Annotated in this window: 75 protein-coding genes and 1 rRNA gene (1 of these 76 running past the window's edge); 15 read left to right on the plus strand and 61 right to left on the minus strand. The window is 49.3% G+C overall.

From position 1 onward, the window contains the following. A 16S ribosomal RNA gene (locus EC843_RS08275) occupies nt 1-185 on the minus strand; the annotation flags it as partial. Between the two features lie 510 nt (nt 186-695). On the opposite strand from EC843_RS08275, the gene EC843_RS08280 reads away from it, so the two are divergent. Further along, nucleotides 696-1,250, plus strand: coding sequence for a gamma carbonic anhydrase family protein (locus tag EC843_RS08280; protein WP_064543005.1), 555 nt, complete (start codon nt 696-698; stop codon nt 1,248-1,250). On the opposite strand, the gene EC843_RS08285 is transcribed toward EC843_RS08280, so the two are convergent. From EC843_RS08285 to dprA, 6 genes are read right to left on the minus strand one after another with little or no spacing between them, the layout of a single operon-like run. After that, a complete protein-coding gene (locus EC843_RS08285) occupies nt 1,226-1,483 on the minus strand; it encodes a DUF1488 domain-containing protein (RefSeq protein WP_064543003.1) in 258 nt (85 codons plus the stop codon). The genes EC843_RS08280 and EC843_RS08285 overlap by 25 nt on opposite strands. Further along, nucleotides 1,480-2,298, minus strand: coding sequence for a shikimate dehydrogenase (gene aroE, locus EC843_RS08290; protein WP_064543001.1), 819 nt, complete (start codon nt 2,296-2,298; stop codon nt 1,480-1,482). Before aroE ends, EC843_RS08285 begins: the two co-directional genes overlap by 4 nt. 3 nt (nt 2,299-2,301) lie before the next feature. After that, entirely contained in the window at nt 2,302-2,874 is a 573-nt protein-coding gene (gene tsaC, locus EC843_RS08295; RefSeq protein WP_064542999.1) for an L-threonylcarbamoyladenylate synthase type 1 TsaC, read from the minus strand. 6 nt (nt 2,875-2,880) lie between these two features. Next, nucleotides 2,881-3,423: a type I DNA topoisomerase gene (locus tag EC843_RS08300; protein WP_064542996.1), complete on the minus strand. Its 543-nt coding sequence runs from the start codon at nt 3,421-3,423 to the stop codon at nt 2,881-2,883. A gap of 24 nt (nt 3,424-3,447) precedes the next feature. Then, on the minus strand, nt 3,448-3,921 hold the full coding sequence (gene smg / locus EC843_RS08305) for a DUF494 family protein Smg (protein WP_064542994.1): 474 nt from the start codon (nt 3,919-3,921) through the stop codon (nt 3,448-3,450). Then, nucleotides 3,893-5,017 (minus strand): DNA-protecting protein DprA, encoded by a 1,125-nt coding sequence (gene dprA / locus EC843_RS08310; RefSeq protein WP_133522083.1) that lies wholly within the window; start codon nt 5,015-5,017, stop codon nt 3,893-3,895. Before dprA ends, smg begins: the two co-directional genes overlap by 29 nt. Before the next feature lie 128 nt (nt 5,018-5,145). Between dprA and def the strand changes: the two genes are divergently transcribed. From def to mscL, 5 genes are all read left to right on the plus strand, one after another. Continuing rightward, nucleotides 5,146-5,655 carry a peptide deformylase gene (gene def / locus EC843_RS08315; protein WP_064542990.1) on the plus strand — a complete coding sequence of 170 codons (510 nt, stop codon included), beginning with the start codon at nt 5,146-5,148 and terminating at the stop codon, nt 5,653-5,655. A 21-nt stretch (nt 5,656-5,676) separates the two neighbouring features. Beyond that, the gene (gene fmt / locus EC843_RS08320; RefSeq protein ID WP_133522084.1) at nt 5,677-6,624 is read left to right on the plus strand and encodes a methionyl-tRNA formyltransferase; all 948 of its coding nucleotides are present in this window, start codon (nt 5,677-5,679) and stop codon (nt 6,622-6,624) included. Nucleotides 6,625-6,700: 76 nt separating this feature from the next. Further along, a complete protein-coding gene (gene rsmB / locus EC843_RS08325; protein ID WP_121814780.1) occupies nt 6,701-7,990 on the plus strand; it encodes a 16S rRNA (cytosine(967)-C(5))-methyltransferase RsmB in 1,290 nt (429 codons plus the stop codon). Nucleotides 7,991-8,038: 48 nt separating this feature from the next. After that, nucleotides 8,039-9,415 (plus strand): Trk system potassium transporter TrkA, encoded by a 1,377-nt coding sequence (gene trkA / locus EC843_RS08330; protein WP_064542983.1) that lies wholly within the window; start codon nt 8,039-8,041, stop codon nt 9,413-9,415. A gap of 160 nt (nt 9,416-9,575) precedes the next feature. Continuing rightward, a complete protein-coding gene (gene mscL, locus EC843_RS08335) occupies nt 9,576-9,989 on the plus strand; it encodes a large-conductance mechanosensitive channel protein MscL (RefSeq protein WP_064542981.1) in 414 nt (137 codons plus the stop codon). Here mscL and EC843_RS08340 read toward each other — a convergent pair. The 42 genes from EC843_RS08340 to fkpA form a co-directional block, all read right to left on the minus strand. Continuing rightward, nucleotides 9,943-10,206 carry an alternative ribosome-rescue factor A gene (locus tag EC843_RS08340; RefSeq protein ID WP_064542979.1) on the minus strand — a complete coding sequence of 88 codons (264 nt, stop codon included), beginning with the start codon at nt 10,204-10,206 and terminating at the stop codon, nt 9,943-9,945. The genes mscL and EC843_RS08340 overlap by 47 nt on opposite strands. A 62-nt stretch (nt 10,207-10,268) precedes the next feature. After that, nucleotides 10,269-10,688 (minus strand): Zn(2+)-responsive transcriptional regulator, encoded by a 420-nt coding sequence (gene zntR, locus EC843_RS08345; RefSeq protein WP_064543007.1) that lies wholly within the window; start codon nt 10,686-10,688, stop codon nt 10,269-10,271. Between the two features lie 6 nt (nt 10,689-10,694). After that, nucleotides 10,695-11,063, minus strand: coding sequence for a DUF1992 domain-containing protein (locus EC843_RS08350; protein ID WP_133522085.1), 369 nt, complete (start codon nt 11,061-11,063; stop codon nt 10,695-10,697). A gap of 114 nt (nt 11,064-11,177) precedes the next feature. Beyond that, a complete protein-coding gene (gene rplQ / locus EC843_RS08355; RefSeq protein WP_034461760.1) occupies nt 11,178-11,564 on the minus strand; it encodes a 50S ribosomal protein L17 in 387 nt (128 codons plus the stop codon). A 40-nt stretch (nt 11,565-11,604) separates the two neighbouring features. Continuing rightward, nucleotides 11,605-12,594, minus strand: coding sequence for a DNA-directed RNA polymerase subunit alpha (rpoA, locus tag EC843_RS08360; RefSeq protein ID WP_034461761.1), 990 nt, complete (start codon nt 12,592-12,594; stop codon nt 11,605-11,607). A gap of 25 nt (nt 12,595-12,619) precedes the next feature. Then, the gene (gene rpsD / locus EC843_RS08365) at nt 12,620-13,240 is read right to left on the minus strand and encodes a 30S ribosomal protein S4 (protein ID WP_034461762.1); all 621 of its coding nucleotides are present in this window, start codon (nt 13,238-13,240) and stop codon (nt 12,620-12,622) included. Nucleotides 13,241-13,271: 31 nt separating this feature from the next. Beyond that, complete coding sequence (gene rpsK, locus EC843_RS08370) at nt 13,272-13,661, minus strand: 30S ribosomal protein S11 (RefSeq protein WP_002438687.1); 390 nt, start codon at nt 13,659-13,661, stop codon at nt 13,272-13,274. Between the two features lie 16 nt (nt 13,662-13,677). Beyond that, nucleotides 13,678-14,034 (minus strand): 30S ribosomal protein S13, encoded by a 357-nt coding sequence (rpsM, locus tag EC843_RS08375; RefSeq protein WP_034461763.1) that lies wholly within the window; start codon nt 14,032-14,034, stop codon nt 13,678-13,680. Between the two features lie 146 nt (nt 14,035-14,180). Continuing rightward, on the minus strand, nt 14,181-14,297 hold the full coding sequence (rpmJ, locus tag EC843_RS08380) for a 50S ribosomal protein L36 (RefSeq protein WP_000868187.1): 117 nt from the start codon (nt 14,295-14,297) through the stop codon (nt 14,181-14,183). 30 nt (nt 14,298-14,327) lie between these two features. Beyond that, entirely contained in the window at nt 14,328-15,659 is a 1,332-nt protein-coding gene (gene secY / locus EC843_RS08385) for a preprotein translocase subunit SecY (protein WP_034499015.1), read from the minus strand. A gap of 7 nt (nt 15,660-15,666) precedes the next feature. Beyond that, complete coding sequence (gene rplO, locus EC843_RS08390; RefSeq protein ID WP_034461765.1) at nt 15,667-16,101, minus strand: 50S ribosomal protein L15; 435 nt, start codon at nt 16,099-16,101, stop codon at nt 15,667-15,669. Between the two features lie 3 nt (nt 16,102-16,104). Next, the gene (gene rpmD / locus EC843_RS08395) at nt 16,105-16,284 is read right to left on the minus strand and encodes a 50S ribosomal protein L30 (RefSeq protein ID WP_004846568.1); all 180 of its coding nucleotides are present in this window, start codon (nt 16,282-16,284) and stop codon (nt 16,105-16,107) included. A 6-nt stretch (nt 16,285-16,290) separates the two neighbouring features. After that, nucleotides 16,291-16,791, minus strand: a complete 501-nt coding sequence (gene rpsE, locus EC843_RS08400) for a 30S ribosomal protein S5 (protein WP_034461766.1) — start codon at nt 16,789-16,791, stop codon at nt 16,291-16,293. Between the two features lie 14 nt (nt 16,792-16,805). Further along, nucleotides 16,806-17,159, minus strand: coding sequence for a 50S ribosomal protein L18 (gene rplR / locus EC843_RS08405; RefSeq protein ID WP_034461768.1), 354 nt, complete (start codon nt 17,157-17,159; stop codon nt 16,806-16,808). Between the two features lie 9 nt (nt 17,160-17,168). Beyond that, nucleotides 17,169-17,702 (minus strand): 50S ribosomal protein L6, encoded by a 534-nt coding sequence (gene rplF / locus EC843_RS08410; RefSeq protein WP_034461769.1) that lies wholly within the window; start codon nt 17,700-17,702, stop codon nt 17,169-17,171. A gap of 13 nt (nt 17,703-17,715) precedes the next feature. Continuing rightward, nucleotides 17,716-18,108, minus strand: coding sequence for a 30S ribosomal protein S8 (gene rpsH / locus EC843_RS08415; RefSeq protein ID WP_034461770.1), 393 nt, complete (start codon nt 18,106-18,108; stop codon nt 17,716-17,718). Nucleotides 18,109-18,138: 30 nt separating this feature from the next. Beyond that, complete coding sequence (rpsN, locus tag EC843_RS08420; protein ID WP_034499021.1) at nt 18,139-18,444, minus strand: 30S ribosomal protein S14; 306 nt, start codon at nt 18,442-18,444, stop codon at nt 18,139-18,141. Between the two features lie 13 nt (nt 18,445-18,457). After that, on the minus strand, nt 18,458-18,997 hold the full coding sequence (rplE, locus tag EC843_RS08425) for a 50S ribosomal protein L5 (protein WP_034461772.1): 540 nt from the start codon (nt 18,995-18,997) through the stop codon (nt 18,458-18,460). A 14-nt stretch (nt 18,998-19,011) separates the two neighbouring features. Continuing rightward, a complete protein-coding gene (gene rplX, locus EC843_RS08430; protein ID WP_034461774.1) occupies nt 19,012-19,326 on the minus strand; it encodes a 50S ribosomal protein L24 in 315 nt (104 codons plus the stop codon). Between the two features lie 10 nt (nt 19,327-19,336). Continuing rightward, on the minus strand, nt 19,337-19,708 hold the full coding sequence (rplN, locus tag EC843_RS08435; protein WP_002438705.1) for a 50S ribosomal protein L14: 372 nt from the start codon (nt 19,706-19,708) through the stop codon (nt 19,337-19,339). 166 nt (nt 19,709-19,874) lie between these two features. Next, nucleotides 19,875-20,129, minus strand: coding sequence for a 30S ribosomal protein S17 (gene rpsQ / locus EC843_RS08440; RefSeq protein ID WP_034499024.1), 255 nt, complete (start codon nt 20,127-20,129; stop codon nt 19,875-19,877). Continuing rightward, nucleotides 20,129-20,320, minus strand: a complete 192-nt coding sequence (gene rpmC, locus EC843_RS08445; RefSeq protein ID WP_008457158.1) for a 50S ribosomal protein L29 — start codon at nt 20,318-20,320, stop codon at nt 20,129-20,131. The genes rpsQ and rpmC overlap by 1 nt, the downstream gene beginning before the upstream one ends. Then, nucleotides 20,320-20,730 (minus strand): 50S ribosomal protein L16, encoded by a 411-nt coding sequence (gene rplP / locus EC843_RS08450; RefSeq protein WP_008927134.1) that lies wholly within the window; start codon nt 20,728-20,730, stop codon nt 20,320-20,322. Before rplP ends, rpmC begins: the two co-directional genes overlap by 1 nt. An 11-nt stretch (nt 20,731-20,741) precedes the next feature. Then, complete coding sequence (gene rpsC, locus EC843_RS08455) at nt 20,742-21,443, minus strand: 30S ribosomal protein S3 (protein WP_000529945.1); 702 nt, start codon at nt 21,441-21,443, stop codon at nt 20,742-20,744. A 17-nt stretch (nt 21,444-21,460) separates the two neighbouring features. After that, on the minus strand, nt 21,461-21,793 hold the full coding sequence (gene rplV, locus EC843_RS08460; RefSeq protein WP_034461779.1) for a 50S ribosomal protein L22: 333 nt from the start codon (nt 21,791-21,793) through the stop codon (nt 21,461-21,463). A 13-nt stretch (nt 21,794-21,806) separates the two neighbouring features. Next, nucleotides 21,807-22,085 carry a 30S ribosomal protein S19 gene (gene rpsS / locus EC843_RS08465; protein WP_001138115.1) on the minus strand — a complete coding sequence of 93 codons (279 nt, stop codon included), beginning with the start codon at nt 22,083-22,085 and terminating at the stop codon, nt 21,807-21,809. Between the two features lie 16 nt (nt 22,086-22,101). Further along, nucleotides 22,102-22,923: a 50S ribosomal protein L2 gene (gene rplB / locus EC843_RS08470; RefSeq protein WP_034499027.1), complete on the minus strand. Its 822-nt coding sequence runs from the start codon at nt 22,921-22,923 to the stop codon at nt 22,102-22,104. A gap of 17 nt (nt 22,924-22,940) precedes the next feature. Continuing rightward, nucleotides 22,941-23,243, minus strand: a complete 303-nt coding sequence (rplW, locus tag EC843_RS08475; RefSeq protein ID WP_034499029.1) for a 50S ribosomal protein L23 — start codon at nt 23,241-23,243, stop codon at nt 22,941-22,943. Next, the gene (rplD, locus tag EC843_RS08480; protein WP_034461782.1) at nt 23,240-23,845 is read right to left on the minus strand and encodes a 50S ribosomal protein L4; all 606 of its coding nucleotides are present in this window, start codon (nt 23,843-23,845) and stop codon (nt 23,240-23,242) included. Before rplD ends, rplW begins: the two co-directional genes overlap by 4 nt. A 10-nt stretch (nt 23,846-23,855) precedes the next feature. Continuing rightward, nucleotides 23,856-24,485 (minus strand): 50S ribosomal protein L3, encoded by a 630-nt coding sequence (rplC, locus tag EC843_RS08485; protein WP_034461783.1) that lies wholly within the window; start codon nt 24,483-24,485, stop codon nt 23,856-23,858. A 31-nt stretch (nt 24,486-24,516) separates the two neighbouring features. Beyond that, nucleotides 24,517-24,828 carry a 30S ribosomal protein S10 gene (gene rpsJ, locus EC843_RS08490; RefSeq protein WP_034461784.1) on the minus strand — a complete coding sequence of 104 codons (312 nt, stop codon included), beginning with the start codon at nt 24,826-24,828 and terminating at the stop codon, nt 24,517-24,519. A gap of 882 nt (nt 24,829-25,710) precedes the next feature. Next, entirely contained in the window at nt 25,711-26,187 is a 477-nt protein-coding gene (gene bfr, locus EC843_RS08500) for a bacterioferritin (RefSeq protein WP_064542973.1), read from the minus strand. 72 nt (nt 26,188-26,259) lie between these two features. After that, nucleotides 26,260-26,454, minus strand: coding sequence for a bacterioferritin-associated ferredoxin (gene bfd, locus EC843_RS08505; RefSeq protein WP_034461786.1), 195 nt, complete (start codon nt 26,452-26,454; stop codon nt 26,260-26,262). A gap of 149 nt (nt 26,455-26,603) precedes the next feature. Further along, nucleotides 26,604-27,788, minus strand: a complete 1,185-nt coding sequence (gene tuf, locus EC843_RS08510) for an elongation factor Tu (RefSeq protein ID WP_121814555.1) — start codon at nt 27,786-27,788, stop codon at nt 26,604-26,606. A 73-nt stretch (nt 27,789-27,861) separates the two neighbouring features. Then, nucleotides 27,862-29,976, minus strand: coding sequence for an elongation factor G (gene fusA / locus EC843_RS08515; protein ID WP_034499038.1), 2,115 nt, complete (start codon nt 29,974-29,976; stop codon nt 27,862-27,864). Nucleotides 29,977-30,069: 93 nt separating this feature from the next. Continuing rightward, nucleotides 30,070-30,540 carry a 30S ribosomal protein S7 gene (gene rpsG, locus EC843_RS08520; protein WP_034499040.1) on the minus strand — a complete coding sequence of 157 codons (471 nt, stop codon included), beginning with the start codon at nt 30,538-30,540 and terminating at the stop codon, nt 30,070-30,072. A 90-nt stretch (nt 30,541-30,630) separates the two neighbouring features. Then, complete coding sequence (rpsL, locus tag EC843_RS08525; RefSeq protein WP_003023654.1) at nt 30,631-31,005, minus strand: 30S ribosomal protein S12; 375 nt, start codon at nt 31,003-31,005, stop codon at nt 30,631-30,633. Between the two features lie 126 nt (nt 31,006-31,131). Beyond that, a complete protein-coding gene (gene tusB / locus EC843_RS08530) occupies nt 31,132-31,419 on the minus strand; it encodes a sulfurtransferase complex subunit TusB (RefSeq protein WP_064542960.1) in 288 nt (95 codons plus the stop codon). 6 nt (nt 31,420-31,425) lie between these two features. After that, on the minus strand, nt 31,426-31,785 hold the full coding sequence (tusC, locus tag EC843_RS08535) for a sulfurtransferase complex subunit TusC (protein ID WP_064542957.1): 360 nt from the start codon (nt 31,783-31,785) through the stop codon (nt 31,426-31,428). Beyond that, nucleotides 31,785-32,171 (minus strand): sulfurtransferase complex subunit TusD, encoded by a 387-nt coding sequence (gene tusD / locus EC843_RS08540; protein ID WP_064542954.1) that lies wholly within the window; start codon nt 32,169-32,171, stop codon nt 31,785-31,787. Before tusD ends, tusC begins: the two co-directional genes overlap by 1 nt. Next, a complete protein-coding gene (locus tag EC843_RS08545) occupies nt 32,171-32,893 on the minus strand; it encodes a transcriptional regulator (RefSeq protein ID WP_034460202.1) in 723 nt (240 codons plus the stop codon). Before EC843_RS08545 ends, tusD begins: the two co-directional genes overlap by 1 nt. 178 nt (nt 32,894-33,071) lie before the next feature. Next, nucleotides 33,072-33,911, minus strand: a complete 840-nt coding sequence (fkpA, locus tag EC843_RS08550) for an FKBP-type peptidyl-prolyl cis-trans isomerase (protein ID WP_133522086.1) — start codon at nt 33,909-33,911, stop codon at nt 33,072-33,074. A 227-nt stretch (nt 33,912-34,138) separates the two neighbouring features. Between fkpA and EC843_RS08555 the strand changes: the two genes are divergently transcribed. Beyond that, nucleotides 34,139-34,357 carry a protein SlyX gene (locus EC843_RS08555; RefSeq protein ID WP_034460204.1) on the plus strand — a complete coding sequence of 73 codons (219 nt, stop codon included), beginning with the start codon at nt 34,139-34,141 and terminating at the stop codon, nt 34,355-34,357. A gap of 57 nt (nt 34,358-34,414) precedes the next feature. Here the strand turns inward: EC843_RS08555 and slyD are convergent, their stop codons facing one another. The 4 genes from slyD to kefG form a co-directional block, all read right to left on the minus strand. Beyond that, the gene (gene slyD / locus EC843_RS08560) at nt 34,415-34,999 is read right to left on the minus strand and encodes a peptidylprolyl isomerase (protein WP_064542948.1); all 585 of its coding nucleotides are present in this window, start codon (nt 34,997-34,999) and stop codon (nt 34,415-34,417) included. Between the two features lie 99 nt (nt 35,000-35,098). After that, nucleotides 35,099-35,299: a YheV family putative zinc ribbon protein gene (locus EC843_RS08565; RefSeq protein ID WP_064542946.1), complete on the minus strand. Its 201-nt coding sequence runs from the start codon at nt 35,297-35,299 to the stop codon at nt 35,099-35,101. A gap of 14 nt (nt 35,300-35,313) precedes the next feature. Further along, a complete protein-coding gene (gene kefB / locus EC843_RS08570; RefSeq protein WP_064542942.1) occupies nt 35,314-37,122 on the minus strand; it encodes a glutathione-regulated potassium-efflux system protein KefB in 1,809 nt (602 codons plus the stop codon). Further along, nucleotides 37,122-37,676, minus strand: a complete 555-nt coding sequence (kefG, locus tag EC843_RS08575; protein ID WP_121814775.1) for a glutathione-regulated potassium-efflux system ancillary protein KefG — start codon at nt 37,674-37,676, stop codon at nt 37,122-37,124. Before kefG ends, kefB begins: the two co-directional genes overlap by 1 nt. 122 nt (nt 37,677-37,798) lie before the next feature. Here kefG and EC843_RS08580 point away from each other — a divergent pair, with 122 nt between their 5' ends. Beyond that, nucleotides 37,799-39,703: an ABC transporter ATP-binding protein gene (locus tag EC843_RS08580; protein WP_064542935.1), complete on the plus strand. Its 1,905-nt coding sequence runs from the start codon at nt 37,799-37,801 to the stop codon at nt 39,701-39,703. Between the two features lie 42 nt (nt 39,704-39,745). On the opposite strand, the gene EC843_RS08585 is transcribed toward EC843_RS08580, so the two are convergent. Together EC843_RS08585 and prs are read right to left on the minus strand one after the other, a co-directional pair. Continuing rightward, nucleotides 39,746-41,230, minus strand: a complete 1,485-nt coding sequence (locus tag EC843_RS08585; RefSeq protein ID WP_133522087.1) for a nicotinate phosphoribosyltransferase — start codon at nt 41,228-41,230, stop codon at nt 39,746-39,748. Beyond that, nucleotides 41,224-42,102: a ribose-phosphate diphosphokinase gene (prs, locus tag EC843_RS08590; protein WP_133522088.1), complete on the minus strand. Its 879-nt coding sequence runs from the start codon at nt 42,100-42,102 to the stop codon at nt 41,224-41,226. Before prs ends, EC843_RS08585 begins: the two co-directional genes overlap by 7 nt. 175 nt (nt 42,103-42,277) lie before the next feature. Between prs and EC843_RS08595 the strand changes: the two genes are divergently transcribed. Then, on the plus strand, nt 42,278-43,006 hold the full coding sequence (locus EC843_RS08595; RefSeq protein WP_133522291.1) for an NUDIX domain-containing protein: 729 nt from the start codon (nt 42,278-42,280) through the stop codon (nt 43,004-43,006). A 5-nt stretch (nt 43,007-43,011) separates the two neighbouring features. Here the strand turns inward: EC843_RS08595 and EC843_RS08600 are convergent, their stop codons facing one another. Then, nucleotides 43,012-43,611, minus strand: coding sequence for a LysE family translocator (locus tag EC843_RS08600; protein WP_064542926.1), 600 nt, complete (start codon nt 43,609-43,611; stop codon nt 43,012-43,014). Nucleotides 43,612-43,672: 61 nt separating this feature from the next. Between EC843_RS08600 and EC843_RS08605 the strand changes: the two genes are divergently transcribed. The 3 genes from EC843_RS08605 to EC843_RS08615 all read left to right on the plus strand — a co-directional run bounded on the left by EC843_RS08605 (nt 43,673) and on the right by EC843_RS08615 (nt 45,968). Continuing rightward, the gene (locus EC843_RS08605) at nt 43,673-44,695 is read left to right on the plus strand and encodes a hydrolase (protein WP_121814771.1); all 1,023 of its coding nucleotides are present in this window, start codon (nt 43,673-43,675) and stop codon (nt 44,693-44,695) included. After that, nucleotides 44,692-44,910, plus strand: a complete 219-nt coding sequence (locus tag EC843_RS08610) for a YheU family protein (protein ID WP_064542920.1) — start codon at nt 44,692-44,694, stop codon at nt 44,908-44,910. Before EC843_RS08605 ends, EC843_RS08610 begins: the two co-directional genes overlap by 4 nt. Nucleotides 44,911-45,083: 173 nt before the next feature. Continuing rightward, complete coding sequence (locus EC843_RS08615; RefSeq protein ID WP_133522089.1) at nt 45,084-45,968, plus strand: phosphoribulokinase; 885 nt, start codon at nt 45,084-45,086, stop codon at nt 45,966-45,968. 17 nt (nt 45,969-45,985) lie between these two features. Here EC843_RS08615 and EC843_RS08620 read toward each other — a convergent pair whose 3' ends face one another. Continuing rightward, nucleotides 45,986-46,390 carry an OsmC family protein gene (locus tag EC843_RS08620; RefSeq protein WP_064542915.1) on the minus strand — a complete coding sequence of 135 codons (405 nt, stop codon included), beginning with the start codon at nt 46,388-46,390 and terminating at the stop codon, nt 45,986-45,988. Between the two features lie 313 nt (nt 46,391-46,703). Here EC843_RS08620 and crp point away from each other — a divergent pair, with 313 nt between their 5' ends. Both crp and EC843_RS08630 read left to right on the plus strand, forming a co-directional pair. Beyond that, nucleotides 46,704-47,336 (plus strand): cAMP-activated global transcriptional regulator CRP, encoded by a 633-nt coding sequence (gene crp / locus EC843_RS08625; protein ID WP_003852956.1) that lies wholly within the window; start codon nt 46,704-46,706, stop codon nt 47,334-47,336. A 91-nt stretch (nt 47,337-47,427) separates the two neighbouring features. Further along, on the plus strand, nt 47,428-49,512 hold the full coding sequence (locus EC843_RS08630; RefSeq protein WP_133522090.1) for a YccS/YhfK family putative transporter: 2,085 nt from the start codon (nt 47,428-47,430) through the stop codon (nt 49,510-49,512). 3 nt (nt 49,513-49,515) lie between these two features. Here the strand turns inward: EC843_RS08630 and EC843_RS08635 are convergent, their stop codons facing one another. The 4 genes from EC843_RS08635 to ppiA form a co-directional block, all read right to left on the minus strand. Beyond that, complete coding sequence (locus tag EC843_RS08635; RefSeq protein WP_133522091.1) at nt 49,516-50,736, minus strand: aspartate aminotransferase family protein; 1,221 nt, start codon at nt 50,734-50,736, stop codon at nt 49,516-49,518. Between the two features lie 100 nt (nt 50,737-50,836). Then, on the minus strand, nt 50,837-51,400 hold the full coding sequence (pabA, locus tag EC843_RS08640; protein ID WP_064542906.1) for an aminodeoxychorismate synthase component 2: 564 nt from the start codon (nt 51,398-51,400) through the stop codon (nt 50,837-50,839). 32 nt (nt 51,401-51,432) lie between these two features. After that, nucleotides 51,433-52,035 (minus strand): putative adenosine monophosphate-protein transferase Fic, encoded by a 603-nt coding sequence (locus tag EC843_RS08645; protein ID WP_064542903.1) that lies wholly within the window; start codon nt 52,033-52,035, stop codon nt 51,433-51,435. A 107-nt stretch (nt 52,036-52,142) separates the two neighbouring features. Next, on the minus strand, nt 52,143-52,715 hold the full coding sequence (ppiA, locus tag EC843_RS08650; RefSeq protein WP_121814768.1) for a peptidylprolyl isomerase A: 573 nt from the start codon (nt 52,713-52,715) through the stop codon (nt 52,143-52,145). Nucleotides 52,716-52,995: 280 nt separating this feature from the next. Between ppiA and tsgA the strand changes: the two genes are divergently transcribed. Continuing rightward, on the plus strand, nt 52,996-53,123 hold the beginning of the coding sequence (gene tsgA, locus EC843_RS08655) for an MFS transporter TsgA (protein WP_064542897.1). Its footprint extends 1,051 nt past the window's final position; the window shows 128 of its 1,179 coding nt (coding positions 1-128); the start codon lies at nt 52,996-52,998; its stop codon lies off the right edge, out of view.

The raw sequence follows: 53,123 nt of genomic DNA on the forward strand, positions 1-53,123 counted from the left end.
ACGTTATGCGGTATTAGCTACCGTTTCCAGTAGTTATCCCCCTCCATCAGGCAGTTTCCCAGACATTACTCACCCGTCCGCCGCTCGTCACCCAGAGAGCAAGCTCTCCTGTGCTACCGCTCGACTTGCATGTGTTAGGCCTGCCGCCAGCGTTCAATCTGAGCCATGATCAAACTCTTCAATTAAAAGCTTGATTTGCTTCAACTCGTGAAGCGGTGCTCAAAAATTAACTTTCGTAATAATTCAACTAAATGAATTACTGCTTGGTCACTCTTCAAGACTTGATATTTTTTTGATACCCGAAGGTATCTGAGATATCAATCCTGCGAGTGCCCACACAGATTGTCTGATAAATTGTTAAAGAGCAGTGAGTTAGGCGCTTTCGCTTGCTAACTCGAGGTGGCGTATATTACGCTTTCCTCTTTCAGAGTCAACCCTTAATTTCAGGATATTTGACTCTCATCGCCGCCGTTACTCTGTGATGTTGTTCACATGTTCCGTGTCGATGGAGGCGCATTATAGGGATCTCTTTTTATTGCACAACTCTTTTTTCGATCTTTTCTTCCGACTGATTAGTTTTCGCCCTTTTCGCTGTGATCGTGTTCGATCTGCCCTGTTTTTGATGCTTTACCTCCTTGCCATAGGCTAAGAAAGCAGCCACAGTCTATCTATAAAGAGAACTGTCAGAGGTATTTATGTCCGCTGTATTACGACCTTTCCAAAAAACTTATCCTGAAATAGGCCAGCGCGTGATGCTTGATAGCTCAAGTGTTGTCATTGGTGATGTGCGCCTTGCCGATGATGTGAGCATTTGGCCATTAGTCGCTATTCGCGGCGACGTAAACTATGTGGCTATTGGCGCACGTAGCAATATTCAAGACGGTAGTGTGTTACATGTCACGCATAAGTCTTCTTATAACCCGGAAGGTAATCCGCTTGTTGTTGGGGAAGATGTGACTGTTGGGCATAAGGTTATGCTGCACGGCTGCACGATCGGAAACCGCGTGCTTGTGGGGATGGGATCGATTTTGCTTGATGGTGTAGTAATAGAAGATGATGTCATGATCGGTGCGGGAAGTTTGGTACCGCAGAATAAGCGTCTTGAAAGTGGTTACCTCTACTTGGGCAGCCCGGTAAAACAGATCCGTCCTTTAAAATCTGAAGAACTCGAAGGCTTAAAATACTCAGCCAATAACTACGTTCGCTGGAAAGATGAGTATCTCGCTCAGGAAAGCCAGACGCATCCTTGATTGTCCTCCTCACCTGCGGCAATTAGCTCCTCAGCTTCATCTTCCAGATCCCAGCGGTTTTGCCGAAAAAGCTCGAGCCATGATTCTTTATTATCGCCACCATAACGGCTGGCGATAATTTCCCCGGTAATCCCACACATCACCTGAAAACCATTTACTAATGCAGGGAAACAGATCGCCTGAAGTTGATCGTCCCATTGTTCACGGTCGGGAAATTGGATCGCCTGGTTCACTGCGCCATTTCCTGCTTTAGCTTCTCTATAACTGGGGCGATTTCAGGTAACACACCGTGCCACAAGAAAAAGGCATGCGCAGCCTGCCCCACCAGCATCCCCAAACCATCTGCATAATGTTGAACGCCGTGCTGTTTACACCAATGCAAGAAGGGGGTTTCGCCCTTTTGGTAGAACATGTCGTAGCAATGAACATTGTGCGAAAGCAACGATGCTGGAATAGCAGGAATGTCACCGGCAATACCACTGGAAGTCGCATTAATGATGAGATCAAATTGATGCCCCTCCAGTTCAGATTGTTCTAAAGACTGGATGCTGCCCATATGGTTAAACAATTGTGCGAGTTCCTGGGCCCGTGAAAAGGTGCGATTGGTGATCGTCACTGCGCAATCAAGCGAGAGCAGCGGCAATAGTACGCCTCTTGCCGCGCCACCAGCGCCAAGCAGCAAAACACGTCGGCCCGGTTCTATAAGCGATAAGCGTTCGAGATCGGTTAATAACCCAATCCCATCGGTGTTATCGCCTAACAGACGACCATCTTCCAGGCGCTTGAGGGTATTTACCGCGCCAGCTAACGCAGCGCGTTCTGTTAGCTCATCGGCCCGGGCGAATGCCTGCTCTTTGAAAGGGACCGTAATGTTGATTCCTTTACCGCCCGCCAGGAAAAAGTGCTCAAGTGTTTCAATAAAAGCATCAACAGGCGCAAGCACGCGGCCATAGGGATGCTCAATTTGTAATTGCTCAGCAAACATCTGATGAATTTGCGGAGATTTGCTGTGCTGAATGGGATTACCAAAAACGGCGAAGGTTTCCATTATTTACCCCTGGCGGAAAAGTTCGCCGGTCAAAGCGTCACGGATTTCAGAAGGATTCTGTCTGCCACCGGTATCGCCACGTAGCACCGGGAAATCATCGCCAAATTGCAGCAAGACTTCATCGGCAGTACGGCAAGGCGGCAGCCCGGACAGATTGGCACTGGTAGACACCAAAGGTTTGCCATAAGCCAAACACAGCTCACGAACCAATGGGTGGTCAGTCACCCTCACCGCTAAAGACTCAAATCGGCCTGTTAGCCAGCGCGGTGTGGATGGCAGTGCAGGAAAGACAAAGGTCACAGGCCCCGGCCAACAGGAAAATACTGCATCTCGCTGCATTTGAGTCAGGGTTGCACTATCTATATAAGGAAGAAGCTGCTCGAAATTCGCAGCGATCAGAATCAGACCTTTGTCGACGGGGCGATGTTTTAGTTCAAGCAAACGCATGACGGCCACTTCGCTGTCGGGATCACAACCGACACCAAAGACAGCTTCGGTTGGATAAGCGATGACTTGTTGTTGTTTTAGGGCGGCAACGATCTCTACGAGTTGCTCTGATTGCAGGTTTGTCTTCACAAGCTTTTATTCCGCCGTTACCGGCTTTCCACATTGTTTACTGGCACAGAATTGCTTTAGCCCCTGCGCCGTTTTCTTTTCGATAAGTAAAGGATAGTGACATGCAGTGCATTCACCAGCCACCGGTTTGCTATTTATAACAAACTGGCATGTTGGATAGCAGTCGCACGACCAAAAGGTTTTGCCGAATCGAGAGCGCCGCTGGACTAATTTCCCTTGCTGGCATTGAGGGCAGCTGATTGCTGTTTCATCAGGCTTGTCGATGACTTCCGAGTGTTCACACGTTGGATAATCACTACAACCGATAAACATGCCAAAACGCCCCTGCCGCAACACAAGGTTTTTCTGGCATACAGGGCAAAGCTGACCTTCAAGCACTTTAACTACGTGGCCATCAGCCTGGCTTTTTAGCGGGCGTACATAATCGCATTCCGGATAATGGGAGCAGCCAAGAAAAGGGCCGTGTTTACCGGAACGAATGACTAACCCTGCCCCACATTGAGGGCAGGGTTCATTTTTAGGCACAGTGAACAGTGCTGATTTGGTCATAACATCTCATGCTGCGACTTTAATTTAGTGCAGCATACCTTCATTTACTTCGAAGAGTAATTCTTCCATTTGTTGGTAAGCGTTTTCGCAACCCGGAATATTGAACAGCACCATCAGCACCACCCACTTTAAATCTTCCAGCTCGAACTCGGCGGTGTCTAATGCTAATACTCGCTCAATGACCATTTCACGGGTTTCGAGGTTCAGCACCTGAATCTGTTCAAGGAACAGTAAAAACCCCCGACAAGTTGCATCAAGTCGCTGGCATTCATCTGCGGTATACATACGCATTGAAAGTGGGTCAGCGGCCAGTTGCATGGGTTCAGTCAGACCTTCCTGATAGTCCGCCAGTTTTTCAAGCCATACAAGAGCGTTATAAATGTCTTCATGATCAAAACCGGCGTCGGCGAGATCACGTGTCAATTTATCTTGATCAACTCGCATTTCCACTTCGTTGTGGATGTAGGTTTCAAATAAGTACATTAGTACGTCGAACATGGCATGCCCTCCTCAATCGGACATAGCCGCCGGGTACAGCTGCGATCCATCCTGCTAACTCCAGTTCGAGTAGCTGGGCTACCGTCTCTGGCACAGGTTGGCCGGCACGTTCAGCGACGACGTCAACAGGTGTAACCTCATCTCCTACGTTAGCCAACAGCTCAGGAAATGGCAATGTGCGATCCCCCTCATTGTATGAATATATTAATGCTTTGTGAGGTGAAGGAAGCCATTGCAGTTCGTTTTCCAGGTGCTCGAGTATGTCCGACGGGTGGCTTACCAGTGTAGCGCCTTGCTTAATCAACCAGTGCGGCCCTTCACTGCCGGGGCTACCCACTGCGCCCGGTAACGCAAACAGTTCTCTGCCTTGCTCGAGTGCATAACGGGCCGTGACCAGCGATCCACTGCGCTCACTGGCTTCGACAACAAATACCGCACGACTCAGCCCACTGATGATGCGATTTCTGCGCGGAAAATTGCCTGGATAGGGAGAGGTCGTTAGGGGAAATTCAGAGATAATCGCCCCTCCTTCCGCAATTATCTGTTCGGCCAATTGCTTATGGCGCCTGGGGTAAATTCCAGCCAGCCCATTCCCCAACACCGCGATGGTTTTCCCGTGAACGTTTATTGCCGCGCGGTGCGCCACCGCGTCAATACCCAGAGCCAAACCACTGGTTATCGTTAACCCGGCAGTAGCTAATGGTTCGCAAAACATCCGGCACCACCGCTCGCCATATTGGGAAATACTGCGATTACCCACTACGGCAAGTTGGTTACTGGAAAGAAGCTCAATATCCCCCCTGACAAATAAAGCTGCAGGGTAGCAATCTATTGCACGCAACTGAGCTGGATAATGCTCACAGTCGGCCGTGAGAAGATGATGATCAGGTACTTCAAGCCAGTCCAATGACTCTTCCAGCTCTTTGCCACTAAATTCCAGAAAATGAGAAATCTGCTGGGTAGATAAGCCTGCTCTCGTCAGAGAAACAACCGAACACTCAGGCTCCTTCAACAAGAAATGGGCAATTTTTAATAGCTTATCGCCACTCAGGCTTTGAACCGCCATCAGACGTAACCAGATCTCTTTTGGTGGCATCTCATCCTCCTGCCATAAGCTATAAAAGCAATCCTTGCGATTGGTCACTGATGCTGTCAATCAGGCCGGGAAATGTCTAGAATAGAGGTAATAATCTTTCTATCAATTGAACACAGCTCTGGATATTTATGTCAGTTTTGCAGGTATTACATTTCCCGGACGAGCGCCTTCGCACTGTGGCGACTCCGGTCAAAGAGGTGAATGCGGAGATTCAGCAGATTGTCGATGACATGTTCGAGACAATGTACGCTGAAGAAGGTATTGGCCTTGCAGCAACACAGGTGGATATCCACCAACGAATTATTGTGATTGATGTTTCTGAAAACCGCGACGAGCGCCTGGTTTTAATCAATCCAGAGCTGCTGGAAAAAAGCGGTGAAACCGGCATCGAAGAGGGTTGCCTCTCTATTCCAGAACAACGTGCGTTAGTGCCTCGTGCCGAACGAGTCAAAATCCGTGCACTGGACCGTGAAGGTCAGCCGTATGAACTAGAAGCCGATGGCCTGCTTGCTATTTGTATTCAGCACGAAATGGACCATCTGGTTGGCAAACTGTTTGTCGATTACCTTTCACCGTTGAAACGTCAGCGTATTCGTCAGAAACTGGAAAAAATGGCTCGTCTGAATAAGAGCGCCTAATCCATCACAAAAGGGAATAATGTGTCTGATTCACTGCGTATTATTTTCGCCGGTACCCCTGACTTTGCAGCGCGTCATCTTGACGCGCTGTTGTCTTCTCAGCACCAGGTTGTTGGCGTATTTACACAACCCGACAGGCCCGCTGGGCGTGGCAAAAAGCTGATGCCGAGCCCTGTAAAAGTACTGGCGACTGAAAAGAATATCCCCGTTTTTCAACCCGCCTCTTTGCGTCCGGCCGAAAATCAGGAACTGGTTTCCAGCTTGAACGCCGATGTCATGGTGGTTGTAGCTTACGGCCTGATTCTGCCAAAAGCAGTTCTGGATATGCCACGCCTGGGCTGTATTAATGTTCATGGCTCGCTGCTGCCACGCTGGCGTGGTGCGGCACCTATCCAGCGGTCGTTATGGGCTGGTGATGCCGAAACTGGCGTGACCATTATGCAAATGGACGTGGGTCTGGATACTGGCGATATGCTGGTGAAACTCTCCTGCCCAATTGAAGCCACTGATACCAGCGCAACACTCTACGATAAGCTGGCAAATCTTGGGCCACAAGGGTTACTGGAAACGTTAAACCAACTGGCTACAGGGCTTGCAACACCAGAAGTTCAGAGCGAGGAATTGGTCACGTACGCTGAGAAACTCAGCAAGGAAGAGGCTCGTATCGACTGGTCGCTATCTGCTGCACAACTTGAGCGTTGCATCCGCGCCTTTAACCCATGGCCAATGAGTTGGCTGGAAATTGACGGCCAACCAGTCAAAATCTGGCAAGCATCAGTAATCAATCAACTCACTGATGCAACGCCTGGAACCATCATTGAAACCAATAAACAGGGTATTCAGGTGGCAACCGGCGAAGGGATTTTAAATCTGGAATCCCTTCAACCAGCAGGAAAGAAAGCAATGACTGCTCAGGATCTCCTGAACTCTCGCAGCGAATGGTTTAAGCCAGGTGCACTTCTCGCCTGATAAAAGAAATTCTTTGCGCCCAGGCCAAACACCTGGGCATTTTTGTTTTTAAGCGCCGGAAAACCAGAGCGTGGTTATGAAAAAAACACTAAATCTTCGCAGTATGGCCGCACAGACGATTGAACAAGTTGTGGAAAAAGGTCAATCACTCAGTAATGTGCTGCCTGCGGCGCAACACAAAGTTTCTGATAAAGATAAAGCATTGCTTCAAGAGCTCTGTTTTGGTGTATTGCGCACTTTGCCGCAACTCGAATGGCTGGTCAGCAAGTTGATGTCCCGCCCAATGACCGGTAAGCAACGCACCATTCACTATTTAATTATGGTGGGTTTTTATCAGCTGCTTTATACCAGAATTCCTGCCCATGCCGCTCTTGCAGAAACCGTTGAAGGTGCGGTTGCAATTAAACGCCAATCGCTCAAAGGTTTAATTAATGGCGTTCTGCGCCAGTTCCAGCGTCAGCAAGAAGAACTGATGGTAGAAGCCTCTAAACACGAGAGCCGTTTCCTGCATCCAACATGGCTACTGCAACGTTTGAAAAAAGCCTATCCAAATCAATGGCAATCCATAGTTGATGCGAATAATCAGCGCCCACCAATGTGGCTGCGTGTTAATCGCCAACACCATACTCGTGAAGAATGGATGGCGTTACTGGCTGAAAGCGAACTGGAAGGTCATATTCATCCTCAGTATCGCGATGCGGTACGCCTGGAAACGCCAGCACCTGTTCATACCTTACCTGGTTTTGAACAAGGGTGGGTTACCGTTCAGGATGCTTCAGCACAAGGTTCGGTAGATCTACTTGATCCGCAAAATGGTGAGATGATCCTTGATTTATGTGCAGCACCTGGCGGCAAGACGACTCATATTTTGGAAGCAGCCCCTAAAGCGCATGTGATGGCGGTCGACATTGATGAACAACGTCTGAAACGTGTACACGAAAACCTTCAGCGCCTGGGTATGACAGCAGATGTGAAATCTGGTGATGGACGATTTCCTGAACAATGGTGCGGCAACCAACAATTTGACCGTATTCTGCTTGATGCTCCTTGCTCAGCTACCGGTGTTATTCGCCGCCATCCAGATATCAAGTGGTTGCGCCGTGACAGGGACATTGCTGAATTAGCTGAGTTGCAGAAAGAGATTCTTGAGGCTATTTGGCCAAGACTAAAATCGGGTGGCACACTGGTTTATGCTACCTGCTCTATCCTGCCAGAAGAAAACTGGCAACAGGTAGCGGCTTTCCTGGCACAGCATCCGGAAGCACAACTGGTTGAAACCGGTACGCCTGAAAAACCAGGGATCCAGAATCTCCCTTCTCCGGAAGATGGTGATGGCTTCTTTTACGCTAAGCTAATTAAAAGCTGATTCAGGTTTGCTGAGTCTTAGGTTTCATCACCAATGAAGCTATAAAAAATGAAAATAATCATTCTCGGTGCGGGCCAGGTCGGCGGCACACTGGCAGAAAACCTGGTAGGTGAAAACAACGACATTACTGTTGTTGATACCAATCAAGATCGTCTGCGCAGCTTGCAAGATAAGTTTGATTTACGCGTTGTGCAGGGGCATGGCTCGCATCCGCGCGTTTTGCGTGAAGCCGGCGCAGATGATGCCGATATGCTGGTCGCAGTAACCAGTTCGGACGAAACGAATATGATTGCCTGCCAGGTAGCGTATTCGCTTTTTAATACTCCAAATCGTATTGCGCGTATCCGTGCTCCAGATTATGTGAGGGATGCCGAGCGCTTATTTAACGCCGAAGCGGTGCCAATTGACCACCTAATCGCACCTGAACAGCTAGTTATCGACAATATCTATCGCCTTATTGAGTATCCTGGTGCGCTACAGGTTGTTAATTTTGCCGAGGGAAAAGTTAGCCTTGCAGTGGTGAAAGCCTATTATGGCGGCCCGTTAGTGGGCAATGCACTTTCTACTATGCGTGAGCATATGCCGCATATTGAAACTCGCGTTGCTGCTATTTTCCGACACGACAGGCCAATTCGTCCGCAAGGTTCAACTATTGTTGAAGCCGGGGACGAAGTATTTTTCATTGCCGCTTCTCAGCATATTCGAGCGGTAATGAGTGAATTACAACGGCTCGAGAAACCCTATAAACGTATCATGCTGGTCGGTGGAGGGAATATTGGGGCGGGTCTCGCGCAACGTCTTGAAAAAGACTACAGCGTTAAACTCATTGAGCGTGATTCGCAACGCGCGGCCGAACTGGCTGAAATGTTGCAAAACACTATTGTTTTCTATGGTGATGCCTCAGATCAGGAATTATTAGCCGAAGAACATATTGAACAAGTCGATTTGTTTATTGCCGTCACTAACGACGATGAAGCAAATATTATGTCCGCGATGCTAGCGAAACGTATGGGTGCCAAGAAAGTTATGGTGCTTATCCAGCGCAAAGCCTACGTTGACCTGGTTCAAGGTAGCGTGATTGATATTGCTATTTCACCACAACAAGCCACCATTTCTGCTTTGCTCGGGCACGTGCGTAAAGCCGATATCGTCGGTGTTTCCTCTCTGCGTCGAGGTGTAGCTGAAGCGATTGAAGCCGTTGCTCATGGTGATGAAAGTACTTCACGAGTTGTCGGTCGTTCAATTGATGAAATAAAACTTCCACCAGGAACAATTATTGGCGCAGTTGTACGTGGTAATGACGTCATGATCGCTAATGACAATTTGCGTATTGAACAAGGCGACCATGTAATTATGTTCCTGACAGATAAGAAATTTGTCAGCGATGTAGAAAGATTGTTCCAACCAAGCCCATTCTTCTTGTAATACTATTTGGCGGGGAATTTCTCCGCCAAGCTATTCCAACAATTCTAAAAACCACCATGTTATTAAGGAATTAACATCAAAATCTTATTACCATAATGTAATGGCAATCGGGTTATCATTTGTTAAACTTATTAACGTCAGCCAGTACAAGGAGAGAAAAATGAGCATGTTAAAAGAATTCCGCGAATTTGCTATGCGTGGGAACGTTGTAGATTTGGCAGTGGGTGTGATTATTGGGGCAGCATTCGGGAAAATTGTTTCATCATTGGTTGCGGATATTATTATGCCGCCACTTGGATTGCTGATTGGGGGCGTTGATTTTAAGCAATTCGCCTTAATTCTACGACCTGCGGCTGGTGATATTCCAGCAGTGGTTATGCATTACGGTATCTTTATTCAAAATATCTTTGATTTCGTGATTGTTGCTTTCGCAATTTTCCTGGCAATCAAAGGAATGAATCAATTGAACCGCAAAAAAATAGAAGAACCTGCAGCGCCAGCGGCACCAACTAAAGAAGAAGTATTACTTAGCGAAATCCGCGACCTGCTAAAACAACAGAATGAGCGAGTTTAATTGCGCTAATTAAACGAGGAAGGCCAGTGGTAAAAAAGCAATTTGCTTGTTTGCCACTGGCCTCCCAGTTACCTTTTTTACCATGCTTAACAGTACGCTGATAGCTTCCCTTCCCTTTCTTATTCTGCTCAACTCGCTGACGAAACAGCGGGTCATGTAACAAAGCCTCAATGGCATTATCTTTGATGACCCCTTTCTTATGCTGATATTTACTCATACAAACTCCAGATTGTTTAAAATAGCGGCGCAAGTGTATGCCCGTATTTGCTGAATCGCAATTTATTCTTTTCTCCGACTTGCACCTTGTTCAAGGGCCTCAAGAATTGAACAATATGCAGTGCTGTGAGCACTTCCACAACAAGCATCATTGAGTCTCTGCAACGATCGTCGCATATGCTGAAGTTCTTTTATTTTAGACTCTACTTCTACAAGTCTCGACTGCACGATGCTCTTTGACTCCTGACACGTGTGATGTTCAGGATCAATTCGGATCGACAACAACTCGCGGATAGTTTCCAGTGTAAAACCTAATTGCTTGGCGTAACGAATGAACTTCAGACGCTGCAAATCACTTTCACTATAAAGCCGAAAACCACCTTCAGTTCTGACTTCATGATCCATCATTTGCTGTTTTTCATAGTAACGTATGGTGTCAGGAGTTACATCCGCCAGTCTGGCCAACTCTCCAATGCGAAACATGATCATTCATTCCTCATCAATTTTATGAAGTAATTTGTCGGCATATTCACCGCGAAGAAAATCGGTGCTCATACCTGCCTGTTGCAGTTTTAACTCAAGTAATGCCAGTTTCTTACTTATACCCAGGTACTCTGAATTTTCTCGATCAATTGAATGAAGAAGCTCATTTAGCTCAATGGCATCTTTTCGTTGCTGGAGTACCGGAGGTAAACAACCCGAGTTTTTCAAAATACGCCAGGCTACTCGAAGCTCTGGTGGAATAAATGAATCATCGTCGAGTTTAAGAGGAGCACCGGAGCCCCGTAGAGAGTCAAACTCCCCATTGCGTTGCGCATCAAGAATATGACGTTCTGACCACTGGTCGATTAACCACATAACTTATGTCGGCGTTTGTTAGAGATGAAATAAAGATACGATGAATTGATGCATGAAGGGAAACTACAGATATAAAAAAACCGGGCAAGCCCGGTTTTTCCATGTTACTACAGATTACTCTGCAGCAGCTTCTGTTTGAGACTCGGCGCGATCAACTAGCTCGATGTAAGCCATCGGAGCATTGTCACCTGCACGGAAGCCACACTTAAGAATACGAGTGTAACCACCAGTACGGGCTGCAAAACGCGGACCCAGTTCATTAAACAGTTTTGCCACGATCTCGTTATCACGAGTACGGGCGAATGCCAGACGACGATTAGCAACGCTATCAGTCTTGGCAAGAGTAATCAGCGGCTCAACTACGCGACGCAGCTCTTTCGCTTTAGGCAGAGTCGTCTTGATGATCTCATGACGAACCAGTGAACCTGCCATATTGCGGAACATAGCCTGGCGATGGCTGCTGTTGCGGTTCAGTTGACGACCACTCTTACGATGGCGCATGACCTTATCCTTCTCAGTAAAACCTTAACCTGTGATCCGGTTACTCGTCAGCGATGCTTGCCGGTGGCCAGTTTTCCAGGCGCATGCCCAGAGACAAACCACGGGAAGCCAGCACATCTTTAATCTCAGTAAGAGATTTTTTACCCAAGTTAGGCGTTTTGAGCAGCTCAACTTCGGTACGCTGTACCAGATCACCGATATAGTGGATAGCTTCTGCCTTAAGGCAGTTAGCAGAGCGGACAGTCAATTCCAGATCGTCAACAGGGCGCAGCAGGATCGGATCGAATTCTGGTTTCTCTTCTTTAACTTCTGGCTGACGTACATCACGTAAATCAACGAAAGCTTCAAGTTGTTCAGCCAGAATGGTTGCCGCACGACGAATCGCCTCTTCAGGATCGATTGTGCCGTTGGTTTCCATTTCGATGACCAGCTTATCCAGGTCGGTGCGCTGTTCTACACGCGCAGCTTCAACATTGTAGGCAATTCGCTCTACAGGGCTGTAGCAGGCGTCGACCAGCAGACGGCCGATTGGGCGCTCATCTTCTTCCGAATGAATTCGGGCAGAGGCCGGCACGTAACCGCGACCGCGCTGAACTTTGATACGCATACTAATAGATGCGTTCTCATCGGTCAGGTGGCAGATCACATGCTGCGGCTTGACGATTTCGACATCACCATCATGGGTGATATCGGCTGCAGTCACAGGGCCAATGCCAGACTTATTCAGAGTAAGAATAACATCATCTTTACCTTGAACTCTCACCGCCAGCCCTTTCAGGTTGAGCAGGATTTCCAGGATATCCTCCTGAACGCCTTCTTTGGTGCTGTACTCGTGTAGTACACCATCAATCTCAACCTCTGTCACCGCGCAACCCGGCATCGATGAGAGCAGAATACGGCGCAGTGCATTACCAAGAGTATGGCCAAAGCCACGCTCTAAAGGCTCAAGGGTCACCTTGGCGTGCGTCGAACTCACTTGCTCGATATCTACCAGGCGCGGTTTTAGAAACTCTGTCACAGAACCCTGCATTGTGTCCTCTCTTTGGTACTAAGCTTTACTTGGAGTAAAGCTCGACGATCAGGTGTTCGTTAATGTCCGCAGACAGATCAGTACGCTCAGGCTTACGCTTGAACACACCTTCCATCTTAGCAGCATCAACTTCCAGCCAGGTTGGCTTTTCACGCTGTTCAGCCAGCTCCAGAGCGGCCTTCACGCGAGATTGCTTTTTGGCTTTCTCACGGATGCTAACTACGTCATTCGGAGTTACCTGATAAGAAGCGATGTTAACAACGCGACCATTTACCATTACTGCTTTGTGGCTAACGAGCTGACGTGATTCTGCACGAGTAGCACCGAAGCCCATACGGTAAACAACGTTGTCAAGACGACCTTCCAGCAGAGCCAACAGGTTTTCACCGGTGTTGCCTTTCAGACGAGCTGCTTCTTTATAGTAGTTACGGAACTGACGCTCCAGAACACCGAACATGCGGCGAACTTTTTGCTTTTCACGCAACTGCACACCATAGTCAGACAGACGCGGTTTACGCGCACCGTGCTGGCCAGGAGCTTGTTCAATTTTACACTTGGTATCGATCGCGCGAACACCAGACTTCAGGAACAGGTCTGTGCCCTCGCGACGGCTCAGCTTGAGCTTAGGACCCAAATATCTTGCCATTTTCTTTCTCCAACATTCCTAAAAACGAGCGTTATACGCGACGTTTTTTCGGCGGACGACAACCGTTGTGAGGGATCGGAGTCACATCAGTAATATTAGTGATGCGGAAACCAGCGGCGTTCAGAGCACGAATGGTAGATTCGCGGCCTGGACCCGGTCCCTTAACCATAACTTCCAGGTTCTTGATACCGTATTCTTTCACGGCTTCTGCGCAACGCTCTGCTGCAACCTGAGCTGCGAACGGAGTCGATTTGCGAGAACCACGGAAACCGGAACCACCGGCAGTTGCCCAACCCAATGCGTTACCCTGACGATCAGTAATAGTAACGATAGTGTTGTTGAAAGAAGCATGGACATGAGCCACGCCGTCAGAGACTTGTTTTCTTACACGCTTACGTGCACGAATTGGTGCCTTTGCCATTATTCAATCACCCCGATTATTTCTTGATCGGTTTGCGCGGACCCTTACGGGTACGTGCGTTGGTCTTCGTACGCTGACCGCGCACTGGCAGACCACGACGATGACGCAAACCGCGATAGCAACCAAGGTCCATCAGACGCTTGATGCTCATACTCACTTCACGGCGCAGATCACCTTCAACGACAAATTTGGCAACTTCGTCACGCAGCGTGTCGATTTGTTCTTCAGACAGCTCTCTGATCTTAACATCTTCAGCGATACCCGCCGCGGCACAAATTGCCTTTGAGCGAGTCTTGCCGACACCGTAAATCGAAGTTAACGCGATTACGGTATGTTTTTGATCAGGAATGTTAATGCCTGCTATACGGGCCACTATGCACTCCTACTATTTAGATTATGCGTCCCATACCGAAAAGCCCGTTTTCAGGATACTCAAATGGAAACGCATAGACATACAAAAGATTGGCTGGCTAATCTAGCCAGCTCAACCCAACTTTGCAAGAAAAATATGCGAGATAATCAGCCTTGACGCTGTTTATGCTTCGGTTCGGCGCTGCAAATCACGCGAATAACACCGTCACGCTTAACGATTTTGCAGTTACGACATAATTTCTTGACGGAAGCACGAACTTTCATTTTTACTCTCCGTAACTTCTCAAGCGACTATTAACGGCCGTAGCCTTTCAGATTCGCTTTCTTCAATGCAGACTCGTACTGACTAGACATCATCAGAGTTTGCACTTGAGCCATAAAGTCCATGATAACCACGACAACAATGAGCAGCGAGGTTCCACCGAAGTAGAAAGGCACTTTCATTGCGTCACGCATGAACTCCGGGATTAGGCAGATAAAGGTAATGTACAACGCACCAACCAAGGTCAGGCGGGTCATTACTTTATCAATATACTTCGCCGTTTGTTCTCCCGGACGAATTCCTGGTACAAATGCACCGGACTTCTTCAGGTTATCTGCTGTTTCACGAGGGTTGAAAACCAACGCCGTATAGAAGAAACAGAAGAAGATGATTGCAGACGCATAGAGTAACACATAAAGCGGTTGCCCAGGCTGCAAATACAGCGAAATTGTAGTCAGCCAGTTCCAACCGGTTCCGCCCCCAAACCACGATGCAATCGTTGCAGGGAACAGAATAATACTGGAAGCAAAGATTGCTGGAATAACACCAGCCATATTCACTTTCAGCGGTAAATGCGTGCTCTGCGCAGCATAGACACGACGACCTTGTTGACGTTTTGCGTAGTTTACCACAATGCGGCGTTGACCACGTTCAACAAAAACAACGAAGAAGGTCACTGCGAATACTAGTACTGCAACCAACAGCAACAGAAGGAAGTGCAGGTCGCCTTGCCTTGCTTGCTCGATAGTATGGCCAACGGCCGGCGGCAAACCCGCAACAATACCAGCGAAGATTATGATTGAGATACCGTTGCCGATACCACGCTCAGTAATCTGTTCGCCCAGCCACATAAGGAACATCGTTCCCGTGACAAGACTCACAACAGCGGTGAAGTAGAATGCAAAGCCTGGGTTTAACACCAGGCCCTGCATACCAGGCATATTCGGTAAACCGGTAGCAATACCGATCGACTGGAATATTGCCAGCACCAGAGTTCCGTAACGGGTGTACTGACTAATCTTACGACGGCCAGATTCCCCTTCCTTCTTCAACTCTGCTAACGCTGGGTGAACCACCGTTAACAGCTGGATAATAATCGATGCCGAAATATACGGCATGATACCCAATGCAAAGATAGAAGCACGGCTGAGTGCACCACCAGAGAACATGTTAAACATTTCAATGATAGTGCCTCGCTGTTGCTCAAGCAGTTTGGCAAGTACAGCGGCATCAATACCAGGGATCGGAATAAAAGAGCCAATGCGGAAAACAATCAGCGCACCGATAACAAACATCAGTCTGCGTTTCAGCTCACCAAGCCCGCCTTTAGCACTTTGAAAATCTAATCCCGGTTGCTTTGCCATCTGCTACTTATTCCTCGATTTTACCGCCAGCAGCTTCGATAGCAGCACGAGCGCCTTTAGTGACACGCAGGCCGCGAACAGTTACCGGACGAGAAACCTCGCCAGACAGAATCACTTTCGCGAATTCAATCTGAATACCGATAATGTTTGCTGCTTTCAGCGTGTTCAGGTCAACTACGTCGCCTTCAACTTTCGCCAGATCAGAGAGACGAATCTCACCGGTGATCATTGCTTTGCGAGAGGTGAAACCAAACTTCGGCAGACGACGGTACAACGGCATCTGACCACCTTCAAAACCACGACGTACGCCACCGCCAGAACGAGAGTTCTGACCTTTGTGACCACGACCGCCGGTTTTACCGAGGCCAGAACCGATACCACGACCCAGACGCTTGGAAGCGTGCTTAGACCCTTCGGCCGGAGACAGAGTATTTAAACGCATCTCTTACTCCTCAACTTTAACCATGTAGGAAACCGCGTTGACCATACCACGTACAGCAGGAGTATCCTCGCGCTCTACGGTGTGGCCAATACGACGCAGACCCAGGCCAAGCAGCGTTGCCTTGTGTTTCGGCAGACGACCGATTGCACTGCGGGTTTGTGTAATTTTAATAGTCTTTGCCATGGTCAATTACCCCAGAATTTCTTCAACGGATTTACCACGCTTGGCAGCGACCATTTCCGGAGACTTCATATTCGCCAGGCCATCAATAGTTGCACGAACCACGTTAATCGGGTTGGTGGAACCATATGCTTTAGCCAAAACGTTATGAACTCCAGCGACTTCCAGAACGGCGCGCATTGCACCACCGGCAATAATACCGGTACCCTGGGAAGCCGGCTGCATGAACACACGAGAACCTGTGTGCACACCTTTAACAGGGTGCTGCAGGGTGCCGTGGTTCAGCGCGACGTTAATCATGTTGCGACGGGCTTTTTCCATCGCTTTCTGGATAGCTGCTGGAACTTCACGCGCTTTTCCGTAACCAAAACCAATGCGACCGTTACCATCGCCAACCACTGTCAGAGCAGTGAAGGAGAAAATACGACCACCTTTAACGGTTTTAGATACGCGATTTACCGCGATCAGCTTTTCCTGCAGTTCGCCAGCTTGTTTTTCGATGTGAGCCATCTTACACCTCTACCTTAGAACTGAAGGCCAGCATCACGGGCAGCATCTGCCAGTGCCTGGACACGACCATGATATTGGAAACCAGCACGGTCAAAGGATACTTTCGTAATGCCTTTTTCCAGTGCGCGCTCTGCAACAGCTTTACCCACAGCTGTAGCGGCGTCTTTATTTCCAGTGTACTTCAGTTGCTCAGCGATAGCTTTCTCTACAGTAGATGCAGCTACCAGGACTTCTGAACCGTTTGGTGCGATAACCTGTGCATAAATATGACGAGGCGTACGGTGAATCACCAGACGAGTCGCACCCAGTTCTTTGAGCTTGTGACGTGCGCGGGTCGCACGACGGATACGAGCAGATTTCTTATCCATAGTGTTACCTTACTTCTTCTTAGCCTCTTTGGTACGCACGACTTCGTCGGCGTAACGAACACCCTTGCCTTTATAAGGCTCAGGACGACGGTAGGCGCGCAGATCAGCAGCCACTTGTCCAATCATCTGCTTATCAGCGCCTTTCAGCACGATTTCAGTTTGAGTTGGACATTCAGCAGTGATTCCCGCTGGCAGAGCATGTTCAACAGGATGAGAGAAGCCCAGGGCCAAACTCACCGCATTGCCTTTAACTGCTGCACGATAACCTACACCAACCAGCTGCAGCTTCTTAGTGAAGCCTTCGGTAACACCGATAACCATTGCATTTAACAGCGCACGAGTGGTACCCGCTTGGGCCCACGCGTTAGCAAAACCTTCGCGTGGAGCGAAAGTCAGTGCATTATCAGCGTGTTTAACTTCAACAGCATCGTTGATTGTACGAGTCAGCTCGCCGTTCTTACCTTTGATCGAAATAACCTGACCGTTGAGTTTTACCTCTACGCCAGCAGGAATAACGACCGGTGCTTTAGCAACACGAGACATTTTATTCCTCCAATTAGGCTACGTAGCAGATAATTTCGCCACCAAGACCAGCTTGGCGCGCTGCACGATCAGTCATAACACCTTTAGAGGTAGAAACGACAGCAATACCCATACCGGCCATAACTTTAGGCAGCTCATCTTTTTTCTTATAGATGCGCAGACCTGGGCGGCTGACTCGCTGAATGCTCTCTACCACAGCCTTGCCCTGGAAATACTTAAGAGTCAGTTCCAGTTCAGGCTTGATGTCGCCTTCGATTTTAAAATCTTCAATATAGCCTTCTTCTTTCAGCACGTTGGCAATTGCCAATTTCAGCTTGGAGGAAGGCATGGTGACCGCAACTTTATTCGCGGCTTGACCGTTACGGATACGGGTCAGCATATCCGCGATCGGATCTTGCATGCTCATCTGTCTTTACTCCCGTGATTCAATTGGATATTACCAGCTAGCCTTCTTCAAGCCAGGTACTTCACCGCGCATAGCGGCTTCACGAAGCTTGATACGGCTCAACCCGAATTTGCCCACATAACCATGCGGACGACCAGTTTGGCGGCAGCGGTTACGCTGACGGGACGGGCTGGAATCACGCGGCAGAGACTGCAGCTTAAGAACAGCATCCCAACGATCTTCGTCGGATGAGTTCACACCAGAGATGATAGCTTTCAATTCCTCGCGTTTAGCGCGGTATTTGTCGGCCAGTTTCACGCGAACGACTTCGCGTGCTTTCATCGATTGCTTAGCCATTAGTAACCCTACCTTACTTACGGAATGGGAAGTTAAAGGCTGCCAGCAGAGCACGGCCTTCATCATCAGATTTCGCAGTAGTGGTAATGGTAATATCCAAACCACGAACGCGATCGACTTTGTCATAGTCGATTTCTGGGAAGATGATCTGCTCACGGACACCCATGCTGTAGTTACCACGGCCATCGAATGACTTAGCGGACAAGCCACGGAAGTCACGGATACGCGGTACAGCAATGGTGATCAGGCGCTCAAGAAACTCCCACATGCGTTCGCCACGCAGAGTTACTTTACAGCCGATCGGATAGCCCTGACGGATTTTGAAGCCTGCAACTGATTTGCGTGCTTTGGTGATCAACGGCTTTTGACCGGAGATTGCTGTCAAGTCAGCTGCTGCGTTATCCAGCAGTTTCTTGTCAGCGATCGCTTCACCCACACCCATGTTCAGGGTGATCTTCTCGACCCGAGGGACTTGCATGACAGAATTGTAGTTAAACTCAGTCATGAGTTTTGTAACTACTTCGTCTTTGTAGTAATCATGCAGTTTCGCCATCGTACTACTCCAAATTACTTGATAGTTTCGCTGTTAGATTTGAAGAAACGGACTTTTTTGCCCTCTTCGAATCTAAAGCCTACACGGTCAGCCTTGCCGGTTGCCGCATTGAAGAGTGCAACGTTAGAAACTTGAATAGCAGCTTCTTTTTCAACGATGCCACCTGGTTGGTTCAGGGCCGGAACCGGCTTCTGATGTTTCTTAACCAGGTTAATACCTTCAACAATAAGCTTGCCGGAAGACAAGACATTCTTAACTTTACCGCGCTTACCTTTATCTTTACCGGTTAACACGATAACTTCGTCATCACGACGGATTTTAGCTGCCATGATTCGCTCCTTAGAGTACTTCTGGTGCCAGAGAGATAATTTTCATGAACTTTTCATTACGCAGTTCACGAGTTACCGGCCCAAAAATACGCGTGCCGATTGGTTGCTCGCTGTTATTGTTTAAAATAACGCATGCATTACCATCGAAGCGAATGACAGAACCGTCCGGGCGACGAACACCCTTCCTGGTGCGCACCACTACCGCTTTCAGGACATCGCCTTTCTTCACCTTACCACGAGGAATTGCTTCCTTGATGGTAATTTTGATGATGTCGCCGACGCCTGCGTAGCGACGGTGCGAGCCACCCAGAACCTTGATACACATTACGCGACGCGCGCCGGAGTTGTCGGCTACGGTCAGCATAGTCTGTTCTTGGATCATTTCAGTGCTCCGCTAATGTCAACTACTACTTCGGGACCCATAATTAGGTCGTTAAAAAGCCCCATAAACGAGGGCGCGGCATTATAACACCGGTTCCTGAATATGGGTAGAAAAAATAAACGGCTCATTTACTGAGCCGTTTATTCGTTAGACAAAGCTCACTGTATTACAGAACAGCTTTATCTACAACGCGAACAAGCGTCCAGGACTTAGTCTTGGACAGTGGACGGCATTCGCGGATTTCAACCACGTCACCGATACCACATTCATTGCTCTCGTCATGTACGTGCAGTTTGGTCGTACGTTTGATGAATTTGCCGTAAATCGGGTGTTTCACCACACGTTCGATAGCAACAACGATGGATTTCTCCATTTTGTTGCTAATCACGCGACCTTGCAGAGTACGGATTTTATCGGTCATTACGCACCCGCCTTCTGAGTCAATAAAGTCTTAACACGTGCAACATCACGACGCACTTGCTTCAGCAGGTGAGTCTGTTGCAGCTGGCCACTTGCTGCTTGCATACGCAGATTGAACTGCTCACGCAGCAAATTCAGCAGCTCGGTGTTCAGCTCTTCAACACTCTTTTCACGCAGCTCTTTTGCTTTCATTACATCACCGTCTTAGTTACAAAGGTGGTTTTAATCGGCAGTTTCGCTGCTGCCAGCTTGAATGCTTCACGGGCCAGCTCTTCTGGTACGCCGTCCATTTCATACAGGACTTTGCCAGGCTGAATCAAGGCAACCCAATACTCTACGTTGCCTTTACCTTTACCCATACGCACTTCAAGCGGCTTTTCGGTGATCGGTTTGTCCGGGAATACACGGATCCAGATCTTACCCTGACGCTTAACTGCACGGGTCATTGCACGACGTGCTGCTTCGATCTGACGTGCAGTCAGACGACCACGGCCAACAGCTTTCAGACCGAAAGTGCCGAAGCTAACATCCGTACCAGCAGCCAGACCACGGTTGCGGCCTTTGTGCACTTTACGGAATTTTGTACGCTTTGGTTGTAACACAGCGACTCTCCTTACTTACGGCCTTTACGCTGCTGCTTTTTAGGTTGAGCAGCCGGTTTTTCCGGTTGTTCAACAGCAGCCATCCCACCCAGGATCTCACCTTTGAAGATCCACACTTTAACGCCGATTACACCATAAGTGGTGTGCGCTTCAGAGGTGTTGTAGTCAATGTCAGCACGCAGTGTGTGCAATGGCACGCGACCTTCACGATACCATTCGGTACGTGCGATCTCAGCGCCACCCAGACGGCCGCTAACTTCAACTTTGATACCTTTAGCGCCCAGACGCATGGCATTCTGTACAGCACGCTTCATAGCACGACGGAACATAACACGACGTTCCAGCTGTGAAGTGATGCTATCAGCAACCAATTTTGCGTCCAGTTCAGGCTTACGAACTTCGGCGATATTGATCTGTGCAGGAACGCCAGCGATATCCGCTACGACCTTGCGCAGTTTTTCTACGTCTTCGCCTTTCTTACCGATTACGATGCCAGGGCGAGCAGTGTGAATAGTCACACGGATGCTCTTAGCTGGACGCTCGATAACGATACGAGATACAGACGCCTTCGCCAGTTCCTTAGTCAGGTACTGACGAACTTTAAAATCGCTGTCCAGGTTGTCAGCGAATTCTTTGGTGTTCGCAAACCAAGTAGAGTTCCAAGGTTTTACAATACCCAGGCGAATACCATTAGGATGTACTTTCTGACCCATTGCTAGTCTCCAGAGTCTCAGCGATCGGACACAACCACAGTAATGTGGCTGGTGCGCTTCAGGATGCGATCTGCACGACCTTTTGCACGCGGCATAATGCGCTTCATGCTTGGGCCTGCGTCTACGAAGATTTTCGCGACTTTCAGATCGTCAATGTCAGCGCCATCGTTGTGTTCAGCGTTAGCAATGGCAGATTCCAGAACTTTCTTGACCAATACAGCCGCTTTCTTGTTGGTGAAGGTCAAAATTTCCAGTGCCTGCGACACTTTCTTACCGCGAATAAGGTCTGCAACAAGGCGAACCTTTTGAGCAGAAGAACGAGCGTGGCGATGTTGAGCTAAAGTTTCCATCTCTTCCTCCTACTTATTTCTTCTTGGCTTTTTTATCAGCAGCGTGGCCGCGATAAGTACGTGTCGGTGCAAATTCACCCAGTTTGTGACCGACCATTTCGTCGGAAACAAATACCGGAACATGCTGACGACCATTATGGACAGCGATGGTCAAACCGATCATGTTAGGAAAGATCGTTGAACGACGGGACCAAGTGCGCAGGGGCTTCTTGTCACCGCTTTCCACCGCTTTCTCTACCTTCTTCAGCAAGTGCAGGTCAATAAAAGGACCTTTCTTGAGAGAACGTGGCATGGCTTATCCTCTAAAATTATTTGCTACGGCGACGTACGATGAATTTATCAGTACGCTTGTTGCTGCGGGTCTTCTTACCTTTGGTCTGAACGCCCCACGGAGTTACCGGGTGCTTACCAAAGTTACGACCTTCACCACCACCATGTGGGTGGTCGACTGGGTTCATCGCAGTACCGCGAACGGTAGGACGAACACCACGCCAGCGTGCAGCACCTGCTTTACCCAGAACGCGGAGCATATGCTCAGAGTTGCCGACTTCGCCCATGGTTGCACGGCAGTCAGCTTCGACTTTACGCATTTCACCAGAACGCAGACGCAGGGTAACGTAAGCACCATCACGTGCAACGATCTGCACATAGGTACCAGCAGAACGTGCAAGCTGACCGCCTTTACCTGGTTTCATTTCTACGTTATGAACGGTAGAACCAACCGGGATATTGCGCATCGGCAGGGTGTTACCTGCTTTGATTGCAGCATCAACGCCAGATTGAATCTGGTCGCCAGCTTTCAGGCCTTTAGGGGCCAGGATGTAACGGCGTTCGCCATCTTTGTACAGAACCAGTGCGATGTTCGCAGAACGGTTCGGATCGTACTCAAGACGTTCAACAATTGCCGGGATACCGTCTTTGTTGCGTTTAAAGTCAACAATACGATAAGCCTGCTTGTGACCACCACCGATGTGACGAGTAGTGATACGACCATTGTTGTTACGGCCACCGGATTTGCTGTTTTTTTCAACCAGCGGAGCAAATGGTTTGCCCTTATGCAGCTCAGGGTTGACCACTTTAACTACGTGGCGACGACCCGGAGATGTCGGTTTACATTTAACAACTGCCATTGTTTTTCTCCTCCGACTTACTCAGCGCCGCCGACGAAGTCCAGATTCTGGCCTTCCTTCAGGGTGACGTAAGCTTTTTTCCAGTCGCTACGACGACCGATACGCTGTCCATGACGCTTAGTTTTACCTTTAACAACCAAGGTATTAACGCCTTTAACTTCAACTTCGAACAGTTTCTCAACAGCAGCAACGATCTCTGCTTTGGTCGCGTCTTTTGCAACTTTGAGAACGATGGTATTTGTTTTTTCCATCGCCATAGATGCTTTTTCAGATACGTGCGGCGCGCGCAGTACTTTCAGCAGACGTTCTTCACGGATCATGCCAGCATCTCCTCAACTTGCTTAACTGCATCAGCAGTCATAACGACTTTGTCGAAGGCGATCAGGCTAACTGGATCGATTGTTGCTGCGTCGCGCACGTCAACCTTATGCAGGTTACGCGCAGCCAGGAACAGATTCTCATCCAGTTCGCCAGTTACGATCAGCACATCTTCCAGGGCCATGTCTTTCAGTTTCTGAGCAAGCAGCTTAGTTTTAGGCGCTTCAACAGAGAACTGTTCGACAACGATCAGACGATCCTGACGTACCAGTTCGGACAGAATGCTTTTCAGCGCTCCGCGGTACATCTTTTTGTTAACTTTTTGACTGTGGTCCTGCGGGCGAGCAGCGAAGGTTACGCCACCGGAACGCCAGATCGGGCTCTTGATAGAACCTGAACGCGCACGGCCGGTACCTTTCTGGCGCCACGGCTTTTTACCGGAACCAGTTACTTCAGCACGGGTCTTCTGAGCACGAGTACCTTGACGGGCACCAGCTGCATAAGCAACTACAACCTGGTGTACCAGCGCTTCGTTGAAATCACGACCGAAGGTAGTTTCGGAAACAGTCAGCGCGCTTTGCGCGTCTTTCAATACTAATTCCATTGCTATCTCCTCACGCCTTCACAGCTGGTTTAACAATAAGGTCGCTACCGGTTGCACCCGGAACTGCACCCTTAACCAGCAGCAGGTTGCGCTCAGCGTCAACGCGTACTACATCCAGGCTCTGAACAGTTACACGTTCGTTGCCCAGTTGGCCTGCCATTTTCTTGCCTTTGAACACTTTGCCCGGAGTCTGGTTCTGACCGATAGAACCCGGAACGCGGTGAGACAAGGAGTTACCGTGTGTAGCGTCCTGGGTACGGAAGTTCCAGCGCTTAACGGTACCTGCGAAACCTTTACCTTTAGAGGTGCCAGTTACGTCAACTTTTTTAACTTCAGCAAACAGCTCAACGCTAATGTCTTGACCTACAGTGAACTCTTCGCCTTCTGCAAGACGGAATTCCCAAAGGCCACGGCCAGCTTCTACGCCAGCTTTAGCGAAGTGACCAGCTTCCGGCTTAGTTACACGGCTAGCTTTTTTAGCGCCAGTGGTAACTTGAACAGCACGGTAGCCGTCGTTAGCCAGGTCTTTAACCTGAGTAACACGGTTTGCTTCTACTTCGATCACGGTTACTGGGATAGAAACGCCGTCTTCTGTGAAGATACGGGTCATACCCACTTTTTTACCGACTAAACCAATCATTGTTTCAACCTCTCAATCGTCAATGACCTGATTAACCCAGGCTGATCTGCACGTCAACACCAGCAGCCAGATCCAGACGCATCAGAGCATCAACGGTTTTCTCAGTTGGCTCAACGATGTCAACCAGACGCTTGTGAGTGCGAATTTCGTACTGATCACGCGCGTCTTTGTTGACGTGCGGAGAGATCAGAACGGTAAAGCGCTCTTTGCGGGTCGGCAGCGGGATCGGACCACGTACTTGCGCACCAGTGCGCTTAGCAGTCTCGACGATTTCCGCAGTTGATTGATCGATCAGACGATGATCAAACGCTTTAAGGCGGATACGGATTCTTTGGCTCTGCATGAGACCATAGCTCCAATTATTTTATAGACGAAAAAAATCACTACTCACACCCATTACGATTGATGGGGGAGTGTAATCGTTCATACATAGTTCCCCAATTGGGAACATTGTCGACAGCAGCTTCGCTGTCAGGCTCATATCGAGCCAGCCGTCGATTAAGACAGGCCCGCGCATTATACGTAAATCTGCTTCTTAAGCAAGTCATGGATACGAATTAAACAATCTTTTGCATCTGGTTGCACTTCACCTCCCACAAAATTTGTAACACGATCTGATTAGCATATTCTCTGCGGAACATTACACGTAACTCTTCAAACTCCATTTTGCTTTACAAAGTTCATTGATTTAGCTTTAAAACTCATTTTGCCTGATACTGGTCAACCACGATGCTTATAGTCCCTTCTCTTCCGGCATTCCTTTTTATTGGCCTGCACATTGGCTGTCTATTGCGTTTAGCATGGGTCGATTATCATTGCCTACTTCTACCAGATAGATTGACGTACCCTCTGCTTTGGTCTGGTTTACTTTATCAAGTCTGTTTTTCCACTGACCATTTGTCGGAATGTGTAATAGGTGCAATTGCTGGGTATATGATTTTATGGATGCTTTACTGGATTTACTTTCTTTGGCGCAAGGTCGAGGGCATTGGCCACGGTGATATGAAGCTTTTGGCTGCACTAGGGGCATGGCATGGATGGCAAAGTCTGGGTTGGATTATATTTGCTGCAGCGATGACTGGTCTAATATGGGCATTAATAACACGAGTTTATCGGAAGAATTACGTGTTACTGACTACCACTCCGCTACCTTTCGGACCAAACCTTGCGATAGCGGGTGGTTCTATAGGGTGGATATGCACTTCCTTCCCACAGTTTAAAGAACTCAGTTTCCTTCTTTGATTTGCGACTGAAGATAATTCTGCAAACCAATTTTAGAGATGAGGTCCAATTCAGTTTCCAGCCAGTCAATATGATGCTCTTCTTCAGTAAGAATTTGGATGAGCATATCGCGACTGACATAATCATGAATGGTATCTGCGTAAGCAATAGCCTCACGTAAATCTTTGGCACCATCCAGTTCTAGTTTGAGATCAGACTGAAGCATTTCTTCAACATCTTCACCGATATGAAGTTTGCCTAAGTCTTGCAGGTTAGGAATGCCTTCGAGGAACAAAATACGCTCGATATATTTATCGGCGTGTTTCATTTCATCAATGGATTCGTGATATTCAACTTCGTTGAGGCGCATTAAACCCCAGTTTTTGAACATTCTCGCATGGAGAAAATACTGATTGATCGCGACAAGCTCGTTTCCCAATAATTTATTGAGATAATTTATTATCTTAATATCACCTTTCATTTTTTACTCCCTCCGCTTCCACTACATGAAGCGTAGATGTAGCACGGAGTAAGTCAAAAAAAAGTGACTGGCTTAGGCAATCTCTTTAAATTCTGGGATCTGCAATAGCTCTTCTTGCATGATTTCTCGTGCTGCGCGAATGCACTTGCCACACTGGTTACCCACTGGCACAAACTTGCGAAGCTGCTGGAAAGATTGTGGATGAAACTGGCGTACAGCCTGCCGAATTTTTTTATCACTAACACCATTACACAAACAAACGTACATAAGTACTCCCGTTCAAATTACGCGCAAATTGTAAATGAGAATAGTTATGATTACAATAGCACACGCTTGTTTGATGCACGTGATAAGCGGCAAAAAATGCAAAAAAAAGAGCGCCTGAGCGCTCTTTTTTCATACAAAGATATCAGCGATTAAGCGATAACTTTAGCAACAACACCAGCGCCTACAGTACGGCCGCCTTCACGGATTGCGAAACGCAGACCGTCGTCCATTGCGATTGGGTGGATCAGGGTAACAACCATTTTGATGTTGTCGCCCGGCATTACCATCTCAACGCCTTCTGGCAGTTCGATGGTACCAGTCACGTCAGTTGTACGGAAGTAGAACTGTGGACGGTAGCCTTTGAAGAACGGAGTATGACGGCCGCCTTCATCTTTGGACAGAATATAAACTTCAGATTCGAACTGAGTGTGCGGCTTGATTGAGCCTGGCTTAGCCAGTACCTGACCACGTTCGATATCTTCACGTTTAATACCACGCAGCAGAACACCAACGTTCTCACCAGCACGGCCTTCGTCCAGCAGTTTGCGGAACATTTCAACGCCAGTACAGGTTGATTTCACGGTATCTTTGATACCAACGATTTCAACTTCTTCACCAACTTTAACGATACCGCGCTCTACACGACCGGTAACAACTGTACCACGGCCGGAGATGGAGAATACGTCTTCGATTGGCAGCAGGAACGGCTTGTCGATAGCACGTTCTGGTTCTGGGATATAAGTATCCAGGAAGCCAGCCAGTTCGATGATTTTAGCTTCGTAATCCGCGTCGCCTTCCAGTGCTTTCAGCGCTGAACCACGTACGATTGGAGTATCGTCGCCTGGGAAGTCGTACATAGACAGAAGTTCACGAACTTCCATTTCTACCAGTTCCAGCAGCTCTTCATCATCAACCATGTCGCATTTGTTCAGGAACACGATGATGTAAGGAACGCCAACCTGACGACCCAGCAGGATGTGCTCACGAGTCTGTGGCATTGGGCCATCAGTTGCAGCAACAACCAGGATAGCGCCGTCCATCTGAGCAGCACCGGTGATCATGTTTTTAACGTAGTCGGCGTGCCCTGGGCAGTCAACGTGCGCATAGTGGCGAGTCGGGGTGTCATATTCAACGTGGGAAGTGTTGATGGTGATACCACGAGCTTTTTCTTCTGGTGCGTTATCGATCTGGTCGAAAGCACGAGCAGAACCACCGTAGGTTTTAGCCAGAACGGTAGTGATTGCTGCAGTCAGAGTGGTTTTACCATGGTCAACGTGGCCGATAGTACCGACGTTGACGTGCGGTTTTGTACGTTCAAATTTTTCTTTAGACACGGCTATATTCCTTACTGTTGCGCTCTCCCCTCAAGGAGAGAGCACGGGATCAATGTTTTTTAAAACCCGGGGTTTATTTACCGCGAGCTTCGATTACGGCCTGAGCAACGTTGTTTGGCGCGTCATCATACTTCAGGAATTCCATGGAGTAAGATGCACGACCTTTGGTCAGTGAACGCAGTTGAGTTGCGTAACCGAACATTTCAGACAACGGAACTTCAGCGTGAATCTGAACGCCAGTAGCGTTAGATTCTTGACCTTTCAGCTGGCCACGACGACGGCTAAGGTCACCGATAACGTCACCAGTGTTCTCTTCTGGAGTTTCAACTTCAACCTTCATGATAGGCTCAAGCAGAACTGGTTTCGCTTTCTTAAAGCCATCTTTGAAGGCAATAGAAGCGGCCAGTTTAAACGCCAGTTCAGAGGAGTCAACGTCGTGGTAAGAACCGAAGTGCAGACGCACGCCGAGATCTACTACTGGGTAACCCGCCAGAGGACCAGACTTCAGCTGTTCCTGGATGCCTTTATCAACAGCAGGGATGTATTCCGTTGGGATCACACCACCTTTGATGTCGTTGACGAACTCGTAACCTTTCGGATTCGAACCCGGCTCCAGTGGGTACATGTCGATAACAACATGACCGTACTGACCACGACCACCAGACTGCTTAGCGTGTTTACCTTCAACATCGGTAACTTTCGCGCGAATCGCTTCACGGTAAGCAACCTGAGGTTTACCAACGTTAGCTTCAACGTTGAATTCACGTTTCATACGGTCAACGATGATGTCGAGGTGAAGTTCACCCATACCAGCGATAATGGTCTGGTTAGTTTCTTCATCAGTCCATACGCGGAATGATGGATCTTCTTTAGCCAGACGACCCAGAGCCAGACCCATTTTTTCCTGGTCAGCTTTGGTTTTCGGTTCAACAGCGATAGAAATTACCGGTTCAGGGAATTCCATACGCTCCAGAATGATCACATTGTCCTGATCACACAGGGTATCACCGGTAGTCACTTCTTTCAGACCAATAGCTGCAGCGATGTCGCCAGCGCGAACTTCTTTGATCTCTTCACGTTTGTTAGCGTGCATCTGTACGATACGGCCCAGACGCTCACGTGCTGATTTCACCGGGTTGAACACGGTGTCGCCAGAGTTAACCACACCAGAGTAAACGCGGAAGAAGGTCAGGTTACCAACAAACGGGTCAGTTGCGATTTTGAACGCCAGAGCAGCAAACGGCTCGTTGTCGTCAGAGTGACGAACAGCCGGAGTGTCTTTACCGTCGTCCAGCATACCGTTAATCGCAGTAACGTCAGTTGGAGCTGGCAGGTATTCAACAACCGCATCCAGCATCGCCTGAACACCTTTGTTCTTAAATGCAGAACCACAGGTAACCAAGATAATTTCGTTGTTCAGTACGCGCTTACGCAGAGAAGTTTTGATCTCTTCTTCAGTCAGCTCTTCGCCACCAAAGAATTTCTCCATCAGTTCGTCAGAACCTTCAGCAGCGGCTTCAACCAGTTTCTGGCGCCATTCTTCGGCCAGTTCCTGCATATCAGCTGGGATCTCTTCGTATTCGAAGGTCACGCCCTGATCGGCTTCGTTCCAGTTGATGGCTTTCATTTTCACCAGGTCAACAACACCGGTGAATTTCTCTTCCGCGCCGATTGCCAGTTGCAGAGGCACCGGAGTTGCGCCCAGACGTTTTTCAATCTGATCAACAACTTTCAGGAAGTTAGCACCCATACGGTCCATTTTGTTAACGAACGCGATACGTGGAACTTTATATTTGTTTGCCTGACGCCATACGGTCTCAGACTGTGGCTGAACACCACCAACAGCACAGTAAACCATTACCGCACCATCAAGAACACGCATGGAACGTTCAACTTCGATGGTGAAGTCAACGTGCCCTGGGGTATCAATGATGTTGATGTGGTGTGGTTCGAACTGTTTAGCCATACCTGACCAGAAACAGGTGGTCGCAGCGGACGTGATGGTAATACCACGTTCCTGCTCCTGCTCCATCCAGTCCATGGTGGCTGCGCCATCATGAACTTCACCGATTTTGTGGTTTACACCGGTGTAGAACAGAACACGTTCGGTAGTAGTTGTCTTACCGGCGTCGATGTGAGCACTGATACCAATGTTGCGGTAGCGCTCAATGGGTGTTTTACGAGCCATTTGATTCCTCTATATCCTGGGACGTTCATTTAAGTAACCCAAAGCGGGCAGCTTATGTGAAGCGCCCGCTTGGTGACTAACACTCCGAAGGGATTACCAACGGTAGTGTGCGAACGCCTTGTTGGCTTCAGCCATACGGTGAACGTCTTCACGTTTCTTAACTGCAGTACCTTTGTTCTCTGCAGCATCAGAAAGTTCGTTCGCCAGGCGAAGAGCCATGGATTTATCACCGCGTTTACGAGCAGCTTCTACGATCCAACGCATTGCCAGAGCATTACGACGAACCGGACGTACTTCTACTGGAACCTGATAAGTAGAACCACCAACACGGCGGGACTTAACTTCGACAGTCGGACGAACGTTGTCCAGAGCGACTTCGAAAGCTTCCAGTGCTTGTTTACCAGAACGCTGAGCCAGGGTCTCCAGCGCGGTATACACGATAGATTCAGCAGTAGATTTCTTACCATCTACCATCAGAATGTTTACAAATTTGGCCAGCAACTCTGATCCGAACTTAGGATCTGGAAGAATTTTACGTTGACCAATGACGCGACGACGTGGCATGGGAATACTCCGTTGTTAATTCAGGGTTGTCCAAAACTCTATTGAGTTTGACATTTATTTAAAACGTTTGGCCTTACTTAACGGAAACCATTAAGCCTTAGGACGTTTCACGCCATACTTGGAACGAGATTGCTTACGGTCTTTAACGCCGGAGCAGTCAAGTGCACCACGAACGGTGTGGTAACGAACACCTGGCAAGTCTTTTACACGACCACCACGGATCAGGATCACGGAGTGTTCCTGCAGGTTGTGACCTTCACCGCCGATGTAGGAGGTAACTTCAAAACCGTTAGTCAAACGCACACGGCATACTTTACGCAGTGCGGAGTTTGGTTTCTTAGGAGTGGTAGTATATACACGAGTACATACGCCACGTTTCTGCGGGCAGGCTTCCAGCGCAGGCACGTTGCTTTTTGCAACTTTGCGAGCGCGTGGTTTGCGAACCAGCTGATTAACTGTTGCCATTAAATAGCTCCTGGTTTTAGCTTTTGCTTCGTAAACACGTAATAAAACGGCCTCATATAATATGAGGACGCAGAATTTTAGGGCTGAGCCGAAAAGGTGTCAAGAAATATACAACAATCCTGGATTTTACCAGGTAATCTGCTGTTCGTGTTTAACTGTCAATCTGACGAAGTCAGTATAGCTGACCTTGCCTATGCTGGTTGAAATTTGAGCAGTTAAGCCGCGGGCCTCAATATCTTCCTGCAGAGCGTAGATAGAAATGGGGGCAGCGAGCAACAAATCAAGGGCCTTCGTTCCTGAGAGTGCGACAATAACCGCATCCTGAATCAATAACAACTCATCGCCTTGCTTAACGCAGCGCAGCATCGATTCTAGATCCGTATGAAAAGGTGAGTGTTGTAAAATATGCAGCATGTAGCCTCAGAAGGTTAGCACGACATCAAACTGATGAAGCATTTCACCCAGCGAATCCGGTTCTAGCGGTTTTGCATCCAGAACCCACGCATTGTCTGGTGATAATCCCCGCTCACGGATAGAGGCAGCACAGAGATAACACTGTTCAATGTCATATAACGGCAGTACACGAAATGTCGCGATGTAATCCCTGGCAAGAATAAGACCAGGCTGTTGCCCCGGAATCAGCTGCAATATTCCGTCACCAATGAAAAACACCCCGATATCTTCTGTTAGTGCCGATGTTGCCAGCAAGGCATCTAACCCTTCCCGGCCAGCAGAGCTGCCATGGGGGGCTGATTTAAATACAAATGCCACACGCTTCATCAGAATTGCACCGTGCGATCGCATGTCAGCGTTGCTTGTGCCAGCGCCCCAAGACCACTGAGCGTAAAACCTGGCTGCAAGTTATGGTTCGGTAAACCGAGTTGAGTGGCTTGCTCTTCGTCCGTCACGCCACGACGCAGTGCCGCTGCGACACAGATATGCAGTTCAACGCCATGTTGCTGATGCAATTGCTGCCACGCATGCACGACATTGAATTCGTCGCTCGCAGGCGATGTCAGAAGGTTTGCGTTGAGGACACCTTCACGATAGAAAAACACGCTTTCTAACGTATGACCTTGCGCGATGACAGCCTGAGAAAATTGCAACGCACTGCTCGACTGCTGAGTACCGTACGCCGGGCCTGTCACCAGAATAGCAAAACGCATTACTTATCTTGCCCCTGGAAATCACCGTTCTTGAATTGACGGATGTAGAGATAAACCGTGTGCTTAGAAATATTCAAACGGTCAGCAACCTGGTTGATCGCATCTTTAATATCAAAGATACCTTTCTCGTAGAGGTTCAACACAATCTGTCGGTTCTTAGCATTGTTGGACACATTGCGATCGGCATTCACTTCTTCAATCGTGAATTCCAGAGCCTGCATAACCAGATCTTCCACTGAAGAAGCAAAGTTAACGGATGAAGCAACTTCCGGCGTTTCCGGCGGAATAAACGTCGACATAATTTGCGAGAACGGCACATCCAGGTTGATGTTGATACACAACAGGCCGATGACACGTTCATCACGATTACGGATGGCGATAGTTTCTGATTTCATCAGAACGCCACTTTTGGCACGCGTAAAATAGCATTTAGAAACGCTACTATCCGCACCGGTCATATCATGCAGCATACGCAATGCGAGATCGGTAATTGGCGAACCAATTTTACGCCCGGTATGTTCACCATTCGCAATACGAATGGCAGAACATTTCAAATCTTGCAGCGAGTGCAATACAATTTCACAATGAGAACCAATCAGCATCGCTAACCCGTCCACAACCGCTTCGTAGGATTTTAATATTTCAAAGTCGGTTTGTTCAAAAGGACGCTGGTCCAGTAAGTCAAGCTCACTGGTTTCATTGGTTAAAAGCGAATTGGACATTTAAAGATACCACCCTCTACAGAGAGCCTGTCGCGCTTAAATGGTGTCAGGGCAGACTCATACTCAGTTGAAACGCCGTCTGCTAAGGTAATACAGCGTCAGATACGCTTTCCAGCTTTTATTATATCTTGCCTCAAATAAAAAACCGCCGCCCCTGAGGGCGGCGGTTAATCATACCTTACTTGCTCTTAGCTGCTTCAGCTTCTGGAGCAGGAGCGGCATCTGGTTTAGCGTCTGCTTTAGCGGCTGGTTTGATATCCAGCAATTCAACGTCAAATACCAGTGTGGAGTTTGCAGGAATTCCTGGAACGCCAGTTTTACCGTAAGCCAATTCTGGTGGAATAACCAGTTTGATTTTCCCGCCTTTCTTCAGGTTTTTCAGGCCTTCAGTCCAACCAGGGATAACACCGTCAAGACGGAAAGAGAGTGGCTCACCACGGGTGTAAGAGTTATCAAACTCTTTACCGTCGATCAGCGTGCCTTTGTAGTTCACCACGACAGTGTCGCTATCTTTTGGTGCTTCACCGGTACCGGCTTTGTCGATTTTATACATCAGGCCAGTAGAAGAAGTTTTAACACCTTTCTCTTTTGCGAAAGTATCACGGAAGGCTTTGCCTTTATCCGCATTTTCTTTAGCGTCTTTTTCCATTTTTGCTTGAGCGGAAGATTTCACGCGAGCTTCGAAAGCTTGCAGCGTCTGCTCAATTTCCTGGTCAGACAATTTGCTCTTGTCAGCAAATGCGTCCTGAACACCAGCGATCAACTGGTTTTTATCCAGTGTAATCCCTAGTTTTTCTTGTTCTTTCAGAGAGTTTTCCATGTAACGGCCCAGCGAAGCACCTAATGCGTACGCAGATTTCTGGTCGTCATTCTTGAATGCCGCGTTGCTGGCAGCAGGTGCAGTGGCAGCCGGAGCAGCGGTTGCAGGTGCTGCTTCGGTTGGAGCAGCGAACGCCGGAGCGCTCAGGGCAACGGCCATCGTGGTCGCCAGTAGCGTTACTTTAAACAGTGATTTCATCCATTTCTCCAGGGCCGGGGCCTCAAACCCCAAGGTTATTATCAACTAAGAGATGTACTATAACGTCGTGGAAGAAATCTACACAATCTCTCCGCGTCTTATCGAGACAATTTCAGACTCTTTTTGTTTAAAGAAGTTTCGTCCAGAGCAAAACTGCGCTGTAACATGCCGAATTTTTCAGTAGAATCGCCGGAAATTGTCCATCCGCAAGCAAGGAGAGATTAACCATGCAGCAAAAATCGACCGAACAACGGCTGGAAGAACTTGAGAGTCGTCTCGCTTTTCAGGAGATTACGATAGAAGAGTTAAATCAGACGGTAACGGCGCACGAATTAGAAATGGTCAAACTGCGCGAGCATTTCCGATTGCTGGTTGAAAAGTTAAAAGCTAGCCAACCGTCAATGGTGGCTTCAGAAGCCGAAGAAACTCCACCTCCGCATTACTAGCTATCAGCACAAAAAGAAAAGGCGTGTCAATGACACGCCTTTTTTATCTCTAACGGATTAGTGGCAACCGCAGCCGCCGTTACCGCCACAACCGCCTTTGCCATGTTCGTGATCATGGTCGTGGCCTTGACCACCACAGCAACCACCTTCGTGGTCATGGTCGTGGTGATGATCGTGCTCGCCGTGAACGTGACCATGAGCCAGTTCTTCAGCGGTAGCTTCACGAATAGCGATAACTTCTACGTTGAAGCTCAGGTTCTGGCCTGCCAGCATGTGGTTGCCATCGACAACAACGTGCTCATCTTCAACCGCAGTGATTTCAACAGGTACTGGACCCTGGTCGGTATCAGCCATAAAGCGCATACCTACTTCCAGCTCATCAACACCCATGAACACATCTTTAGGAACGCGTTGAACCAGATTTTCGTCGTACTGACCGTAAGCGTCATTTGCGCCAACGTTCACATCGAAACGATCACCCACAACGTGGCCTTCCAGCGCAGTTTCCAGGCCTGAAATCAGGGAACCGTGACCATGCAGATAGTCCAGCGGCGCACTCACCGGAGACTCATCGACCAACACACCATCTTCTGTACGTACCTGATAGGCCAGGCTGACCACCAGGTCTTTTGCTACTTTCATGATATCTCCTGAGCGAGCATGGGGAAAAAAACTGGCGCCGATTGTAGCGGAATTTAGCGCCGGTGTACCCCTAAGCTTAAAAAAAGCTGGCGCATCTCGCTAGTCCGGATGAAAAATCCCGATGACTTGCTCTTGTTCGCGAACATGCTCGCGTGCTTGCTTATCCGCCTCACGCATTTGGTGACCGCACTTAACACACTCAACAATATCGACATTATTCTCACGCCACATCGCGAGGGAATCCCGCGTCTGGCACTCAGGGCAAACAGCCCCGGCAATAAATCGTTTACGCACCGGCATTAGCTTCACCTTTTTTATTCAAAATCATCCCAACCATCGAACTGGCGACGTTCTTGCTGCATCTCTCGTTCGAAGATCTCTTCTAATTCACGACGTGCTTCACGCACCCTGGAAATTTGTGCGTTATCGGTATGAATCGGCATTAATTCACGCAGCATGCTCATATCCAGACGCCGGAAATGAAGCTGCGCACGATGCGCCTGATGAGGATGCATTCCCAGCGTCATCAGCGCCTTACGCCCCAACTCTAGCGCACTGGAAAATGTCTCGCGTGAAAATTGGCTGACTCCAGCTTGCAACAATTCATGTGCTTCTACACGGCCCCTGGCGCGCGCCAGTATCGCCAGATGTGGAAAGTGTTGTTGACACAAATGCACCACTTTCATTGTGTCTTCCGGCTCATTACAGGTAATCACGATAGATTTTGCTGTCTCGGCACCCGCGGAACGCAGCAATTCAAGTTCGGTGGCATCGCCGTAGTAAACCTTATAGCCATATTTGCGCATCAGACTGACAGAACTGATGTCTCTCTCGAGTACCGTGATGCGCATTTTGTTCGCCATCAGCAAACGTCCAATCACCTGCCCGAAACGCCCGAAGCCCACAATAATGACTTGTGGTTGATCGTCTTCTACGTACGGTTTCTCTTCATTTTCATCATCAACAACATTAAAACGTCGAGCAAGAATAGCATCCACGCCTTTCATCAGTAGCGGCGTGGTCATCATCGAAAGTGTGACGGTCACCAGCAACAGTGGCATTTGGTCACCGCTGAACAGCTTTTGTGATGAAGCCGTAGAGAAAAGTACGAATGCAAACTCCCCGCCCTGACTTAGCACGCCTGAAAACTGTAAGCGCTCGGAACTCCGCAAGCCAAAAAACCACGAAAGGCCATACAACACCCCGGCTTTGACCGCCACCAGCACCAACACACCTAAAACGACCCAGAAGATATGGGTGTAGAGCACGCCAAGATTTAAAGCCATGCCAACGGAGATAAAGAACAATCCCAGCAATAATCCTTTAAAAGGATCAATGGCGATTTCCAGTTCGTGCCGGTATTCACTTTCCGCCAATAACACGCCGGCGATGAACGTCCCAAGCGCCATTGAGAAGCCCAGCGCATCCATAAATAACGCCGACCCCAATACCAGCAGCAATGCCGCGGCAGTAAACACTTCACGCACGCCGGAACCAGCAATAAACCGGAAGACAGGTTTCAGCAGGTAACGTCCGCCAATCAACATGCCAGCGAAAGCCAGCACTTTGAGGCCGATTTTTATCCAGTCCGTATGACCACCGTCATTACCCGCCAACAGCGGTACCAGCGCTATCGCCGGGATCACCGCTAAGTCCTGAAACAGCAGTACAGAAAAACCGAGCTGCCCGGACTCATTGCGATTCATGCCTTTGTCGCGCATCAACTGCAACGCCATCGCAGTTGATGACATCGCCAGTCCAATACCGCCAATCACTGCCGCCTGCCAGGAAAACTGCGTCAGCATCAGCAAACCTGCCAACACCACCGCACTGAGCAACACTTGTGCCGCCCCCACGCCAAAAATAGAGCGCCGGAGTTGCCACAATTTAGCCGGATTCAGCTCCAGCCCGATGATAAACATCAGGAACACCACGCCCAATTCAGAGAAGTGAAGAATTTCATCCACGTCACTGATAAAACCTAAGCCCCACGGCCCAATCGCGATACCCGCCAACAAATAGCCAAGCACCGCGCCAATGCCTAAACGGGCAGCAATGGGCACCGCCACCACCGCGGCAAATAAAAACAACACTCCCGCCATCAATACGTCAGAACCTTCCATTAGCGACCTCCCGGCAATAACGGTGCAGCCAACCACTCGCCATAAGCCTTCGCATGGCTGGCAAGCTCCTGGGGAGACTGACGGCGCGCCCAGTACACAATGATGGGATTCATCCAGTGCATACGGCACATCGCGGCAGTAAGTTCAAAAGGACGCAAAATATCGGTCAGCGGAAAGCGATTAAAACCGTCATGCCGATAGGCACCTTCCGGCTCTCCGGTGGTAATCACACTACGCCAATACTTTCCCTCCAGAGCATTCCCTCCGACACCGCTGGCAAAACCACGGCTCAACACACGGTCCAGCCACTCTTTGAGTAACGCCGGGCAGCTATAGGTATAAAGGGGATGCTGGAAGACGATGACATCATGCTCTTGCAGCAATGCTTGCTCGCGATAGATATCGATAAAAAAATCAGGATAGTGCGCATAAAGGTCATGCACTGTGACATTAGCGAGCTTCTGCGCCGACTGGAGTAGGACGCGGTTTGCGACCGAGTCTTGTGACTCCGGATGGGCATATAGCAGCAAAACTTTCGGCGGCTGCAACATCATTACCCTCCAGGGCGTCGTCATAGTCTTTATTTTGGGCTACCATGCAGCCCGACGCGAAGGCTGAAGCTTCACGTTACCTAAATATAATGACAATTTAACATACTCTGAACATACGGCGCTTTATGATTGTTTTCTCCTCGTTACAAATTCGTCGCGGTACCCGCGTTCTGCTGGATAACGCCACCGCTACCATCAATCCGGGCCAAAAAGTGGGTCTGGTGGGTAAAAACGGCTGCGGCAAATCCACGCTGCTGGCGCTGCTGAAGAACGAGATCAGCGCCGATGGCGGAAGTATGACCTTTCCAGGCAACTGGGCATTAGCCTGGGTAAACCAGGAAACCCCGGCGCTGGCCATGCCCGCCATTGAATATGTTATTGATGGCGACCGTGAATTCCGCCAGCTTGAAGCCGAACTGGCAAAAGCCAATGAGCGCAATGACGGTCATGCTATCGCGCTGGTTCACGGTAAACTGGATTCAGTTGACGCCTGGACGATTCGCTCTCGTGCTTCCAGCCTGCTGCATGGTTTAGGCTTCAGCAATGAACAACTCGAACGCCCGGTTAGCGACTTTTCCGGTGGCTGGCGTATGCGCCTCAACCTGGCACAGGCGCTGATTTGCCGTTCTGATTTGCTGCTGCTCGATGAACCAACCAACCACCTGGACTTAGACGCCGTTATCTGGCTCGAGCGCTGGTTGAAAAGCTATCAGGGCACCTTGATTCTGATTTCCCACGACCGCGACTTCCTTGATCCGGTGGTCAGTAAAATCATTCATATCGAGCAGGAATCGATGTTTGAATACACCGGTAACTACTCGTCGTTTGAAGGCCAGCGTGCGACACGCCTTGCTCAGCAACAGTCGATGTATGAAAGCCAGCAGGAGCGCGTCGCGCATTTGCAAAGCTTTATCGACCGCTTTAAAGCCAAAGCTAGTAAAGCAAAGCAGGCCCAAAGCCGCGTGAAGATGCTTGAGCGCATGGAATTGATTGCGCCAGCGCACGTCGACAACCCATTCCATTTCAGTTTCCGTGCTCCTGAAAGCTTGCCAAACCCACTGCTGCGCATGGAAAAAGTCAGCGCCGGTTATGGCGACCGCGTGATCCTTGATTCCATCAAGCTGAACCTGGTTCCAGGCTCGCGCATCGGTCTGCTTGGCCGTAACGGCGCAGGTAAATCGACGCTTATCAAACTACTGGCGGAAGAAATTCAACCATTGCAGGGTGATATTGGTCTGGCTAAAGGCATCAAGCTGGGTTACTTCGCGCAGCATCAGCTCGAATACTTACGCGCTGACGAGTCACCATTGCAGCACCTGGCGCGTATTGCACCGAAAGAGCTGGAGCAAGGGTTGCGGGACTACCTCGGCGGTTTTGGCTTCCGTGGCGATAAGGTCACCGAACATACGGCACGTTTCTCAGGCGGTGAAAAAGCACGTCTGGTTCTGGCGCTCGTCGTCTGGCAGCGCCCTAACCTGCTGCTGCTTGATGAACCGACCAACCACCTTGATCTCGACATGCGTCAGGCGCTAACCGAAGCATTGATTGACTTCGAAGGCGCGCTGGTCGTTGTGTCGCACGACCGCCACTTACTGCGCTCGACCACTGACGATTTGTATCTGGTTCACGACGGTAAAGTCGAAGCGTTTGATGGCGATCTGGAAGACTACCAACAGTGGCTTATTGACCTGCAAAAGCAGGAAAACCAGCCGTTGGATTCGGCAAAAGATAACGTCAACAGTGCGCAGGCGCGTAAAGACCAAAAGCGCCGTGATGCCGAGTTACGTACCCTGACTCAACCACTGCGCAAGCAAATCACCACGCTTGAAAAGCAAATGGAAAAGTTAAATGCGCAGCTTGCAGCAGTAGAAGAGAAGCTGGCTGATAGCGCCATTTACGACCAAAGTCGTAAAGCGGAAATGACCGAATGCCTGCAAACTCAGGTGAAGGTGAAAGCGGCGCTAGAAGAGTGTGAGATGGAATGGCTGGATGCGCATGACCAGTTAGAACAGATGATGCAGGCTGAATAAAATCAATGGGGGAAGAAATTCCCCCATTAGTTAATTATACCCTCACAAAGCCGCCACCAGCCGTTGACGAATGGTTTCCAGGTGGTCGGTATTATAAAGTTTGCCATCAAGGAAGCGGGTTTTTAGCTCTCCTTCCTGCTCCTGCTGCCAGGTTTGCTCATCGTGAAGCTGGAAATCTCCCGCCTCATCGCGCACCACTTGCAACAACCCTCTGGCCGAACGCTTAAGGCCGTTATCGGTTTTCGGCTCTTTGAAGATAACCCTTCCGACTCCGTTCACCTCGCCATAAGTGGCCTTCATCGCAAACCCGAAAGTGTCACGCGTGTGGTATTGGTAGGTAAAAGACCCAACGCCAAACACCACATTCGAGCTGGCAAAACCTTTCGCTTCCAGGCGGCGCAGAATTTCTTCTGCTCGCTCAAGCGTAATGGAATCGCCATAGATCAGCCCGACATGCGGATCTAACACCTTGTAGCCTTTCTCGTTGATGGTGCCGCCAAAAATCTCCCACAACACTTCTACCGACCCTTTTTCCTGCGCGGTGCGTTCAGGGGAATTATCTGCCCCCGTACCGCAGAGGATATCCACCGGGTCGCCGCTGTCCGGGCGAAACACCACGCGCCCCTGACGCGACATAATTAACGGCTTAAGCTCCCTGGTGTATTCCGTCAACACCTGCCAGTAATCCCAGGTATCAGAAACTATCGACACAAATCCCTGTGGATATAAGTCAGCAATCAGGCGGCGAAAAGTTTCGATTTCATGATTTTTCTCGCCCATGCACATCACGCTGTGTTCCGTTGCCGGAATACTTGCCGCGATAAAATAGTCCTGGCTGTCGGTGTAGTGCTGCCGGGCATAGAGAATGGCAGGAATGCTGTCCGTGCCTTTGAAACTCAAAAGATGGCCACAGCCGGATTGCGCCGCATCATGTAAACCCGACATGCCGCGAAACGCAAAATCATGGCACTGGAAATCAAGATGGCTAAGATCGCTACAGGTCCGTTCCGCCCAACGCTGGCAAATTTTGCGGTAATGATGGGCGATAGTGGCGCAGGTGGAGGATTTCCACAGTTCAGCAGAGAGCACGGTTTCAAGATAATTCACCAGCCAGAAAAATTCGTCTCGGGTATTGGTGATAGTCAGGACCGGAATTTTCATGCCGACTTTGCTGCCTTCATCTAATCCCTTGATATGCAAAGGCAGGTATCCCAGGCGATGCAATGCGCGGATCGGTTCAATCGCCACAGTGTCTTTACCGATATAGCTGTCCATGAGCTGCTTGTATTCAGTAACCACCTGTTCCTCAGGCGCGGCGAAAAACTTTTCATTAAACAGATCCACCATAAACCACTGCAAAAAGCCCTGAAGCCCGAAAAACACCAGCTTGCCGTCGTCTACCGGAGAATGAAAATAGTGGTCGCTGCGCGGGGTAAAGTTTGAGTAAACCTTTGTTGTCCCCAGCGGATATTGTTCACGATGCGAAACCTTGTAGCCATCAATCGCCAGAATAGGGTTCATTAACATGATTTCATCTCCTGTGCCTGGAAGAGTGGCGCAATATCAATAAGTTCAACGCCTTGTTGCGCAGCCTCTGCGGGCGCAATGGATGTCGTCGTGTAGATTTTGTCGATCCCCTGATTCAGAAGATGTGCCACTCCTTTTGAAAAAAGACCGTGCGTCACATACAAACCGACACTCCGTGCGCCAGCCTTGCGCAGCACTTCGGCTGACCCTATAAATGTTCCTCCTGCGTCGCAAAGATCGTCGGCAATCAGCACGTCTTTCCCTGCCACATCGCCTGCAACTAATGCAAAACCGGTTAGCACGCCGCTTGCCACATCGCGCTGCTTGGTCAGGATACCGAAGGTGCTCGCCCCAGTAGCCTGAGCCACCAGATGGATTTTTTTCAATGCGCCCGCGTCCGGGGCAATCAGCATTAACCGCCCTTCGCGTAATGCGCTAACCAGAGCGTTGCTCCCCTGTAGACAGACTTCCTGCGGGATAGCCACCAGATTATTAATGGCAGCAGCGGCAGCTTCGCTGTGAGGGTCAAGGACAAACACTTTGTCGAAACCGAGGGTATTGAGCTGCATGGCAAACACTTTAAGCGCAAAACTATCTCCGGCTTGCATATGCCGATCCTGTCGGGCATAAGGCAGCCAGGGAAGTTCAAGGTGGCTGAAACGCACATCGCAAGCATGGCGAATCGCCTCCACCAACTGCGCCAACAGCATAAAATCATCCATGTTTTTCATTGCGCAGGCGCGAATCCGCATCAACTCTACACGTTTAGGTAACGTGCCCTGCACCTTCAACCAGACCGCACCATCAGGAAACACACCGCTGTTAATTTCCGGGGTGATGCCATCCAGAGAAACCTCAAGTTTTATCGCCATAATGTCGTGTCCTTCCTCTTTATTTCGATTATTGTCCTTGTGACACATTTAATATTGTCCATAAGACAATATTAAGCAAGCACTATTTTTTGCCGATCCTGGTTGATAAAGGTTGTCAGTGGCGATGGACATCCGTAAATTTGTCCTAACGACAGTTTTAAGCGTACATATCGTTATGCGTTCTGAAGAAAGATACCTGAAAGATTATGATGCCTCGCGCTTCGCCTCTCCGATTGTCACTGTCGATAACGTATTGTTTTCGCTGGATAACAATGAACTAAGCGTATTATTGGTTAAACGAGCTAATCACCCTTACCAGGGGGCCTGGGGGCTGCCCGGTGGTTTTATTGATATGACCCTGGATGAGTCCACGCGTGATACCGCCTTACGCAAACTGGTTGAAAAAACGGGCGTCATTCCCCCGTGGCTCGAACAACTGGAAACCTTCTCTGGCAAGTATCGTGATCCACGCGGCTGGAGCCTGACGACGGCCTGGTTCGCCCTGATCGCCAGAACCGATTGCCAGCCACATATTGAAAGCGTCAGCGATGCGAAATGGTTACCGACTCACCAACTGACGCAGCAGACTCTGGCCTTCGATCACGGTGAGATTATTACCCATGCGTTAAACCGGCTACGGCAAAAAACGCGCTATTCACTATTGCCGGTCTATTGCCTGGCAGAAGAGTTCACGCTCACGCAATTGCAGGAAGCGACAGAAATTATTCTCGGGCAGGCGATACAGCGCAAAAGCCTGATTCGCCGCTTTGAGGCGTCAGGCATGTTTGAAGATACAGGGAAAAGTAAGGCGACTGGGGCGCGTAAAGCGCGGCTTTATCGGAGAAAAGAAGGAGTGGATATCCATCTTTTCTCACGTAACTTGCTCAATGATACTGCCGAATAGCGGCATCAATGCCAAATCAGCAACACACATGCCGCAGTCAGCAATCCCATAAAGACATTAAAGATTGTCCAGGCACGGCGGCTACGAAGTAGCTTGCCAATCATGCTGCCAAACGCAATCCAGATGATGCCAGCAACGATGTTGACCAGTGCGATACCGATGCTGATTAACACCACAGAGTGCAGGTACTGAGCACCCGCAAGGCTAAAACTTGCGACTGCACCTAGCGCCATCAACCACGCTTTCGGGTTGATAACCTGTAATAAACCGCCCTGCCAGAATGGGATAGGTGACGGAGGCGGCGCATCGGTTTCCAGCGTTTCATAAGTCGCAGTGCCGATTTTCCATGCCAGCCATAACAGGTAAGCACTCCCGGCAATCTTCAGGATGAGGTGCAAAGCAGGATACAATAGGATTAAGCTACCGACGCCAAAAGCCACCAGCAACAAAATGCACTGCATCCCCAACATGATACCTATCATCAAAGGGAGGGTTCGCATAAAGCCGTAGTTGGCGCCGGAAGAAGTCAGCAACATATTGTTTGGGCCGGGTGTAATCGCCGCGACCCACAAAAAACCAAGCATTGAGAAGAAAAGCGTTTCCATGAAATGGGTGATCCGCACCCGGTAAGTTAATTAGCAAACTAAATGAAACTAACAGTGTGATATGGCCACGACAAGTCCCGCAGCATTGAATTTTAATCACGTAGACGATGAACAATTTCGTCCGTTAAAGGGTGTCAGTAATCCGCACCTGCAAACCATGCTCCCACGCTTAATTCGCCGCCGCCTCAATTTCAAACCTCACTGGCAGCGTCTGGATATGCCGGATGGGGATTTTGTTGATCTTGCATGGAGTGAAGACCCACGCCAGGCAACGCATAAACCACGGTTAGTCGTTTTTCATGGTCTTGAAGGAAGCCTGCACAGCCCGTATGCACATGGGTTAATTGATGCCGCGCGTAAGCAAGGCTGGTTGGGTGTGGTGATGCACTTCCGTGGCTGTAGCGGCGTGCCGAATCGCATGAAACGCATCTATCACTCCGGCGAAACCGAAGATGGCAGCTATTTCCTCAACTGGCTCTCTACACGTTACGGTAAAGCCCCCACGGCGGCGGTCGGGTTTTCTCTCGGCGGTAACATGCTCGCCTGTTTAATGGCAAAACAAGGCGCAGATTGTACGCTACAGGCAGGTGTAGTGGTTTCTGCCCCGCTGATGCTGGAGCATTGCAGCAAGCATATCGAGAAAGGTTTCTCACGCGTTTACCAACATTATCTGTTAAATCTGCTGAAGAAAAATGCGGCACGTAAGCTCAGAAGCTATCCAGGCACACTCCCGGTAGATATGCGCCAGCTTAAAGGAGTGCGTCGTCTGCGTGAGTTTGACGATTTGATCACCTCGAAGATTCATGGCTTTGCAGATGCTATCGACTACTATCGTCAATGCAGCGCCATGCCGTTGCTGCCGCAAATCAAAACGCCGACGTTAATCATTCACGCTAAAGATGACCCGTTTATGGATCACCATGTGATCCCCGACACAGCGATACTGCCTGCCAATATTGAGTATCAACTGACGCGCTATGGTGGGCATGTTGGATTTGTTGGTGGCACGCTACGGCGTCCGGAAATGTGGCTTGAGCAACGCATCCCGCAGTGGTTGTCTAAATTTTTGGACCCGTCATTATGATGATTCCCTGGCAAGATCTCCCCCCCGAAACGCTTGATAATCTGATTGAATCCTTTGTATTACGTGAAGGTACCGATTATGGTGAACAAGAGCGTTCGCTGGAGCAAAAAGTGGCCGATGTTAAGCGCCAGCTACAAAGTGGCGAGGCTGTGCTGGTATGGTCGGAGCTTCACGAAACGGTGAATATCATGGCTCGCGGGCAGCTTCGCGGCTAAGCGTTTATTCTATACTGCATAGTAAAACCACACTCACCCCAGCCCTATCCCTGAGGGAGAAGGGGAAGAACCAAAGCGAAATCCGGACAGTCTCCTCTCCAGGGGGAGAGGGTTAGGGTGAGGGCCAGCCCTTACGAACACACACTTGTGATTACCCATGGAGTTGTTGCCTTATGTCAGCCAAACATCCGGTTATTGCCGTAACAGGTTCCAGCGGCGCGGGAACGACCACCACCAGCCTTGCCTTCCGCAAAATATTCCAGCAACTCAACCTGCGCGCTGCCGAAGTTGAAGGTGACAGCTTCCATCGTTTCACGCGTCCTGAAATGGATATGGCTATTCGTAAAGCACGCGACTTAGGCCGCCATATCAGTTACTTCGGTCCGGAAGCGAATGACTTCGGCCTGCTGGAACAAACGTTTATCGAGTACGGAAAAACCGGGCAAGGTAAATCGCGTAAGTATCTTCATACCTATGACGAAGCCGTCCCCTGGAACCAAATTCCTGGGACGTTTACACCATGGCAATCGCTGCCTGAACCGACCGATGTGTTGTTCTATGAAGGATTGCATGGTGGAGTCGTCACCCCACAGCACGATGTGGCGAATGCCGTCGACTTGCTGGTTGGCGTAGTGCCGATTGTCAACCTGGAATGGATTCAAAAACTGGTGCGTGATACCAGCGAACGTGGGCATTCCCGGGAAGCGGTGATGGATTCAGTGGTGCGCTCAATGGACGACTACATCAATTACATCACGCCACAATTTTCACGCACGCACATTAACTTCCAGCGTGTCCCGACTGTAGATACCTCTAACCCGTTTGCTGCACGCGGAATTCCATCGCTGGATGAAAGTTTTGTGGTGATTCATTTTCGCGGGCTGGATGACATCGATTTCCCGTACTTGCTCGCCATGTTGCAAGGCTCATTCATTTCCCACATCAATACAATAGTGGTACCGGGCGGCAAAATGGGGCTGGCGATGGAGTTGATCATGACGCCGTTAGTGAAGCGTCTGGCAGAAGGACGAAATATCAATATTCAGGGCGGCGAGTAACCGCCCTGTTTTGCACACTAGCCTTCAATGACTTCGTAGCTGTGCGTGATATTTACGGCTTTTTCCAGCATCAGTGCAACAGAGCAATACTTCTCAGCAGATAAATCAACCGCGCGGGAAACCGCGTTATCTTTTAGCTCTTTGCCTGTCACGATGAAATGCAGATTGATGTGAGTAAAAAGACGAGGAGCTTCTTCGCGACGCTCAGAGGTCAATTTCACTTCGCAGTCAGTGACGTCGTAGCGGCCTTTTTGCAAAATAGAAACCACGTCGATTGCACTGCAACCCCCGGCAGCCATCAGTACCATTTCCATCGGGCTCGGTGCTTTATCGCCAGAATTACCGTCCATCAGAATCTGGTGTCCTGAAGCGGATTCACCAAGGAAAGTTAACCCTTCAACCCATTTCACACGTGCCTGCATGTTGCTTCTCCCATTGAAAAAATTACCTTCCAGAGTACGCGGATGCAGCAAAACTGGCAACGGAAGGCGACCTACGTCATGCTGAAACGAGACAATAGGAGACACCTGCCAAAAGCTATGCTAAAACAATCCGGATGCTACATTGATACATTGACGTAATGCATAGATGCAAAGGACGTCACTAATTACAGGCAGCAAGAATGACTTGCATGCCATCTCCCCAAAGTGGGGAATATTCTAATACTTGCAACGCCAGACAGGATGTTTAGCGTCCTGTCGTTGGTAGCCAGTTATAAACAGAGGATAACCGCGCATGGTGCTTGGCAAACCGCAAACAGACCCGACTCTCGAATGGTTCTTGTCCCATTGCCACATTCATAAGTATCCATCGAAGAGCACACTGATCCACCAGGGTGAAAAAGCAGAGACGCTGTATTACATCGTCAAGGGCTCTGTAGCTGTTCTGATCAAAGATGAAGAGGGCAAGGAAATGATCCTCTCCTATCTGAATCAGGGCGACTTTATTGGTGAGTTAGGGCTGTTCGAAGAAGGCCAGGAACGTAGTGCCTGGGTCCGTGCTAAATCTGCCTGTGAAGTGGCTGAAATTTCCTATAAAAAATTCCGCCAGCTGATCCAGGTAAACCCAGACATTCTGATGCGTCTTTCTTCCCAGATGGCTCGTCGTCTGCAAGTCACTTCTGAGAAAGTCGGTAACCTGGCATTCCTCGATGTGACTGGTCGTATCGCGCAGACACTGTTGAACCTGGCAAAACAGCCTGATGCAATGACTCACCCAGACGGTATGCAGATTAAAATTACCCGTCAGGAAATTGGTCAGATCGTCGGTTGTTCTCGTGAAACTGTCGGTCGTATCTTGAAAATGCTGGAAGATCAGAACCTGATCTCCGCTCACGGCAAAACGATCGTCGTTTACGGCACTCGTTAATTTCCGTTTCAAAAAAGGCGTGTTGCTTTATGGACACGCCTTTTTTTGTCTTTAAAATCCAAACACCTGCAACACAAAGTATGACAAGCATATGTGGAGAAGATTAATCTATCACCCTGAAGTTAACTATGCACTGCGGCAAACGCTGGTGCTGTGCCTTCCTGTGGGGATCGGTTTACTACTGGGGAATTTGCAGTTAGGTCTGCTTTTCTCGTTAGTGCCCGCTTGTTGCAACATTGCTGGTCTGGATACACCCCATAAGCGTTTTTTTAAACGCCTGATTGTTGGCGGCACTCTTTTTGCGACCAGCAGTTTAATCATGCAGCTTTTGCTGCTCTACACCGCGGTCCCATTGCCCATCATTCTTATGGTGATGGCGCTCTTGTTGGGCGTCACCGCTGAAATCAGCGCCCTGCACGCACGTTTGCTTCCGGCATCGCTGATTGCGGCCATCTTTACGCTAAGCATGGCCGGCAATATGCCTATCTGGAAGCCGATGGTGTTATATGTCTCCGGCACGATTTGGTACGGAGTCTTTAACTGGTTTTGGTTCTGGATGTGGCGTGAGCAGCCGCTGCGCGAAACGTTAAGCCTGCTCTATCGCCAATTGGCGGAGTACTGTGAAGCCAAATACGGCATGCTGACACAACATGCTGATCCCGAAACAGCGCTGCCTCCACTGCTGGCTCGCCAGCAAAAAGCCGTAGACCTGATCACCATCTGCTACCAACAGCTGCATATGCTGTCGGCAAATCAGCAGAACGGTTACAAACATTTGTTACGCTCTTTTCAGATAGCGTTAGATTTGCAAGAGCACATCTCCGTCAGTTTGCACCAGCCTGCCGAGGTGCAAAAACTTGTCGCGAAAAGCCATGCAGAAGCGGTTATTCGCTGGAATGCGCAGACCATTGCGGCACGCTTGCGCGTGTTGGCCGATGACATTCTCTACCATCGTTACCCACAGCGTTTTACGATGGAGAAACAAATTGAAGCCCTCGAGAAAATTGCTCGCCAGAATCCGGACAACCCGGTTGGGCAGTTTTGTCATTATCACTTCAGCCGTATCGCCCGCGTGCTGCGCATCCAACGCCCTCTGTACGCCCGTGATTTAATGGAAGACCGGCAGCGCCGTTTACCGCTGTGGGCAGCACTGAAAAGCTATTTGTCGTTGAAATCTGCCGCCCTGCGCAACGCCGCCCGACTAGGCGTAATGCTAACCATCGCCAGTCTTTTCGGGGCATTTTTACATCTGCCGAAACCCTACTGGATTTTAATGACGGTGATGTTCGTTACGCAAAACGGCTACGGCGCCACGCGGGTACGCATTCTGCACCGTTCGGCAGGGACCATTGCTGGCCTGGCGATTGCGGGTATCGCCCTGCACTTTCACTTCCCACAAAGCATTGCCCTGGCCGCGATGCTGGTCATTACGCTGGTCAGCTATTTGTTTATTCGCCAGAGCTATGGCTGGGCGACGATTGGTTTTACCGTGACGGCGGTATATACCCTGCAACTGCTCACACTCAGCGCCGAGCAATTTATCGTCCCGCGCTTGATTGATACTCTGCTCGGCTGTTTGATTGCCTTCGGCGGCATGGTTTGGCTGTGGCCGCAGTGGCAAAGCGGTTTGTTGCGCCAGAACGCCCACGACGCGCTTGAAAAAGACCAGGACGCGATTCGCCTGATTCTGAGCAACGATCCCGAACCCACGCCGCTAGCCTGGCAACGAATGAAGGTCAATCAAGCCCATAATGCGCTGTTTAACTCACTGAATCAGGCGATGCAGGAACCCGGTTTTAACTCGCATTACCTGGCAGATATGAAATTGTGGGTGACGCACAGCCAGTTTATTGTCGAGCACATCAACGCCATGACTACGCTTGCGCGCGAGCACAACATGCTGACACCGGATTTAGCCCAGCGCTATTTGCAGTCGTGTGAAATTGCGCTGCAACGATGCCAGCAGCGGCTGCAATATGATGGGCCAGGTGAGACTAACGACGCGAATATTCTTGACCCACTGGAAGGGCTTCCGAGTGGGCCATTAAGCACGATGGAGCAACATTTACAGCGGATTCTGGGCCACCTCAGCACCATGCACACTATTTCTTCGGTTGCATGGCGTCAGCGGCCACATCATGGTATCTGGCTGAACCGCTTGCGGCGGTCGGATTAACGACTATCCGTTAACGATCTTCGCCACTGCTTTTGCAAAGCGCGCCATACCTTCATCAATATCGGCATTTTCAACAATCAAGGCTGGCGCGAAGCGCATAACATCAGGACCGGCATTCAACACCATCACCCCTTCCAGAGCAGCGGCATGCAGGAATTCACGTGCACGGCCTTGGTATTGCGGTTTCAGCTCAGCGCCAATCAGCAAACCCATGCCGCGAATATCGCTGAACACATCATACTGCTCGTCAATGTGCTGCAAATGCTTGACGAACAGCTGGCGTTTTTCCGTAACGCCATTCAACACTTCCGGCGTGTTGATAACATCAAATGCTGCCCCTGCCACCGCACACGCCAGCGGGTTTCCGCCGTAAGTGGAACCGTGGGTGCCGACATGGAATGCAGACGCTATTTCCTGCGTCGTCAGCATAACACTCACCGGAAAACCGCCGCCGAGCGCTTTAGCGCTGGTCAAAATATCTGGCGTCACGCCGTAATGCATATACGCGAACAACTCGCCGATACGCCCCATGCCGCACTGAACTTCATCGAATACCAACAACGCTTTGTGCTCATCGCACAAGGCACGCAAGCCTTGCAGGAATTCTGGTGTCGCCGCCGTTACGCCGCCCTCGCCCTGAATTGGCTCCACCACCACCGCGCAGGTGTGATCGTCCATCACCGCTTTTACTGCATGTAAATCGTTAAACGGGACATGGATAATATCGGCGGGTTTCGGGCCAAATCCGTCGGAATATTTTGGCTGACCACCAACAGAAACGGTAAACAGCGAGCGACCGTGGAAGGCGTTATGGAAGGCGATAATTTTGGTTTTGTAAGGGCTATGGCGTGTAGAAGCGTAATAACGCGCCAGTTTAAAGGCGGTTTCATTCGCTTCGGTGCCGGAGTTCATAAACAGCACGCGCTCAGCAAAAGTGGCATCAATCAGCTTACGCCCGAGGCGCAACGCAGGTTCGTTAGTGAAAACATTGCTGGTATGCCATAGCTTTTCGCCCTGGCTTTTTAACGCTTCAACAAGCGTGGGATGGCAGTGACCCAGCGCCGTGACTGCGATGCCGCCCGCGAAATCAACATACTCTTTCCCTTGTTGATCCCAAACGCGGCTTCCCTGACCTTTTACCGGGATAAATTCAGCCGGTGCATAAATCGGCAGAATCACTTCATCGAAAGTTGCGCGGGTAATTGCGGATTGTTCAGTTGCCATTTATTGCCTATCCCCTTTTTACGCATAAAAACTTCATGAGAGACACGTGAAAATATAATCATGAAATATGCATAAAAAATCATTTATTGGCAATAAAAAATCAATACTTCAGGAAATTGGCTAACAGTTGATGCCCCTGCTCGCTGAGAATACTTTCCGGGTGAAACTGCACACCCTCCAGCGCCAGTTCGCGATGACGAATACCCATAATTTCGTGTTTATCCGTCCACGCTGTCACTTCAAAACACTCAGGTAACGATGGCGGGTCGATAACCAAAGAGTGATAACGCGTCACGGTCAGAGGGTTGTTCAGGCCGCTGAAAACACCAGTATTGTTATGGGTGATAGCCGAGGTTTTACCGTGCATCACTTTTTCGGCACGGACAATGGTTGCACCAAATGCCTGTGCAATCGCCTGGTGTCCAAGGCAAACGCCGAGGATCGGTAGCTTTCCGGCGAAGTGAGTAATCGCCGCAAGGGATATGCCCGCTTCAGTTGGCGTGCAAGGTCCGGGAGAGATAACCAGTTTTTCAGGTACCAACGCGCTGATTTCAGAAAGGGTCAGCTCATCGTTACGTTTCACCACTACTTCCGCGCCTAATTCGCAAAAGTACTGATAAAGGTTCCAGGTGAATGAGTCGTAATTGTCGATAAGCAGTAGCATCGCGGCTCCGGAGTAAAAAGAACCGCACTATTCTATTCGCTTTCGCACGCTTCACTCACCACTTTAGTGAAAATCTCCGTCAGCGCTGCCAGCTCACCCAGCGCTCCAGCCTGATTGGCTTCTTGCCAGGCTTGCGGAGCAACGTCCTTCCAGTCCAGAACATAACCGGCATGAATCGCTAACTGCTCGAAGAAAACGCGCTGCGCACGACCACTGCCAACAAAAAACGGGTGAAGTACGTTAATCTCACAATAGAAATGTGCCAGGCGTTGAACGAACTCAGTTCTCGAAAGCCCGACCAGGTAATGTTCGTCCTCCATTTCCTGCATCAGATCGTTACCTTCATTTTCGATGTACTCGAAATGACAGAACTGTGTCTCCCCTTTGGAAATATCAACATCCCGTATCTCGCCTGCCCAGTCGAAAACATCCTGAAACAGCTGCTGATGGATGGCACACAACCAGGGTAATCCGCGATGCAGCGGGCCAAGTTCAATCGTTTCTACGCGCTGTGCGATAGTCTCATCTTGCGCATGAGGCTCAAGAATATCCAGCCGGGAACTGGCCTGAAATGAACGGCTTCGCTGTTGCTGCCAAAGGCGGGACTTTTGTTTGTCGGTAAGTTTCTTTGCCATGGTGCCTCCCTAACATGACCCTTTCTTGCCACAAGTATAAGCAGCAATCGGTGGAAGTGCTGGAAGGAGGAGATTGCGCGAGTAGAGAATACCCGCGCGGGAATTTTTTACGGCAGGACTTTTGCGGAGAGAATAACTACAGGTTTTGACGGAACATTTTGATATGGACCGACATCATGCGTCTGTACCTGAGAGATCTTATCGGCAACTTCCATCCCTTTCACAACTTTACCAAATACCGCGTAACCGAAGTCGCGTTGGCCGTGATCGAGGAAAGCATTGTCTGCAACGTTGAGGAAGAACTGGCTGGTTGCGCTGTCTTTATCTGCGGTACGCGCCATAGAAATAGTGCCACGAGTATTGCGCAGACCGTTATCAGCTTCGTTTTTGATCGGTGGATTTGGCTGCTTCTGGTTCATATCTTCAGTGAAGCCGCCTCCCTGAAGCATAAAGCCTGGGATTACACGGTGGAAAATGGTGTTGTTGTAGAAGCCACTGTTCACATAATCCACAAAGTTTTTCACAGAGACAGGGGCTTTTTGGCTGTTTAACTCAAGCTCAATTTCACCCGCTGACGTGGTCAACAGGACGTGTGGATCCCCTTTAGCAGCAAGTGCCGCAGGAGATAGCGCGGTAAGAGCAAACACGGTTGCTACGGCCGCCAGTGTCGATTTGAGCATGAAAAATTCCTTACGAAGGCAGTGAATGAAGCAAGTTGCTAGATTGTAAAGAGGCACTCCTCTATGCGCCAGCCATTTACTGTTTTTTACTTTCACACAAATCAATAAGTTAAATGAATGACTAATGAGAATACATGCTCAATTGTGATTCATATCACTTAAAGCGCAGTAATAAACCCCAAATGATTCATAAAATGTATGAATGAATCACGTTTTTGACTAAAATCCATTCTTCTCGAGTGCTGTCAAAGCACTTTACATTTCTATTCACAGGCTTGTCATGACTAACAGCAACCGCATTAAGCTCACATGGATCAGCTTTTTCTCCTACGCACTGACCGGCGCGTTGGTGATCGTCACCGGGATGGTGATGGGCAATATTGCCGAATACTTCCACGTACCCGTCTC

Origin of the sequence: Buttiauxella sp. JUb87, assembly GCF_004361975.1 — a bacterium.
In the GTDB taxonomy this organism is placed as follows: Bacteria; Pseudomonadota; Gammaproteobacteria; order Enterobacterales; family Enterobacteriaceae; genus Buttiauxella; species Buttiauxella ferragutiae.

What these genes read in the sequence shown, in the direction of transcription:
- EC843_RS08280 (WP_064543005.1), top strand. Translation starts at nt 696, where the DNA reads ATGTCCGCTGTATTACGACCTTTCCAAAAAACTTATCCTGAAATAGGC.
- aroE (WP_064543001.1), bottom strand. Translation starts at nt 2,298, where the DNA reads ATGGAAACCTTCGCCGTTTTTGGTAATCCCATTCAGCACAGCAAATCT.
- EC843_RS08300 (WP_064542996.1), bottom strand. Translation starts at nt 3,423, where the DNA reads ATGACCAAATCAGCACTGTTCACTGTGCCTAAAAATGAACCCTGCCCT.
- smg (WP_064542994.1), bottom strand. Translation starts at nt 3,921, where the DNA reads ATGTTCGACGTACTAATGTACTTATTTGAAACCTACATCCACAACGAA.
- dprA (WP_133522083.1), bottom strand. Translation starts at nt 5,017, where the DNA reads ATGCCACCAAAAGAGATCTGGTTACGTCTGATGGCGGTTCAAAGCCTG.
- def (WP_064542990.1), top strand. Translation starts at nt 5,146, where the DNA reads ATGTCAGTTTTGCAGGTATTACATTTCCCGGACGAGCGCCTTCGCACT.
- rsmB (WP_121814780.1), top strand. Translation starts at nt 6,701, where the DNA reads ATGAAAAAAACACTAAATCTTCGCAGTATGGCCGCACAGACGATTGAA.
- trkA (WP_064542983.1), top strand. Translation starts at nt 8,039, where the DNA reads ATGAAAATAATCATTCTCGGTGCGGGCCAGGTCGGCGGCACACTGGCA.
- mscL (WP_064542981.1), top strand. Translation starts at nt 9,576, where the DNA reads ATGAGCATGTTAAAAGAATTCCGCGAATTTGCTATGCGTGGGAACGTT.
- EC843_RS08340 (WP_064542979.1), bottom strand. Translation starts at nt 10,206, where the DNA reads ATGAGTAAATATCAGCATAAGAAAGGGGTCATCAAAGATAATGCCATT.
- zntR (WP_064543007.1), bottom strand. Translation starts at nt 10,688, where the DNA reads ATGTTTCGCATTGGAGAGTTGGCCAGACTGGCGGATGTAACTCCTGAC.
- EC843_RS08350 (WP_133522085.1), bottom strand. Translation starts at nt 11,063, where the DNA reads ATGTGGTTAATCGACCAGTGGTCAGAACGTCATATTCTTGATGCGCAA.
- rplQ (WP_034461760.1), bottom strand. Translation starts at nt 11,564, where the DNA reads ATGCGCCATCGTAAGAGTGGTCGTCAACTGAACCGCAACAGCAGCCAT.
- rpoA (WP_034461761.1), bottom strand. Translation starts at nt 12,594, where the DNA reads ATGCAGGGTTCTGTGACAGAGTTTCTAAAACCGCGCCTGGTAGATATC.
- rpsD (WP_034461762.1), bottom strand. Translation starts at nt 13,240, where the DNA reads ATGGCAAGATATTTGGGTCCTAAGCTCAAGCTGAGCCGTCGCGAGGGC.
- rpsK (WP_002438687.1), bottom strand. Translation starts at nt 13,661, where the DNA reads ATGGCAAAGGCACCAATTCGTGCACGTAAGCGTGTAAGAAAACAAGTC.
- rpmJ (WP_000868187.1), bottom strand. Translation starts at nt 14,297, where the DNA reads ATGAAAGTTCGTGCTTCCGTCAAGAAATTATGTCGTAACTGCAAAATC.
- secY (WP_034499015.1), bottom strand. Translation starts at nt 15,659, where the DNA reads ATGGCAAAGCAACCGGGATTAGATTTTCAAAGTGCTAAAGGCGGGCTT.
- rplO (WP_034461765.1), bottom strand. Translation starts at nt 16,101, where the DNA reads ATGCGTTTAAATACTCTGTCTCCGGCCGAAGGGTCTAAGCACGCTTCC.
- rpmD (WP_004846568.1), bottom strand. Translation starts at nt 16,284, where the DNA reads ATGGCAAAGACTATTAAAATTACACAAACCCGCAGTGCAATCGGTCGT.
- rpsE (WP_034461766.1), bottom strand. Translation starts at nt 16,791, where the DNA reads ATGGCTCACATCGAAAAACAAGCTGGCGAACTGCAGGAAAAGCTGATC.
- rplR (WP_034461768.1), bottom strand. Translation starts at nt 17,159, where the DNA reads ATGGATAAGAAATCTGCTCGTATCCGTCGTGCGACCCGCGCACGTCAC.
- rplF (WP_034461769.1), bottom strand. Translation starts at nt 17,702, where the DNA reads ATGTCTCGTGTTGCTAAAGCACCGGTCGTTATTCCTGCTGGCGTAGAG.
- rpsH (WP_034461770.1), bottom strand. Translation starts at nt 18,108, where the DNA reads ATGAGCATGCAAGATCCGATCGCGGATATGCTGACCCGTATCCGTAAC.
- rpsN (WP_034499021.1), bottom strand. Translation starts at nt 18,444, where the DNA reads ATGGCTAAGCAATCGATGAAAGCACGCGAAGTCGTTCGCGTGAAACTG.
- rplE (WP_034461772.1), bottom strand. Translation starts at nt 18,997, where the DNA reads ATGGCGAAACTGCATGATTACTACAAAGACGAAGTAGTTACAAAACTC.
- rplX (WP_034461774.1), bottom strand. Translation starts at nt 19,326, where the DNA reads ATGGCAGCTAAAATCCGTCGTGATGACGAAGTTATCGTGTTAACCGGT.
- rplN (WP_002438705.1), bottom strand. Translation starts at nt 19,708, where the DNA reads ATGATCCAAGAACAGACTATGCTGACCGTAGCCGACAACTCCGGCGCG.
- rpsQ (WP_034499024.1), bottom strand. Translation starts at nt 20,129, where the DNA reads ATGACCGATAAAATCCGTACTCTGCAAGGTCGCGTGATTAGCAACAAA.
- rpmC (WP_008457158.1), bottom strand. Translation starts at nt 20,320, where the DNA reads ATGAAAGCAAAAGAGCTGCGTGAAAAGAGTGTTGAAGAGCTGAACACC.
- rpsC (WP_000529945.1), bottom strand. Translation starts at nt 21,443, where the DNA reads ATGGGTCAGAAAGTACATCCTAATGGTATTCGCCTGGGTATTGTAAAA.
- rplV (WP_034461779.1), bottom strand. Translation starts at nt 21,793, where the DNA reads ATGGAAACTTTAGCTCAACATCGCCACGCTCGTTCTTCTGCTCAAAAG.
- rpsS (WP_001138115.1), bottom strand. Translation starts at nt 22,085, where the DNA reads ATGCCACGTTCTCTCAAGAAAGGTCCTTTTATTGACCTGCACTTGCTG.
- rplB (WP_034499027.1), bottom strand. Translation starts at nt 22,923, where the DNA reads ATGGCAGTTGTTAAATGTAAACCGACATCTCCGGGTCGTCGCCACGTA.
- rplW (WP_034499029.1), bottom strand. Translation starts at nt 23,243, where the DNA reads ATGATCCGTGAAGAACGTCTGCTGAAAGTACTGCGCGCGCCGCACGTA.
- rplD (WP_034461782.1), bottom strand. Translation starts at nt 23,845, where the DNA reads ATGGAATTAGTATTGAAAGACGCGCAAAGCGCGCTGACTGTTTCCGAA.
- rplC (WP_034461783.1), bottom strand. Translation starts at nt 24,485, where the DNA reads ATGATTGGTTTAGTCGGTAAAAAAGTGGGTATGACCCGTATCTTCACA.
- rpsJ (WP_034461784.1), bottom strand. Translation starts at nt 24,828, where the DNA reads ATGCAGAGCCAAAGAATCCGTATCCGCCTTAAAGCGTTTGATCATCGT.
- bfr (WP_064542973.1), bottom strand. Translation starts at nt 26,187, where the DNA reads ATGAAAGGTGATATTAAGATAATAAATTATCTCAATAAATTATTGGGA.
- bfd (WP_034461786.1), bottom strand. Translation starts at nt 26,454, where the DNA reads ATGTACGTTTGTTTGTGTAATGGTGTTAGTGATAAAAAAATTCGGCAG.
- fusA (WP_034499038.1), bottom strand. Translation starts at nt 29,976, where the DNA reads ATGGCTCGTAAAACACCCATTGAGCGCTACCGCAACATTGGTATCAGT.
- rpsG (WP_034499040.1), bottom strand. Translation starts at nt 30,540, where the DNA reads ATGCCACGTCGTCGCGTCATTGGTCAACGTAAAATTCTTCCAGATCCT.
- rpsL (WP_003023654.1), bottom strand. Translation starts at nt 31,005, where the DNA reads ATGGCAACAGTTAATCAGCTGGTTCGCAAACCACGCGCTCGCAAAGTT.
- tusB (WP_064542960.1), bottom strand. Translation starts at nt 31,419, where the DNA reads ATGCTGCATATTTTACAACACTCACCTTTTCATACGGATCTAGAATCG.
- tusC (WP_064542957.1), bottom strand. Translation starts at nt 31,785, where the DNA reads ATGAAGCGTGTGGCATTTGTATTTAAATCAGCCCCCCATGGCAGCTCT.
- tusD (WP_064542954.1), bottom strand. Translation starts at nt 32,171, where the DNA reads ATGCGTTTTGCTATTCTGGTGACAGGCCCGGCGTACGGTACTCAGCAG.
- EC843_RS08545 (WP_034460202.1), bottom strand. Translation starts at nt 32,893, where the DNA reads ATGTCCAATTCGCTTTTAACCAATGAAACCAGTGAGCTTGACTTACTG.
- fkpA (WP_133522086.1), bottom strand. Translation starts at nt 33,911, where the DNA reads ATGAAATCACTGTTTAAAGTAACGCTACTGGCGACCACGATGGCCGTT.
- EC843_RS08555 (WP_034460204.1), top strand. Translation starts at nt 34,139, where the DNA reads ATGCAGCAAAAATCGACCGAACAACGGCTGGAAGAACTTGAGAGTCGT.
- slyD (WP_064542948.1), bottom strand. Translation starts at nt 34,999, where the DNA reads ATGAAAGTAGCAAAAGACCTGGTGGTCAGCCTGGCCTATCAGGTACGT.
- EC843_RS08565 (WP_064542946.1), bottom strand. Translation starts at nt 35,299, where the DNA reads ATGCCGGTGCGTAAACGATTTATTGCCGGGGCTGTTTGCCCTGAGTGC.
- kefB (WP_064542942.1), bottom strand. Translation starts at nt 37,122, where the DNA reads ATGGAAGGTTCTGACGTATTGATGGCGGGAGTGTTGTTTTTATTTGCC.
- kefG (WP_121814775.1), bottom strand. Translation starts at nt 37,676, where the DNA reads ATGATGTTGCAGCCGCCGAAAGTTTTGCTGCTATATGCCCATCCGGAG.
- EC843_RS08580 (WP_064542935.1), top strand. Translation starts at nt 37,799, where the DNA reads ATGATTGTTTTCTCCTCGTTACAAATTCGTCGCGGTACCCGCGTTCTG.
- EC843_RS08585 (WP_133522087.1), bottom strand. Translation starts at nt 41,230, where the DNA reads ATGTTAATGAACCCTATTCTGGCGATTGATGGCTACAAGGTTTCGCAT.
- prs (WP_133522088.1), bottom strand. Translation starts at nt 42,102, where the DNA reads ATGGCGATAAAACTTGAGGTTTCTCTGGATGGCATCACCCCGGAAATT.
- EC843_RS08595 (WP_133522291.1), top strand. Translation starts at nt 42,278, where the DNA reads ATGCGTTCTGAAGAAAGATACCTGAAAGATTATGATGCCTCGCGCTTC.
- EC843_RS08600 (WP_064542926.1), bottom strand. Translation starts at nt 43,611, where the DNA reads ATGGAAACGCTTTTCTTCTCAATGCTTGGTTTTTTGTGGGTCGCGGCG.
- EC843_RS08605 (WP_121814771.1), top strand. Translation starts at nt 43,673, where the DNA reads ATGGCCACGACAAGTCCCGCAGCATTGAATTTTAATCACGTAGACGAT.
- EC843_RS08610 (WP_064542920.1), top strand. Translation starts at nt 44,692, where the DNA reads ATGATGATTCCCTGGCAAGATCTCCCCCCCGAAACGCTTGATAATCTG.
- EC843_RS08615 (WP_133522089.1), top strand. Translation starts at nt 45,084, where the DNA reads ATGTCAGCCAAACATCCGGTTATTGCCGTAACAGGTTCCAGCGGCGCG.
- EC843_RS08620 (WP_064542915.1), bottom strand. Translation starts at nt 46,390, where the DNA reads ATGCAGGCACGTGTGAAATGGGTTGAAGGGTTAACTTTCCTTGGTGAA.
- crp (WP_003852956.1), top strand. Translation starts at nt 46,704, where the DNA reads ATGGTGCTTGGCAAACCGCAAACAGACCCGACTCTCGAATGGTTCTTG.
- EC843_RS08630 (WP_133522090.1), top strand. Translation starts at nt 47,428, where the DNA reads ATGTGGAGAAGATTAATCTATCACCCTGAAGTTAACTATGCACTGCGG.
- EC843_RS08635 (WP_133522091.1), bottom strand. Translation starts at nt 50,736, where the DNA reads ATGGCAACTGAACAATCCGCAATTACCCGCGCAACTTTCGATGAAGTG.
- pabA (WP_064542906.1), bottom strand. Translation starts at nt 51,400, where the DNA reads ATGCTACTGCTTATCGACAATTACGACTCATTCACCTGGAACCTTTAT.
- EC843_RS08645 (WP_064542903.1), bottom strand. Translation starts at nt 52,035, where the DNA reads ATGGCAAAGAAACTTACCGACAAACAAAAGTCCCGCCTTTGGCAGCAA.
- ppiA (WP_121814768.1), bottom strand. Translation starts at nt 52,715, where the DNA reads ATGCTCAAATCGACACTGGCGGCCGTAGCAACCGTGTTTGCTCTTACC.